54 protein-coding genes and 1 riboswitch (2 of these 55 cut by a window edge) are annotated in these 55,118 nt (G+C 73.1%); of the genes, 26 read left to right on the top strand and 28 right to left on the bottom strand.

Annotation, left to right across the window (positions count from 1 at the left end; genetic code table 11):
- Both AB0E88_RS18660 and AB0E88_RS18655 read left to right on the top strand, forming a co-directional pair.
- Positions 1-147: the 3' end of a rhomboid-like protein gene (locus tag AB0E88_RS18660; RefSeq protein ID WP_361631554.1), read on the top strand. The gene continues 507 nt to the left of window position 1, outside the view; only the last 147 of its 654 coding nucleotides appear in the window; its start codon lies beyond the left edge, outside the window; the stop codon is at positions 145-147.
- 11 nt (positions 148-158) lie between these two features.
- On the top strand, positions 159-1,556 hold the full coding sequence (locus tag AB0E88_RS18655) for an FAD-binding oxidoreductase (RefSeq protein WP_361631552.1): 1,398 nt from the start codon (positions 159-161) through the stop codon (positions 1,554-1,556).
- Positions 1,557-1,644: 88 nt separating this feature from the next.
- On the opposite strand, the gene AB0E88_RS18650 is transcribed toward AB0E88_RS18655, so the two are convergent.
- Positions 1,645-3,141 (bottom strand): MFS transporter, encoded by a 1,497-nt coding sequence (locus AB0E88_RS18650; RefSeq protein ID WP_361631550.1) that lies wholly within the window; start codon positions 3,139-3,141, stop codon positions 1,645-1,647.
- Positions 3,142-3,197: 56 nt separating this feature from the next.
- Positions 3,198-4,181, bottom strand: a complete 984-nt coding sequence (locus AB0E88_RS18645; protein ID WP_361631548.1) for a zinc-binding dehydrogenase — start codon at positions 4,179-4,181, stop codon at positions 3,198-3,200.
- A gap of 220 nt (positions 4,182-4,401) precedes the next feature.
- On the opposite strand from AB0E88_RS18645, the gene AB0E88_RS18640 reads away from it, so the two are divergent.
- Positions 4,402-5,079, top strand: a complete 678-nt coding sequence (locus AB0E88_RS18640) for a pentapeptide repeat-containing protein (RefSeq protein ID WP_361631546.1) — start codon at positions 4,402-4,404, stop codon at positions 5,077-5,079.
- A 39-nt stretch (positions 5,080-5,118) separates the two neighbouring features.
- Here the strand turns inward: AB0E88_RS18640 and AB0E88_RS18635 are convergent, their stop codons facing one another.
- Together AB0E88_RS18635 and AB0E88_RS18630 are read right to left on the bottom strand one after the other, a co-directional pair.
- Positions 5,119-5,565 (bottom strand): hypothetical protein, encoded by a 447-nt coding sequence (locus AB0E88_RS18635; RefSeq protein WP_361631544.1) that lies wholly within the window; start codon positions 5,563-5,565, stop codon positions 5,119-5,121.
- Positions 5,566-5,623: 58 nt separating this feature from the next.
- A complete protein-coding gene (locus AB0E88_RS18630; RefSeq protein WP_361631542.1) occupies positions 5,624-6,124 on the bottom strand; it encodes a hypothetical protein in 501 nt (166 codons plus the stop codon).
- 363 nt (positions 6,125-6,487) lie between these two features.
- Between AB0E88_RS18630 and AB0E88_RS18625 the strand changes: the two genes are divergently transcribed.
- Positions 6,488-7,891, top strand: a complete 1,404-nt coding sequence (locus AB0E88_RS18625; protein WP_361631541.1) for a M1 family metallopeptidase — start codon at positions 6,488-6,490, stop codon at positions 7,889-7,891.
- A gap of 76 nt (positions 7,892-7,967) precedes the next feature.
- On the opposite strand, the gene AB0E88_RS18620 is transcribed toward AB0E88_RS18625, so the two are convergent.
- Entirely contained in the window at positions 7,968-8,486 is a 519-nt protein-coding gene (locus tag AB0E88_RS18620) for a GNAT family N-acetyltransferase (protein ID WP_361631540.1), read from the bottom strand.
- A 67-nt stretch (positions 8,487-8,553) separates the two neighbouring features.
- On the bottom strand, positions 8,554-9,129 hold the full coding sequence (locus AB0E88_RS18615) for a TerD family protein (protein WP_031170907.1): 576 nt from the start codon (positions 9,127-9,129) through the stop codon (positions 8,554-8,556).
- 164 nt (positions 9,130-9,293) lie between these two features.
- Between AB0E88_RS18615 and arfB the strand changes: the two genes are divergently transcribed.
- On the top strand, positions 9,294-9,734 hold the full coding sequence (gene arfB / locus AB0E88_RS18610; protein WP_361631539.1) for an alternative ribosome rescue aminoacyl-tRNA hydrolase ArfB: 441 nt from the start codon (positions 9,294-9,296) through the stop codon (positions 9,732-9,734).
- A gap of 52 nt (positions 9,735-9,786) precedes the next feature.
- On the opposite strand, the gene AB0E88_RS18605 is transcribed toward arfB, so the two are convergent.
- Both AB0E88_RS18605 and AB0E88_RS18600 read right to left on the bottom strand, forming a co-directional pair.
- Positions 9,787-10,245, bottom strand: coding sequence for a GNAT family N-acetyltransferase (locus AB0E88_RS18605; RefSeq protein ID WP_361631537.1), 459 nt, complete (start codon positions 10,243-10,245; stop codon positions 9,787-9,789).
- Positions 10,246-10,418: 173 nt separating this feature from the next.
- Complete coding sequence (locus AB0E88_RS18600; RefSeq protein ID WP_361631652.1) at positions 10,419-10,910, bottom strand: flavin reductase family protein; 492 nt, start codon at positions 10,908-10,910, stop codon at positions 10,419-10,421.
- Positions 10,911-11,348: 438 nt separating this feature from the next.
- Here AB0E88_RS18600 and cdgB point away from each other — a divergent pair, with 438 nt between their 5' ends.
- Both cdgB and AB0E88_RS18590 read left to right on the top strand, forming a co-directional pair.
- Positions 11,349-13,025, top strand: a complete 1,677-nt coding sequence (cdgB, locus tag AB0E88_RS18595; RefSeq protein ID WP_361631535.1) for a diguanylate cyclase CdgB — start codon at positions 11,349-11,351, stop codon at positions 13,023-13,025.
- 141 nt (positions 13,026-13,166) lie between these two features.
- On the top strand, positions 13,167-14,123 hold the full coding sequence (locus tag AB0E88_RS18590) for a carbohydrate-binding protein (protein ID WP_361631533.1): 957 nt from the start codon (positions 13,167-13,169) through the stop codon (positions 14,121-14,123).
- Positions 14,124-14,216: 93 nt separating this feature from the next.
- Here the strand turns inward: AB0E88_RS18590 and AB0E88_RS18585 are convergent, their stop codons facing one another.
- From AB0E88_RS18585 to AB0E88_RS18570, 4 genes are all read right to left on the bottom strand, one after another.
- A complete protein-coding gene (locus AB0E88_RS18585) occupies positions 14,217-14,555 on the bottom strand; it encodes a peptidase inhibitor family I36 protein (protein ID WP_361631531.1) in 339 nt (112 codons plus the stop codon).
- A gap of 198 nt (positions 14,556-14,753) precedes the next feature.
- Positions 14,754-15,683, bottom strand: coding sequence for a 1-phosphofructokinase family hexose kinase (locus tag AB0E88_RS18580; RefSeq protein WP_361631529.1), 930 nt, complete (start codon positions 15,681-15,683; stop codon positions 14,754-14,756).
- A 121-nt stretch (positions 15,684-15,804) separates the two neighbouring features.
- Complete coding sequence (nagA, locus tag AB0E88_RS18575) at positions 15,805-17,043, bottom strand: N-acetylglucosamine-6-phosphate deacetylase (protein ID WP_361631527.1); 1,239 nt, start codon at positions 17,041-17,043, stop codon at positions 15,805-15,807.
- The gene (locus tag AB0E88_RS18570) at positions 17,043-17,984 is read right to left on the bottom strand and encodes an ROK family protein (RefSeq protein ID WP_361631525.1); all 942 of its coding nucleotides are present in this window, start codon (positions 17,982-17,984) and stop codon (positions 17,043-17,045) included. Before AB0E88_RS18570 ends, nagA begins: the two co-directional genes overlap by 1 nt.
- Before the next feature lie 182 nt (positions 17,985-18,166).
- On the opposite strand from AB0E88_RS18570, the gene AB0E88_RS18565 reads away from it, so the two are divergent.
- From AB0E88_RS18565 to otsB, 3 genes are all read left to right on the top strand, one after another.
- A complete protein-coding gene (locus AB0E88_RS18565; protein ID WP_361631650.1) occupies positions 18,167-19,387 on the top strand; it encodes an extracellular solute-binding protein in 1,221 nt (406 codons plus the stop codon).
- 273 nt (positions 19,388-19,660) lie between these two features.
- Positions 19,661-19,894, top strand: coding sequence for a DUF3263 domain-containing protein (locus AB0E88_RS18560; RefSeq protein WP_361631523.1), 234 nt, complete (start codon positions 19,661-19,663; stop codon positions 19,892-19,894).
- A 51-nt stretch (positions 19,895-19,945) separates the two neighbouring features.
- The gene (otsB, locus tag AB0E88_RS18555; protein WP_361631521.1) at positions 19,946-20,809 is read left to right on the top strand and encodes a trehalose-phosphatase; all 864 of its coding nucleotides are present in this window, start codon (positions 19,946-19,948) and stop codon (positions 20,807-20,809) included.
- 10 nt (positions 20,810-20,819) lie between these two features.
- Here otsB and AB0E88_RS18550 read toward each other — a convergent pair whose 3' ends face one another.
- Entirely contained in the window at positions 20,820-22,217 is a 1,398-nt protein-coding gene (locus AB0E88_RS18550; RefSeq protein ID WP_361631519.1) for a trehalose-6-phosphate synthase, read from the bottom strand.
- Positions 22,218-22,291: 74 nt separating this feature from the next.
- Complete coding sequence (locus tag AB0E88_RS18545) at positions 22,292-23,236, bottom strand: glucosyl-3-phosphoglycerate synthase (protein ID WP_361631517.1); 945 nt, start codon at positions 23,234-23,236, stop codon at positions 22,292-22,294.
- 176 nt (positions 23,237-23,412) lie between these two features.
- Positions 23,413-23,554: riboswitch (SAM riboswitch) on the top strand.
- Between the two features lie 18 nt (positions 23,555-23,572).
- Here AB0E88_RS18545 and thrC point away from each other — a divergent pair.
- The 5 genes from thrC (at position 23,573) to AB0E88_RS18520 (ending at position 29,019) form a co-directional block, all read left to right on the top strand.
- Positions 23,573-24,850, top strand: a complete 1,278-nt coding sequence (gene thrC, locus AB0E88_RS18540) for a threonine synthase (RefSeq protein ID WP_361631515.1) — start codon at positions 23,573-23,575, stop codon at positions 24,848-24,850.
- Positions 24,847-25,125, top strand: coding sequence for a MoaD/ThiS family protein (locus AB0E88_RS18535; protein ID WP_361631513.1), 279 nt, complete (start codon positions 24,847-24,849; stop codon positions 25,123-25,125). Before thrC ends, AB0E88_RS18535 begins: the two co-directional genes overlap by 4 nt.
- Positions 25,126-25,533: 408 nt before the next feature.
- Positions 25,534-25,737: a cold-shock protein gene (locus AB0E88_RS18530; RefSeq protein ID WP_004986573.1), complete on the top strand. Its 204-nt coding sequence runs from the start codon at positions 25,534-25,536 to the stop codon at positions 25,735-25,737.
- Between the two features lie 319 nt (positions 25,738-26,056).
- Positions 26,057-27,679, top strand: a complete 1,623-nt coding sequence (gene groL, locus AB0E88_RS18525; protein WP_361631511.1) for a chaperonin GroEL — start codon at positions 26,057-26,059, stop codon at positions 27,677-27,679.
- A gap of 212 nt (positions 27,680-27,891) precedes the next feature.
- Positions 27,892-29,019 (top strand): NADH:flavin oxidoreductase, encoded by a 1,128-nt coding sequence (locus AB0E88_RS18520; RefSeq protein WP_361631510.1) that lies wholly within the window; start codon positions 27,892-27,894, stop codon positions 29,017-29,019.
- A 189-nt stretch (positions 29,020-29,208) separates the two neighbouring features.
- Here AB0E88_RS18520 and AB0E88_RS18515 read toward each other — a convergent pair whose 3' ends face one another.
- From AB0E88_RS18515 to AB0E88_RS18505, 3 genes are all read right to left on the bottom strand, one after another.
- A complete protein-coding gene (locus AB0E88_RS18515; RefSeq protein WP_361631508.1) occupies positions 29,209-29,787 on the bottom strand; it encodes a hypothetical protein in 579 nt (192 codons plus the stop codon).
- Positions 29,788-29,839: 52 nt separating this feature from the next.
- On the bottom strand, positions 29,840-30,787 hold the full coding sequence (gene murQ, locus AB0E88_RS18510) for an N-acetylmuramic acid 6-phosphate etherase (RefSeq protein WP_361631506.1): 948 nt from the start codon (positions 30,785-30,787) through the stop codon (positions 29,840-29,842).
- Positions 30,788-30,937: 150 nt separating this feature from the next.
- The gene (locus tag AB0E88_RS18505) at positions 30,938-31,825 is read right to left on the bottom strand and encodes a MurR/RpiR family transcriptional regulator (RefSeq protein WP_361631504.1); all 888 of its coding nucleotides are present in this window, start codon (positions 31,823-31,825) and stop codon (positions 30,938-30,940) included.
- Positions 31,826-31,880: 55 nt separating this feature from the next.
- Here AB0E88_RS18505 and AB0E88_RS18500 point away from each other — a divergent pair, with 55 nt between their 5' ends.
- Both AB0E88_RS18500 and AB0E88_RS18495 read left to right on the top strand, forming a co-directional pair.
- Positions 31,881-32,264 carry a hypothetical protein gene (locus AB0E88_RS18500; protein ID WP_361631502.1) on the top strand — a complete coding sequence of 128 codons (384 nt, stop codon included), beginning with the start codon at positions 31,881-31,883 and terminating at the stop codon, positions 32,262-32,264.
- On the top strand, positions 32,261-32,530 hold the full coding sequence (locus AB0E88_RS18495) for a DUF4031 domain-containing protein (RefSeq protein ID WP_361631500.1): 270 nt from the start codon (positions 32,261-32,263) through the stop codon (positions 32,528-32,530). The genes AB0E88_RS18500 and AB0E88_RS18495 overlap by 4 nt, the downstream gene beginning before the upstream one ends.
- A 168-nt stretch (positions 32,531-32,698) precedes the next feature.
- On the opposite strand, the gene AB0E88_RS18490 is transcribed toward AB0E88_RS18495, so the two are convergent.
- Both AB0E88_RS18490 and AB0E88_RS18485 read right to left on the bottom strand, forming a co-directional pair.
- Positions 32,699-33,775, bottom strand: a complete 1,077-nt coding sequence (locus tag AB0E88_RS18490) for a GNAT family N-acetyltransferase (RefSeq protein ID WP_361631498.1) — start codon at positions 33,773-33,775, stop codon at positions 32,699-32,701.
- A gap of 10 nt (positions 33,776-33,785) precedes the next feature.
- Positions 33,786-34,448, bottom strand: a complete 663-nt coding sequence (locus AB0E88_RS18485) for a hypothetical protein (protein ID WP_361631496.1) — start codon at positions 34,446-34,448, stop codon at positions 33,786-33,788.
- Between the two features lie 47 nt (positions 34,449-34,495).
- On the opposite strand from AB0E88_RS18485, the gene AB0E88_RS18480 reads away from it, so the two are divergent.
- Both AB0E88_RS18480 and AB0E88_RS18475 read left to right on the top strand, forming a co-directional pair.
- Entirely contained in the window at positions 34,496-35,158 is a 663-nt protein-coding gene (locus AB0E88_RS18480; protein WP_361631494.1) for a maleylpyruvate isomerase family mycothiol-dependent enzyme, read from the top strand.
- An 87-nt stretch (positions 35,159-35,245) separates the two neighbouring features.
- Entirely contained in the window at positions 35,246-35,923 is a 678-nt protein-coding gene (locus tag AB0E88_RS18475) for a copper homeostasis protein CutC (RefSeq protein ID WP_361631492.1), read from the top strand.
- A gap of 126 nt (positions 35,924-36,049) precedes the next feature.
- Here AB0E88_RS18475 and AB0E88_RS18470 read toward each other — a convergent pair whose 3' ends face one another.
- Positions 36,050-38,101: a UvrD-helicase domain-containing protein gene (locus AB0E88_RS18470; RefSeq protein ID WP_361631490.1), complete on the bottom strand. Its 2,052-nt coding sequence runs from the start codon at positions 38,099-38,101 to the stop codon at positions 36,050-36,052.
- A gap of 387 nt (positions 38,102-38,488) precedes the next feature.
- Between AB0E88_RS18470 and AB0E88_RS18465 the strand changes: the two genes are divergently transcribed.
- Positions 38,489-38,704 carry a hypothetical protein gene (locus AB0E88_RS18465; RefSeq protein ID WP_361631488.1) on the top strand — a complete coding sequence of 72 codons (216 nt, stop codon included), beginning with the start codon at positions 38,489-38,491 and terminating at the stop codon, positions 38,702-38,704.
- Between the two features lie 48 nt (positions 38,705-38,752).
- Positions 38,753-39,124, top strand: coding sequence for a hypothetical protein (locus AB0E88_RS18460; protein WP_361631486.1), 372 nt, complete (start codon positions 38,753-38,755; stop codon positions 39,122-39,124).
- A gap of 36 nt (positions 39,125-39,160) precedes the next feature.
- Here the strand turns inward: AB0E88_RS18460 and AB0E88_RS18455 are convergent, their stop codons facing one another.
- Together AB0E88_RS18455 and AB0E88_RS18450 are read right to left on the bottom strand one after the other, a co-directional pair.
- A complete protein-coding gene (locus tag AB0E88_RS18455; protein WP_361631484.1) occupies positions 39,161-40,807 on the bottom strand; it encodes a DNA repair helicase XPB in 1,647 nt (548 codons plus the stop codon).
- A gap of 57 nt (positions 40,808-40,864) precedes the next feature.
- The gene (locus tag AB0E88_RS18450; RefSeq protein WP_361631482.1) at positions 40,865-43,378 is read right to left on the bottom strand and encodes a helicase-associated domain-containing protein; all 2,514 of its coding nucleotides are present in this window, start codon (positions 43,376-43,378) and stop codon (positions 40,865-40,867) included.
- A 385-nt stretch (positions 43,379-43,763) separates the two neighbouring features.
- On the opposite strand from AB0E88_RS18450, the gene AB0E88_RS18445 reads away from it, so the two are divergent.
- Positions 43,764-44,732 (top strand): hypothetical protein, encoded by a 969-nt coding sequence (locus AB0E88_RS18445; RefSeq protein ID WP_361631480.1) that lies wholly within the window; start codon positions 43,764-43,766, stop codon positions 44,730-44,732.
- Between the two features lie 68 nt (positions 44,733-44,800).
- Complete coding sequence (locus AB0E88_RS18440; protein ID WP_361631478.1) at positions 44,801-45,448, top strand: haloacid dehalogenase-like hydrolase; 648 nt, start codon at positions 44,801-44,803, stop codon at positions 45,446-45,448.
- On the opposite strand, the gene AB0E88_RS18435 is transcribed toward AB0E88_RS18440, so the two are convergent.
- A complete protein-coding gene (locus tag AB0E88_RS18435; protein ID WP_361631476.1) occupies positions 45,412-45,675 on the bottom strand; it encodes a hypothetical protein in 264 nt (87 codons plus the stop codon). The two genes, AB0E88_RS18440 and AB0E88_RS18435, sit on opposite strands and share 37 nt — an antisense overlap.
- Before the next feature lie 151 nt (positions 45,676-45,826).
- On the opposite strand from AB0E88_RS18435, the gene AB0E88_RS18430 reads away from it, so the two are divergent.
- Positions 45,827-46,210: a cold-shock protein gene (locus AB0E88_RS18430; protein WP_361631474.1), complete on the top strand. Its 384-nt coding sequence runs from the start codon at positions 45,827-45,829 to the stop codon at positions 46,208-46,210.
- 12 nt (positions 46,211-46,222) lie between these two features.
- On the opposite strand, the gene AB0E88_RS18425 is transcribed toward AB0E88_RS18430, so the two are convergent.
- The 4 genes from AB0E88_RS18425 to AB0E88_RS18410 form a co-directional block, all read right to left on the bottom strand.
- Positions 46,223-47,083: a 1,4-dihydroxy-6-naphthoate synthase gene (locus tag AB0E88_RS18425; RefSeq protein ID WP_361631472.1), complete on the bottom strand. Its 861-nt coding sequence runs from the start codon at positions 47,081-47,083 to the stop codon at positions 46,223-46,225.
- Positions 47,073-47,771 (bottom strand): futalosine hydrolase, encoded by a 699-nt coding sequence (locus tag AB0E88_RS18420; protein WP_361631648.1) that lies wholly within the window; start codon positions 47,769-47,771, stop codon positions 47,073-47,075. Before AB0E88_RS18420 ends, AB0E88_RS18425 begins: the two co-directional genes overlap by 11 nt.
- Positions 47,772-47,797: 26 nt before the next feature.
- Complete coding sequence (locus tag AB0E88_RS18415) at positions 47,798-48,265, bottom strand: DUF2771 domain-containing protein (protein WP_361631470.1); 468 nt, start codon at positions 48,263-48,265, stop codon at positions 47,798-47,800.
- 67 nt (positions 48,266-48,332) lie between these two features.
- Positions 48,333-49,718, bottom strand: coding sequence for an MFS transporter (locus AB0E88_RS18410; RefSeq protein ID WP_361631468.1), 1,386 nt, complete (start codon positions 49,716-49,718; stop codon positions 48,333-48,335).
- A gap of 292 nt (positions 49,719-50,010) precedes the next feature.
- Here AB0E88_RS18410 and AB0E88_RS18405 point away from each other — a divergent pair, with 292 nt between their 5' ends.
- Complete coding sequence (locus AB0E88_RS18405; RefSeq protein WP_361631466.1) at positions 50,011-50,937, top strand: DUF3027 domain-containing protein; 927 nt, start codon at positions 50,011-50,013, stop codon at positions 50,935-50,937.
- A 584-nt stretch (positions 50,938-51,521) separates the two neighbouring features.
- A complete protein-coding gene (locus tag AB0E88_RS18400; RefSeq protein ID WP_361631464.1) occupies positions 51,522-54,641 on the top strand; it encodes a molecular chaperone Hsp90 in 3,120 nt (1,039 codons plus the stop codon).
- A gap of 31 nt (positions 54,642-54,672) precedes the next feature.
- Here AB0E88_RS18400 and AB0E88_RS18395 read toward each other — a convergent pair whose 3' ends face one another.
- On the bottom strand, positions 54,673-55,118 hold the final stretch of the coding sequence (locus tag AB0E88_RS18395; RefSeq protein WP_361631462.1) for a cation-translocating P-type ATPase. 1,951 nt of this gene lie beyond the right edge of the window; the window shows 446 of its 2,397 coding nt (coding positions 1,952-2,397); the start codon falls outside the window, past its right edge; it ends in the stop codon at positions 54,673-54,675.

The following is a 55,118-nucleotide window of genomic DNA, read 5'->3' as shown; positions in this document are numbered from 1 at the left end:
TACGGCCTTCCGCTCGCGTCCGGGCCGACCTTCACCGACCTCGGCCACTTCGCGTCCGTGCTGATCGGGCTCGCCTGTCATCCGCTGACCCGGGGGCGGGAAATTCCACGGAATCCGAAGGAGACAGGGGTCACTCCGGCGGGTTAACGTCCGCTTCCATGAGCAGCACTGTCGTGAACGGCGGCATCTCCTTCTGGTACGCGGACGACGGCCTTCCCCCCGTGCGGGAGCCGCTGCCCGGTGACACCTCCGCCGACGTGGTGATCGTCGGCGGCGGATACACGGGTCTGTGGACGGCGTACTACCTGAAGAAGGCCGCTCCTTTCCTGCGGGTCGTCGTCCTCGAGCAGAAGTTCTGCGGATACGGCGCCTCCGGGCGCAACGGGGGCTGGCTCTACAACGGCATCGCCGGCCGCGACCGGTATGCGAGGCTGCACGGCCGCGAGGCGGCGGTGCGGTTGCAGCAGGCGATGAACGACACCGTCGACGAGGTGATCGCGGTCGCCGAGGCGGAGGGCATCGACGCGGACCTGCACAAGGGCGGTGTGCTGGAGGTGGCCACCACTCCGGCCCAGCTGGCCCGGCTGAAGTCCTTCCACGCGGCAGAGGCAGCCTTCGGGGAGAAGGACCGTGAGCTGTACGGCGCGCGGGAGACCGTGGAGCGGATCCGGGTGGCGGGCGCGGTGGGCTCGACCTGGACGCCGCACGGGGCCCGGCTGCACCCGGTGAAGCTGCTGAAGGGGCTCGCGGCGGCGGCCGAGGCGCTGGGGGTGGTCATTCACGAGTCGACGCCGGTGACCGAGATCAAGCCCAAGCACGCGGTGACGCCGTACGGGACCGTGCGGGCGCCCTATGTGCTGCGCTGCACGGAGGGGTTCACGGCGTCGCTGAAGGGGCAGCGGCGGACCTGGCTGCCGATGAACTCCTCGATGATCGCCACCGAGCCGCTGAGCGAGGAGCAGTGGGCGCAGATCGGCTGGGACGGCCGGGAGACGCTGGGCGACATGGCGCACGCCTACATGTACGCGCAGCGCACCGCCGACGGGCGGATCGCGCTGGGCGGGCGCGGGGTGCCGTACCGCTTCGGCTCGCGGACCGACAACGACGGGCGGACCCAGGACGCGACGATCGCGGCGCTGCGGGAGATCCTGGTGCAGTTCTTCCCGTCGCTGGCGGGGATCGGCATCGCACACGCCTGGTCGGGCGTGCTCGGCGTGCCGCGGGACTGGTGCGCCACGGTGACCCTGGACCGGTCGACGGGGCTGGGCTGGGCGGGCGGTTACGTGGGCTCGGGCGTCGCCACCACCAACCTGGCCGCGCGGACGCTGCGTGACCTGGTGCAGCAGGACTCCGGGCAGGGCGGGCGCACCGACCTGACCGAGCTGCCGTGGGTGGGGCACCGGGTGCGCAAGTGGGAGCCGGAGCCCTTCCGGTGGGTGGGCGTGCAGGGGATGTACGCCGTGTACCGGGCGGCGGATCGCCGGGAGCGTACGACGCACAGCGCCGAGTCCTCCCGGCTGGCGCGGCTGGCGGACCGGGTGGCCGGACGGCACTGACGAGAGGGGGGCACCGGCTCCGGTGCCGGTGTCCTGGCGGGGGTTCCGTCAGGGCACTGGTGCCGGCCGGTGTCCTGGCCGGGTTCCGTCAGGCGACCGACTCCGGTACCGGTGTCTGCGCGGGCGCCCCGTGGGAGGGCGGGCGGACGGTGACCATCAGGCCCGCCACCAGCCCGGCGAGGAGCATGACCGCGGCCGCGCACCAGATCGCGACCGTGTAGCCGTGGACCACGCCCTCGCGGATGACCAGTGCCCGCTGGCCGGGGTTCGTGAGGTGGGCGGTGATCCAGGTGGCGCTGCTGGTGGTGGCGACGGTGTTCAGCAGCGCCGTACCGATGGAGCCGCCGACCTGCTGGGAGGTGTTCACGGTCGCCGAGGTGACGCCGGAGTCCTGCGGGGCGACACCCGCGGTGGCCGTGGAGAACACCGGCATGAAGGTCAGGCCCATGCCGAGGCCCATCAGCAGCAGCGCGGGGAGGATCTCCGTGGTGTAGGAGGAGTCCACCGTCATCTGCGTGAGGATCACCATGCCGCCGGCGGCGAGGACCATCCCGGGCACCATCAGCATGCGCGGCGCCACGTGGGGCAGCAGGCGGGCGGAGATCTGGGTGGAGCCGACGATGATCGCGGCGGTCAGCGGCAGGAAGGCCAGGCCGGTGCGGACGGGCGAGTAGCCGAGGATGACCTGGAGGTAGTAGGTCATGAACAGGAACAGCCCGAACATGCCGATCACCGCGAGCATCATGGTCAGGAAGCAGCCGGCGCGGTTGCGTTCCTTGATGATGTGCAGCGGGAGCAGGGGGCTGCGGGCTCGCGTCTGCCACCAGACGAAGACGGCGAGCAGGACGACACCGGCCGCGAACAGGGCGAGGACCAGCGGGTCGGTCCAGCCGCGGGGCTGGGCCTCGCTGAAGCCGTAGACGATCGCCACCAGGCCGCCGCAGCCGAGGACGACGCCGGGCACGTCGAGGCGCACATCGGCGTGGCCGGGGCGGTCGTGCAGCAGGGTGAGCGCGCCGACGACGGCGACGACGGCGATGGGCACGTTGACGTAGAGGCACCAGCGCCAGTTCAGGTACTCGGTGAGCAGCCCGCCGACGATGAAGCCGATCGCGGAGCCGCTGCCGGCGAGGGCGCCGTAGATGCCGAACGCCTTGCCGCGTTCCTTGGGATCGGTGAACGTCGTGGTCAGCAGGGACAGCGCGGACGGGGCGAGGACGGCCGCGAAGACGCCTTGCAGGGCGCGGGCGCCGAAGAGCATGCCGGCGCCGGTGGCGGCGCCGCCGAGCGCGGAGGCGGCGGCGAAGCCGACCAGGCCGAAGACGAAGGTCCGTTTGCGGCCGACGAGGTCGGCGATCCGGCCGCCGAGCAGCAGCAGCCCGCCGAAGGCGAGGGTGTAGGCGGTGATCACCCACTGCCGGTTGGCGTCGGTCATGCCCAGGTCGCGCTGGGCGGAGGGCAGCGCGATGTTCACGATGGTGGCGTCGAGGACCACCATCAGCTGGGCGAGCGCGATGATCACCAGGCCCCACCAGCGGTGCGGGTCGGCCCCCGTCGCGGGTTCGCCTGTTCGGGTGACAGTCACCCGGTCAGAAGACCACGAATCGGGAGGTATCGCATCCCGGGATGTGTGGTGCCGCTTCATGGCTCCAGAACCACCTTTCCGGTCGTACGCCGGGTCTCGAGGGCACGGTGCGCGGCGGCCGCCTCGGCGAGCGGGAAGCGCTGGACAGCCGGGACGAGACGGCCCGCGGCGCCCTCGGCGAGGGCGCGCAGTTCGAGGGCGCGCAGGGGGTCGGGGCTGCCGGTCCGGGCGAGCATCGCCGGGCCGAGGACCTGTTCGGAGACGCCGTCGACGAGGTACGGGCCGCCCTCGCGGATGCCCTGCGCGGACCAGCCGAAGACCAGATGCCGGCCGCCGGGGCCCAGCAGGGCGACCGCCTCCCGGGCCGCGTCGCCGCCCACGCCGTCGAAGACGACGGTGGCGGGCCGGCCGCCGAGGGCGGCGCGGACCTTGTCCGGCCAGGCGGCGTCGGTGTAGTCGACGGCGGCGTCGGCGCCGTTCGCCTGGACGCGGGCGGTCTTGTGCGGCCCGCCCGCGAGCCCCACGACGGTGGCGCCGGCGTTCCTCGCGTACTGGACCAGGAGGGTGCCGATGCCGCCGGCGGCCGCCAGGACGACGGCCACGGAGCCGGGGCCGAGGTCGTCCGCGAACTGGGCGATCCCCATCGCCGTACGGCCCGTGCCGATCATGGCGACCGCCTGCGCCGCGTCGAGGCCGTCCGGGATCTCGTGCAGCCGGGCCGCGTCGGTGACGGCCAGCTCCGCGTAACCGCCGGGCGCGAAACCGAGATGGGCGACCACGCGCTTGCCGAGCCAGGACCGGTCCACGCCGTCGCCGAGCGCGTCCACGGTGCCCGCGACCTCGCGGCCCGGGACGGTCGGCAGGGCCGGCAGCTCGGGCAGGGGGCCCCGCACGCCTTCGCGCAGGGCTGTGTCGAGGAGGTGCACCCCCGCGGCGGCCACGGCGACACGGACCTGGCCGGGCGCGGGCACCGGGTCCGCGACCTCTTCGTGGGTCAGGTTCTCGGCGGGACCGAAGGCATGAAGACGGATCGCGTGCATGGAGGTACCCCGTTCGCTGTGTGGTCGGACGCAGCCCACTCTTCGACCTCAAGCGCGCTTGAGGTCAAGCGTGCGCCGGGGTCCCGGCGCCGGTGACACGGCCGTCGGCGCGCTGGGGAGGGAGACCTCCGACAGCACGCCGGGCGCGGCGATCCGGCCGGTCACGTTCGCGTCCTCGCAGGTCGGGGTGATTGTCAGTGGCCGGGTGCAGCATGGGGGCATGGCAAGGGGAACGCGTGGCGGGACGGGCGTGAAGGCGGCGCGGCGGCCGGAGGTACGGCTGCCGCAACTCGAGCGGTACGACAAGGAGGGGCTGGAGCCCGACGGGGACTACGACGGCCTGGAGTTCGCGGCCGTGGACCTGACCGGTGAGGACGGCGCGGGCGCCCGCTTCATGGACTGCGCGCTCAGAGGCTGCGCGCTGGACGGGACACGGCTGCACCACGCCCGGGTCCTGGACTCGGTGCTGTCGGACGTACGGGGCGTGGGCACGGACCTGGCGGAGTCCACCCTGCGGGACGTCGAGCTGACCGACCCGCGCCTGGGCGGCGTCCAGTTGCACGGCGCGGTCCTGGAGCGGGTCCTGATCCGTGGCGGCAAGATCGACTATCTCAACCTGCGCGGCGCCCGTCTGCGGGACGTCGTCTTCACCGGCTGCGTCCTGGTGGAGCCGGACTTCGCGCGCGCCCGCCTGGAGCGGGTGGAGTTCACCGACTGCGCGATCAGGGGCGCGGACTTCACCGGCGCGACCCTCACGGACGTGGACCTGCGCGGCGCGAGCCCCCTGGACATCAGCCACGGCCTGGAGACCATGGCCGGCGCGGTCGTCAACACGCCCCAACTCCTGGATTTGGCGCCCCAGCTGGCGGCGGGCCTGGGCCTCAGAGTGCAGGACTGAGAGCCCGCGACCGCACCGGCCGCCGCAGGCGTTCGCGGCTCACCCGCCGAGCAACCCGCGCAACGACTCGATCGTCCGGCGCCGCATCGTCAGGAACGCCAGCCACGACCCGTCGCTGTAGTGCACCCGGAACCGGGCCATCAACTGCAACCGGGGCCGTCGCTCGACACGCACCACCCACGCCCGGGGGACCTCCCACACGGGCGCGCCGTCCGTGGTGCGCACCAGGCCGACCCGCTGATCGGTGACCCGCATCAGCAGCGCACCCGAGGTCGCCGGCAGCTGCCCGGCGACGCTGCCGGCGCCCCCGCTCGCGGCGCCGATGTGCTGCGTCAGGTGGTCGCCGAGCTGTCCGCCCAGCCTGCCGTGGCCGTGGACGTTCAGCTTGACGCCCTTGGCGCTCTTCACGGGCACGACGACGTGATGGGCGAGAAGCTGCTCGCCGGGCGCCAGTCCGGTGAGCGCGGAGCGTTCGTGGAGGGACATGGGCATGACCATAAGGGAGTGATCACCGGGCAGCCCTCCGGGGAAGGGCGAGGGCGGTTCAGGACACCCGCGGGAACCGCGCCTGGAGGGTCCAGATCGCAGGGTTCTCCGCGAGGTCGTCGTGCATGTCGCACAGATCGGCGATCAGGTCGTGCAGGAAGTCCCGGGCCTCGCGGCGCAGTTCGGTGTGGGAGAAGGACAGCGGCGCCTCCTCGGCCGGCACCCAGTCCGCGGTGATGTCCACCCAGCCGAAGCGGCGCTCGAACAGCATCCGGTCGGTGGACTCGGTGAAGTCCAGCTCCGCGCGCTGCGGCCGGGCGGCGCGGGAGCCGGCCGGGTCGCGGTCGACGCGCTCGACGATGTCGCACAGCGCCCACGCGAAGTCCAGCACCGGAACCCATCCCCAGGCTGTGGACAACTCCCGGTCGGACTTGGTGTCGGCGAGGTACACGTCCCCGCAGAACAGGTCGTGGCGCAGGGCGTGGACGTCCGCGCGTCGGTAGTCCGTCTGCGGCGGGTCCGGGAAACGGGAGGAGAGGGCGTAGCCGATGTCGAGCACCAGCCGATGGTGTCACGCCCGCCCCCGAGAACCGGAGCCACCCGAACCGCCCGCCCTGCCGGCGTCCGGGCCGCCGGTCCCAGCCACCCGCCCTGCCTGCGCCCGAGCCGCCGGCCCCAGCCGCCGGCTTTCCGCGCCGGCGCCACCGGCTCTCCGCGCCGCCGGGCCACCGGCCCCGACCGCCGGCCCTCCGCGCGCCCGGGCCACCGGCCCCGACCGCCCCGCTCCCCGCGCCCGGCCCCCGGGGCCAACCATCCGCCCCCCACCCCCCCCCGCGCCCGAACGCCGCCCGGCCCCGCCGAACCCGTGGCCCGCCGCAGCGGTCTGTCAGGGTGACACCCCGACCACCATAGGATTCCCGACGTGTCCCGACATGCGCCCGTCGTCCCCGCGCTCCTGCTGACGCTCGCCCTGTCCGCCTGCACCGGCGGTGGCGGTGGCGGTGTCGAGGGCACCCCGGGCGGCGCCGGGCTGCGCGACCCGTACTTCCCGAAGGCCGGCAACGGCGGCTACGACGTCAGCCACTACGCCCTGACCCTCGCCTACGACCCCGGCGCCCGCCGCCTCACCGGCCGCGCCGAGATCACCGCCCGCGCCACGCAGGACCTGTCCGCCTTCGACCTCGATCTCAAGGGCCTGACCGTCGAGGACGTCACCGTCCAGGGCGCCGGCGCTCTGTTCAGCCGGGCCGGCCAGGAGCTGACCGTCCGCCCGCGCGACGAGATCCCGCGAGGGAAGACCCTGCGGGTCGTGGTCCGCTACTCCGGCACCCCCGAGACGATCGTCGACGCGGACGGCTCGAAGGAGGGCTGGCTGTACACGAAGGACGGCGCGCTGGCACTGGGCGAGCCGGTCGGCTCGATGGCCTGGTTCCCCGGCAACCACCACCCGTCCGACAAGGCGTCGTACGACATCACCGTGACCGTGCCGAAGGGTCTGACGGCCGTGTCCAACGGGGAGCCGGCGAGCCGGAGCACCCGGGACGGGCACACCACCTTCCACTGGCACACCGCCGAGCCCATGGCGAGCTACCTCGCCACCCTCGCCATCGGCCGCTACGACGTGCGCACCGGGACCGTCGGCGAGGACCGGCTGCCGGTCTACACCGCCGTCGACCCGGTGAGCGCGCAGGACAGCAGGGCCGTCCTGGCGAAGCTGCCGGAGGTGATGGACTGGCTGCGGCTCAACTTCGGCCCGTACCCGTTCTCCTCGACCGGAGTGATCGTCGAACGGGAGGAGGACTCGACGTACGCGCTGGAGACGCAGAACCGTCCCGTCTTCCCCGGCGCCCCGGACACCCCGACCTTCGTCCACGAGCTGGCCCACCAGTGGTTCGGCGACTCGGTCACGCCGAAGACCTGGCGGGACATGTGGCTCAACGAGGGCTTCGCGACGTACGCGGAGTGGCTGTACGCGGAGGACCACGGCGGGCAGAGCGCCCAGGAGCGCTTCGAGGAGCTGTACGACCACGGGGAGGAGGAGTTCGAGGACCTGTGGGACTTCCCGCCGGGCAAGCCGAGCAGCGCGGCCGTGATCTCCGCGGACCCGGTCTACCAGCGCGGGGCGATGGTCGTGCACAGGATCCGGCAGACCGTCGGCGACGACGCCTTCTACGACCTTGTGCAGGGCTGGGCGGCCGCCCGTCGGCACTCCAACGCCTCCACCGCAGACTTCATCGCCTACGTGGAGGAGCAGGCCCCGGACAAGGACTTCTCCGGCATCTGGCGGGACTGGCTGTACGGCGACGGACGGCCGGACCACCCGTGAGGAACGCTCACGAGAGCGGCCGCCCCTGAGGCGAAGTCAGGGTCGCGTCGGCGCAGCGGTACGGGCGCGCGGGGTGTCATACCGTCAGCTGTTTGCGCAGCACGGTGCAGGCGCGGCCCCGTTGGAGGTCGGGGCGGTGGTCGATCGCCTCGTAGCCGAGGGAGGTCCAGAAGGCCAGCGCCTTGGGGTTGTCGGCGAGGACGGCGAGCCGGACGGCGCTGCGTCCCGCGTCGCGGAAACGGTCCTCCACCGCCGTGGCGAGGCGGCGGCCGTGGCCCTGCCGCTGCACGTCCGCGTCGACCATCAGCAGCCCGATCCACGGGTCGGGGTCGGCCGGGTCGGGGTGGTGCGCGAGGGTGATGACCACGCCGACGAGCCGGCCCCGGCTGCGGGCCAGCAGCACCTCCGTGCCCGGGCGCGCCGACTCGTCGGCCAGCGCGGCCGCCACCTGCTCGGGCCGGATGTCGTCCGGGTCCGGGAAGTCGCCGCTGAGGGCCTGGAACTCGCGCTGGGACGCGTACAGGGCGGTGAGTTCGGTGAGCAGCGGGGCGGGGATGTCGTGGTCGGCGGTGCGGGGGAGGGGTTCGAGGATCATGACGGGACCGTAATGCGCCGAAGCCCCCGGCGCTCGGCCAGGGGCTTCGTCACGCGGGGCCGCGGGATCAGACGTTGACGCCGAAGTCCTGGGCGATGCCGACCAGGCCCGAGGCGTAACCCTGGCCGACGGCGCGGAACTTCCACTCCGCGCCGTTGCGGTACAGCTCGCCGAAGACCATGGCCGTCTCGGTGGCCGCGTCCTCCGACAGGTCGTAGCGCGCGATCTCGGCGCCGCCGGCCTGGTTGACGATGCGGATGTAGGCGTTGCGGACCTGGCCGAAGTTCTGGCCGCGGTTCTCGGCGTCGTAGATGGAGACCGGGAAGACGATCTTGTCGATGTCGGCCGGGAGGGCGGCGAGGTTGACGTTGATGGCCTCGTCGTCGCCGGCGCCCTCGCCGGTGCGGTTGTCACCGGTGTGGACGATGGAGTTGTCCGGGGTCTGCTTGTTGTTGAAGAAGACGAAGTGGGCGTCGGAGTAGACCTTGCCCTGGCCGTTGACCGCGATCGCGGACGCGTCGAGGTCGAAGTCGGTGCCGGTGGTGGTGCGGACGTCCCAGCCCAGGCCCACGGTGACGGCGGTCAGGCCCGGAGCCTCCTTGGTGAGCGAGACGTTGCCACCCTTGGACAGGCTTACTGCCATGGTCGGGAGTCCTTCCTCGATGCGCTGTGTGTACGAGGCTTCGCACTGGGGACGAAGCTACCGTCATCCCTACGAACGTCGCGGCCCGGTGGATGGTTCCAGCCCGCTTTACCTTTTTTACCCGACGGGAAATGGGATGACGTGGACCGGGTCCTGCCGGGAACATGGACCCCATGTCCGGTCCCCATCTCATCCGCGGTTCCGTCGCGCTCCCCGAGGCCGAGCTGATGTGGCGCTTCTCGCGGTCGTCGGGGCCCGGCGGACAGCACGTCAACACGTCCGACTCCGCCGCCGAGGTCCGCTTCGACCTCGCCCGCACCGAGGCGCTGCCCGAGGTGTGGAAGCGGCGTGCGCTGGAGCGGCTCGGGCCGCGGCTGGTCGACGGGGTGCTCAGCGTGCGCGCCACCGAGCACCGTTCGCAGTGGCGCAACCGGGAGGCCGCCGCGGTGCGCCTCGCGGCGCTGCTCGCGGAGGCGACGGCTCCGCCGCCGAAGCCGCGCAAGCCGACGCGGGTGCCGCGCGGCATCAACGAACGCCGGCTGCGCCAGAAGAAGCAGCGCGCGGAGACCAAGCGGGGGCGCACGGGCCGGGACTGGACGGGGTAGAGGGATCCGCGGGCCGGCGGCGAGCGGCCTGCGCCCGCCGTCCGGTCCGGCGTCAGCCGAGCTCCAGCACCCCCACCGTCTGATCCCCGCTCACCTCGCCGGTCGTGCGGAAGCCCAGGCCCAGGTAGAAGGCCTCCGGGCCGTCGGGGCCGGGGTGCCAGCTGACGTACATCTCCTCGGTGCCCCGCCGGCGCAGTTCCTCCGCCACCGCGCGGACCGCGAAGCGGCCGTAGCCGCGGCCCTGGGCGTCGGCCGCGATGTTGAGGCGCCACAGGCCCGAGCGGTGCTCGCTGCCGTCGCCGTGCCAGTCGATGCCGAGGAAGGCCATCAGGAAGCCGACCGGCCGCTCACCGTCGACGATCAGGCGGGGCCACGCCACGCCCTCGGGGTGGACGTACGCCTCGGCGAGGGACTGCACGACCGGTGAGACCGCGTGTTCCTGGTCGGGGCGGACCCGGATGCCCACGGCGGCGTCGAAGGTATGCGGGGTGATCTCCTCGAGATGGGTCATCGCCGCACCCTAAGGACGCCGCACGGCCCCGGGCGAGGGCTTTTCGGGCGTCGGCCCGGCCGTCCGTACGGCTTCCGGTGTCGCCCCGGGCCGTCCGTACGGCTTCGGCCGTCGCTCCGGCTGCCGGTAGGGCCTTCGAGCGTCACCCCGGCTGCCCGTACGGCCTTCGCGTGTCACCCCAGCTGCCGGTACCGCCCCTTGAAGTACATCAGGGGGCCGCCGTCCGCGCTCGGTACGCGGGCCGTCAGGACGCGGCCGATCACCAGGGTGTGGTCGCCGGCCGCGACGCGCTGCTCGGTGCGGCACTCCAGGGTGGCCAGCGCGCCGCCCACCAGGGGCGAGCCGGTGACCTCGCCGCGCACGTACGGGATGTCCTCGAAGAGCAGGCGGTCGCTGATGCGGCCCTTCATCGCGAAGCGGCCGGCGATGTGGCGCTGGCTCTCGGCGAGGACCGAGACGCCCCACAGCGGCTGCTCGGCGAGCAGGTCGTCCATGCGCGAGCCCTCCCGCAGGCTGACGAGCACCAGGGGCGGGTCGAGGGAGACCGACATGAACGCGGTGGCGGTCATGCCCACGTCCTCGCCGGTGGGCGCGGTCGGGTCGTCCGGATCGAGCGGCGGCTCCTGCGCGGTCACCAGGACCACGCCCGCGGCGAGCCGGGACATGGCGGCGCGGAACTCGTCGTGGGTCACCCCCTCAGCATGCCCGGCGGGGGCGGGTGTGAAGGGTGGGGGCACGGCAGGGGAAGTCTTCAGCACGCCGGAAACGCTAGTCTCCGCTCCAAGGGCCCCGCATCGGACCTCGGACCGGGCGCGGACCTAGGTCTTCCGCCTGACTCCGGCCCGGAACAGCCGCCGATGCCGCATACTCGCAAAGTGTCCGTTCGGTTAACGCACAGGAAAAACGCAGAAACTCCACTTTATTGTTCACGTTTTGCTGTGACTTGAGTCACAAGGGCTGGGAAATGTTGACCCTGTGTACCGAGTGAGCAGCGCGCTGTGATTCAGTGGCGAAAGACGCAGTACGAGACGCCACCAGGCTCAGACGACGATACGCCGACGACAACCCTTGATTCGCTGCGAAGTCTCGGGGGGAGGGCGAGCATGGAGACCGAGTCGGAACCCTACGTCCGTCTTGCGTCCCTGCGGCAGCTGCACCAGGTCATGGCGGACATGAACACCGCCCGCAGCCTGGCGGACACCCTGCAGACGGTCGCCGACGGCGTGGTGACCGCCCTCGGTTACGAGCTGGCGTGCGTCAACCTCGTCCGCCCCGACGGCGATCTCGTCGTCGCAGCGTTCGCCGGCAACCCCGCCGCCGAGGCCCTGATCACCGGCCGCGTCGGCTCCCGCCCGTCCTGGGACCGCCGCCTGGCCATGGGTGAGCAGTGGGGCGACCTGGTGTTCATACCGCACACCGAGGGCTGGGTCCTCGACGACGACGACGTCCCGCAGTGGTACACCGACGGACCCGCGCCCCGCTTCGAGGACGAGTGGCACCCCTCCGACCGCCTCTTCGCCCCCATGTACGCGCCCGGCGCGCAGGGCGGCCCGCGCGGCGAACTGCTCGGCGTGCTGTCGGTGGACCGGCCGCGCAACGGCCGCCGGCCCGGCGCCTGGGGCCGCGAGGCCCTGCAGATGTACGCCTTCCAGGCCGCGATCGCGATATCCAACGCCCGGCTGCGCTCCAACATGCAGCGTGCCCTGGTCCGCCTGGAGCGTGAGCAGCAGGCCCTGCGCGCCAGCGAGGAATCCTTCCGCCAGGCCTTCGAGTACGCCCCTTCCGGCATGGCCATCGCCGAGATGGGCGGCGACCAGCACGGCCGCATCCTGCGGACCAACGACGCGCTGTGCCGGCTGCTCGGCCGGCCCGCCTCCGCGATGCGCCGCTACTCCTTCTCCGACCTGGTCCACCCCGAGGACATCGGCACGCTGCTGCGCACCTCCGCCGAGGGCGGCCGCGCCGAGCTGCGCCTGGGCCGCCGGGACGGCACCTACGTCTGGGTGTCGCTGCGCAACTCCGTGGTCGCCGACACCGCCGACGGCCCCCGCTTCCTGCTCACGCACGTCGAGGACATAGAGGAGCGCAAGCGCCGCGAGCTCCAGCTCGCCCACCGCGCCTCCCACGACTCCCTCACCGGTCTGCCCAACTCCGCCGAGCTGCGCTCACGGCTCGCCGCCCGCCTGTGCCGGCGGCCGCAGACCGCCCACCCCGCGCTCGACGCGTACGACTCCTTCGACACCGCCGAGGCCGCCCACGGGCACCCCGCCGCCTTCGACGCGAACGGCCACGGTTTCGACTTCCGGCCCGCCCCTGACGGCTACGACGCCTACGACCACCATGTGCACACCGTCGCCCCCGAGGGTGAGCGGGACGACGGCGCCAAGGGGCTCGCGGTGCTCTTCTGCGACCTCGACGGCTTCAAGTCGATCAACGACCGGTTCGGGCACAACGCGGGCGACGCCGTCCTCATCGAGGTGGCCCGGCGGCTCAGCAACGGCGTGCGCGACGGCGACACCGTCGCCCGGCTCGGCGGCGACGAGTTCGTGATCCTCGCCGACGGCCTCGGCCGCGCCGACGCGCAGGACCTCGCCGTACGCCTGCGCAACGAGATCATCCAGCCGATCCGCGCCGAGGGCCGGGCCGTGCGGGTGGGCGCCAGCTTCGGCATCGGCTGGGCGCACTGCGGCATGACGGCCGACGAAGTCCTCAAGTCGGCGGACGAACGGATGTACGTCGAGAAACGATCTCGTCCCAAACAGCACAGGCGCGCGGGGTAATCCGCAGGTCAGCGTGGTTGCGGGGACAACGGTGCGGTTCGGGTCACCCGTTTGGGTCTTGTGGAGCGGGTAGGCTCGCCCTCTGCCACACCCCACACCAAGAACCCCATCCGCCCCCCACCTGTTGAGGAGAACGAAGGGATGACGCCCGGCAACAACGGCCCGAGCACCCCCGAGGACGACGACCCGTTCGGCTACCTCTACGCCGACGGACAGGCCCGGGGTGCCCAGCCGCCCGCGGGAGGCTACGGCTACCCGAACTCCGTCAGCCGGGTGCGCACCGTCGGGGAACGGCAGTACGGGCAGCAGGCGCCGGCCGCCGCGCCGTACGGCCAGGTTCCGCAGCAGCAGGGTGCCCAGGGTGCCTACGGCAGGACCACCGCGCACTACGCGGCCCCCGAGACGTTCCCCGGTGGCGCGCCCACCGCCCAGCAGCCCCCGGCCGGCGGGTCCGGCTCCGGCGGGCGCGGCCGCGGCCCCAACACCAAGGGCCTGCTGATCGGCGCGATCGCCGTCGTCGCGGCGGTGGTGGTCGGCATCGGCGTGGTGATGATGAACGGCAACTCGGACGACAAGAAGAAGGACCAGTCCGGCACCGCCCCCACCCAGTCCCAGCAGAGCAGCACGCCGAGCCCGTCGTCGAGCGAGAGCGGCGACGCGGAGGTGAAGCTCCCGACGATCGACGCGAAGGCGCTCCGCCTGGGCGGTACGGCGACCCTCGCCTCGGACGTGCAGGGTGCCCAGTCCGACGGCGGCATCTACGTCGCCAACCTCAACCATGTCGGCTCCTCGGTGACCTGGACGGTCAACGGCATCCCGGAGGACGGGGCTTACACGCTGTTCACCCGCTACAGCACGGCCGGTGAGGCCCAGTCGATGACCCTGACGGTCAACGGCAAGCCGTTCGGCAACAAGCTGAACCTGGACAACTTCGCCCACGCCGCGGACGGCGACTTCACCAAGGGCTGGACGAAGACCTTCGCCTGGCCGACGCTCACCAAGGGCACCAACACCATCACCCTGTCCTGCGAGGCCGGCGACAAGTGCAACGTCCTCCTGGACCAGTTCTGGCTGAAGAAGGGCCAGGTCAAGAACTAGGGGCGAGCGTGAACGTCACCTGGCAGCACCAGAGGTGGCGTTCACGGCCCGATTACAGGGATGACGATGGTCTGAGGTGCCGGGTGAGGGTCCCTACCAGGAAATGCTCTTGGCCGCGAAGGGCAGGGAGCTGGAGTACTGCCCGGTCTTGATGACCACCTTGCTTCCGTAACAACTGGTGTCGCTGTAGACGGTGATGGTCTTGCCTGACTGGTTCGAAACCGTGCGGATACTCCTGCTTCGGACCTGAGGCGGGAAGCAGCCGTGTTCCGGGGTTGTGCGGTCTTCGCGGTTCCCCGAGAAGTTCGCCTTCACCCAGGTGCACAGCTTCCCCTGGGCACACACCGTCGCAGCGGAAGCGGGCTGCATGGAGGCGAACGGAAGGGTGGCGGTCAGGGCCGCGCCGGCCAGCAGCAGTGAGCGCTTTCGCACAGGTACACCTTTCGTGTCGAACGTCTGTTCGTTGATCTTCCTGTTTCCCGAACTGGGAGGCCAGTCCCGAATAGGCCACAATCACGCCTCCTGTGACAGGTGCCAGAGCGGCCCAAGCGGCGAGCCAGAGCCGGGCGCACGGCCGACCGGCATGGCTGAAACGTTTCCGCGACCGTCATGGCATGGGCGTCGCCGAACTCACGCCGCGCTGACTTCCGCCGTCACTCTCACCTGGTCGTGGAGGTCCTCATACGCTCGCACGTCGTACTCGCCCGCTGTCGGGGCGAGGACTGTTGCGGCGGAGAGGGCCACCGCTCGGGTGAGGCGGTCCGGCCAGGGGAGGTCTTCCACCAGGCCCGAGAGAAGGCCGGCGACCGCCGAGTCGCCGGCGCCGGTCGGGTTGCCGTGGACGCGGTCCGGCGGGGTGGCCCGCCAGCGGCCCTCCGGGGTCGCGGCCAGCAGGCCGGCGGGGCCCAGGGAGGCCACCACCGCGCGTGCTCCGCGCCGCCGTGCGTCCTGCGTCGCGCGCACCGGCTCGTGGGAGCCCGTCAGTTCCGCCAGCTCGTCGGCGTTGGGCTTGACGATGTCCGGGCGGGCGGCGACCCCCCGGCGCAGCGGTTCGCCGCTGGTGTCCAGCAGTACGGGTACGCCCGCCGCGCGCGCCGTACGGATCAGGCCCGCGTACGCGCCGACCGGCACGCCCGGCGGCAGGCTGCCGCACAGGGCCACGGCGGAGGCGGAGGCGATCAGCTCCGCGTAGCGGTCCTGGAAGGCGTCCCACTCGGTGGGCGCGATGACCGGCCCCGGTTCGTTCAGCTGGGTGGTGTCGCCGCTGCGCTCGTCGACGACGGCGATCGTGCGGCGCGTGGCGCCCGTGACCGGCACCAGCGCGTCGCGGACCCCGGCCGTGTCCGTCAGCAGGTCGCGGACGACGCGCCCGGTGGCGCCGCCCGCGAAGCCGGTGACCGTCACCTCGTGGCCGAGGGCCGCGAGGACCCGCGCCACGTTGACCCCCTTGCCGCCCGGCCGTTCGCCGACGTCCGTGACGCGGTGGGAGGTGTGCGGCCGCAGCGAGCGGACGCGGTAGGTGATGTCGAGAGCGGTGTTCAGCGTGACCGTGAGGATCACCTGGGCCGACCTCCCCCGCATACGTGTGCTGACCGTGGACTTCCGGAGGGTCGATCATGCCAAAGAGACGGCGGTCGGCCCAGCCCCGGGACCGGCCACCGTCCCCGTACGAGCGGACGGATCAGGCCAGTTGGGGGCCAACCACCCACGTGCCGCGGCGCATCACGCCCTTCAGGTCGAAGTGCTCGTCGAGCAGGACCAGGTCCGCGTCCTTGCCCGGCTCGAGCGAGCCGACGCGGTCGTCCAGTCCGAGCAGTCGCGCCGGGTTGGCCGACAGCGCCCTCACCACGTCCTCGACGGGCAGCCGGTCCACCGTCACCGCCCGCTTGAACGCGCGGTCCAGGGTGAGCGTGGAGCCCGCGATCGAGCCGCCCTCCACGAGCCGCGCCACCCCGTCGGCGACCTCCACCTCCAGCGGGCCGAGCATGTAGCGGCCGTCGCCGAAGCCGGCCGCGTCCATCGCGTCCGTGATGAACGCGACCCGGTCCGCGCCCGCGTGATGGAACGCCAGCTGCAGGGCCGCCGGGTGCAGATGGACTCCGTCGTCGATCAGCTCGACCGTGATCCGCTCGTCCTCCAGCAGCGCCGTGATGGGTCCCGGGGTGCGGTGGCCGATCGGCGGCATCGCGTTGAACAGGTGTGTGGCGACCGTCGCGCCCGCGTCGATGGCCTCGACGGTCTGCTCGTAGGTGGCGTCCGTGTGCCCGATCGCCGCGATCACGCCGTGCTCGGCGAGCAGCCGTACGGAGTCGACGCCGCCCGGCAGCTCGGTGGCGAGGGTGACCATCTTCGCGTGCCCGCGCGCCGCGTCGATCAGCTTGCGCACCTCGGCGGGCTCCGGGTCGCGCAGCAGTTCCTCGGAGTGCGCGCCCTTGCGGCAGGGCGAGATGAACGGCCCCTCGAAGTGGATCCCGGCGAGGTCGCCCTGCTCGGCGAGCTCGCTCAGCAGCCCGGCGCGGTGCGTGAGGAAGTCCATGTCGCCGGTGACGGTGGAGGCGACGAGGGTGGTGGTGCCGTGCAGGCGGTGGGTGTGGATGCCCGTGAGGACGTCCTCGACGGTGCCCGAGGTGAAGGAGGCTCCGCCGCCGCCGTGGTTGTGCAGGTCGACGAAGCCGGGGACCACGTAGTGGTCGGTCACGTCGATGATCCGGGCGTCGGCCGGCGCTTCGGCGGCGATGCGGGTGCCGTCGATCACCACCTTGCCGCCGGGGACGGCCCCTGTGGGGAGGACGACCGTTGCGCCGGACAGCACCAGGGGGGTGCCGGACGTTGCGGGGTGCGGGGTCGTCGTGGTTCCTCGCGCCCGCGCGGCGGCAGCCGCATGTTCGATAGGGCCCCGCGCCCCCTTCGGCGTTGCCATCAGGGCGTTTCCTCCTTGCCGTTCGTGGTGTCGAGGAGGTCCCAGGCCAGGAGGCCTGCGCCCAGGCATCCGGCCGTGTCGCCCAGGGCGGCCGGGACGATCTCCGGCAGTTTCTGGAAGGTGACCCGCTGCGCGACGGCGTCCCGCAGTGGTGTGAACAAGGTTTCCCCCGCCTCGGCCAGGCCGCCACCGATGATCAGGGTGCGCGGGTCCAGCAGGGTGAGCGCGGTGACCAGGCCGTCGGCGAGGGCGTCGACCGCCTCCTGCCAGACACGGACGGCGTTCGGGTCGCCGGACGCGACGGCCTTGGCGCAGTCCGCCGCGTCGGCTTCCGGGTCGCCGCAGGCCGCGGCCCACGCCTGGCTGACCGCCGACGCGGACGCGAACCGTTCCAGACAGCCGCGCTGCCCGCACGGGCAGGGGGTACCCCCGGGCCGTACGACGATGTGGCCGATCTCGCCGGCGAAGCCGTGCGCGCCCGCCTCGACCCGGCCGCCGATGCCGATCGCGCCGGCGATCCCGGTGCCCAGCGGCACGAACAGATAGCGGTCGGCGCCCCGGCCCGCGCCCAGGCGGCCCTCGGCGAGGCCGCCGGCCCGCACGTCGTGGCCCAGGGCGACGGGCGCGCCGAGCCGCTCGGCGAGCAGGTCGCGCAGGGGCAGGTCGCGCCAGCCGAGGTTGGCGGCGTAGGCGGCGATGCCGTGCTGTTCGTCGACGATGCCGGGGACTACGACACCGGCCGCGGCGGCGGCCTCGCCGAGGTGTGCCTTGCCGTGGGCGCGCAGGTCGGCGGCGAAGCCGAGGATGTTCCCGACGACCGCGTCGGGCCCTCGTTCGCGGCCCGTGGGCCGGCGTGCCTGGTGAAGCAGTTCGCCGTCCGCCCCGACCAGGGCGGCCTTCATCCCGGTGCCGCCCACGTCGAGGGCGATGACATGTCTCACGGGGGACAGTGTGGCCCCACCACCCGCGAGAGGTCTAGTCCACTCGCATGGTGTAGACCTTAATCCGTTAATCGGAAAGTGGTTCAGACGTCTCCTGCGGGTCGGACGTCTGCGAGGGTGGGGGAGCCGGAGCGGTGCAGCGGCGAAGGACGACGACGATCGCGGGGATCTCCGCACTGGGCATGGCGGCGGTGCTCACCGGCTGCGGCGTCACCGGCGACTCCGGTGACGTGACCCTGAAGCTGGTCGCCGCCGACTACGGCGACAACGACTCCAACAGCTCCCGGCACTACTGGGACGACCTCGTCAACGACTACGAGAAGCAGCACCCCGGCGTGAAGATCGACGTCAGCGTGTACTCGTGGAACGACGTCGACCGCAAGGTCAAGGAGATGACCGACGCCGGCCAGGCGCCCGACCTCGCCCAGATCGGCGCCTACGCCGACTACGCGGCCAAGGACGAGCTGTACCGGGCCGACGACGTGCTCTCCATCTCCACCCAGGCCGACTTCGTCTCCCAGCTGGTGTCGGCGGGACAGGTGCACGGGGTGCAGTACGGCATGCCGTTCGCGGCCTCCACCCGGCTGCTCTTCTACAACAAGACCCTCTTCGACAAGGCGCACATCGACCCGCCCAAGACGTGGGCCGAGCTGGCCGCCGACGCCGCCGCGCTCAAGGACAAGGGCGTGAAGTACCCCTACGCGCTGCCGCTCGGGCCGGAGGAGGCGCAGGCCGAGACCATGCAGTGGCTGCTCAGCGGCGGAGGCGGCTACGTCGACACCGTCGGCACCTACGGCATCGACTCCTCGCAGAACGTGCAGACCTTCACCTGGCTGAAGAACGAACTGGTCGGCAAGGACCTCACCGGGCCCGTCGCGCCCGGCAGGCTCAACCGCGCCGACGCCTTCACCGCCTTCGCCGACGGCCAGGTCGGCATGCTCAACGGGCACCCCTCACTGATGCAGATGGCCGCGAAGAAGGGCGTGAAGTTCGGCATGGTCACCATGCCGGGCGTGAACGGGCCCAGCCGGTCGGTGATGGGCGTGGCCGACTGGATGATGGCCTTCAAGAAGAACGGCCACCGCGAGCAGATCCGCGACTTCCTCGACTTCGTCTACAGCGAGAAGAACGTCCTCGACTTCTCCCGCACCTACGACCTGCTGCCCGTCACCACCACCGCCTCCGCGGCGATGAACGGCTCCGGGCAGGACAAGGACATCCAGCCCTTCCTGGAGCAGCTGCCGCTCAGCGAGCTGTACCCGGTCGGCAAGACGTCCTGGGCGTCGGTCAGCGCCGACATCAAGAAGCGCATCGGGCAGACCGTCGACCCCACCGGCAGCGCCGTGTCCGTCCTCGGGCAGCTCCAGTCGGCGGCGGTCGCGGCGGACAGCGCGCAGCCGTAGGGGCGAGACGCCCCCTGGGCGCAGGAGGCCCCTAGCCCGGACCCGAGGCAGCCGCAGGCGTCCGCGCCCGGACCCGAGGCAGCCGCAGGCGTCCGCGCCCGGACCCGAGGCAGCCGCAGGCGTCCGCGCCCGGACCCGAGGCAGCCGCAGGCGTCCGCGGCCGGCCGCGAGGCAGCCCCGGGCTCCCGAGGCAGCCCCGGGCGTCCGCGGCCTTCGTCCGGGCCGGCCACGGGCCCGGCGGCGTTGTCAGTGGGCGGCGGTACCGTTTCGGGCATGGATCAGGAACAGCTCGGGGCGCGCGAACAGGCGATCCTCGCGCTGGAGCGCCGGGGCTTTCCCGGCCCCGGCGCGAAGGAGCGCGCCGTCCGCGAGGAGCTGGGCCTCGCCCCGGTCCGCTACTACCAGCTGCTCAACGCCCTGCTGGACGACACCCGCGCCCTCGCCCACGACCCGGTGACGGTGAACAGGCTCAGACGGATACGGGACGCCCGCCGCGCCGAGCGGTGACGACACGCCTCTCCAGGTTCGGAGGAGGCCCCGCGGGGATAGGTTCGCGATATGGGCAGCCATGACACGCAACCCCCGGACCTTCCCGAACCGGTGACCGCGCAGGGCCGCGAGGGCCTCGACGCCGTCCTCGCCCGCCCCGCCGGGGCGGTGATCGGCCTCGACTTCGACGGCACCCTCGCCCCCATCGTCGCCGACCCCGAGCAGGCCCGCGCCCACCCGGACGCGGTACCCGCCCTCGCCCGCCTCGCCCCCGAGGTCGCCTCGATCGCGGTGGTCACCGGACGGCCCGCGGGCGTCGCCGTACGGCACGGCGGTTTCGCCGGCGTGCCCGGCCTGGAGCACCTCGTCGTCCTCGGCCACTACGGCGCCGAACGCTGGGAGGCCGCCACCGGTGAGCTGACCGCCCCGCCGCCGCACCCCGGCGTCGCGGCGGTGCGCGCCGAGCTGCCCGGGCTGCTGGACTCGGTCGGCGCCTGGCGGGGCACGTGGATCGAGGAGAAGGGCCGCGCTCTCGCCGTGCACACCCGCCGCGCCGAGGATCCGCAGGCCGCGTTCGAGGCGCTGCGCGCGCCGCTGGCGGACCTGGCGGCGCGGCACGGGCTGATCGTCGAGCCCGGCCGCCTGGTGCTGGAGCTGCGCCCGCCGGGGGTCGACAAGGGGGTGGCGCTGACGGAGTACGTCCGTTCGGTGGGCGCCGGATCCGTCGTCTACGCGGGCGACGACCTGGGCGACCTGCCCGCGTTCGCGGCCGTCGACGCGCTGCGCGCCGAGGGCGTCCCGGGTCTGCTCGTGTGCAGCGGCAGCGCGGAGGTCACGGAGCTGTCGAAGCGGGCGGACGTGGTGGTCGACGGCCCGGAGGGAGTCGTACGCCTGCTGTCGGCGCTGGCGGACCGGGTGACCCGGCCCGCCTAGCCGCGCGGGGTCACCCCTGCAACGCCTCCAGCTGTTCCAGGAACCACTTGGCGGGCGGCAGCGCGGTCGCCGCTGCCGCCAGCCGCTTGGCCCGCTCGCCGCGCTCGCCCGCCGGCATGCTCAGCGCCTCGTGCAGGGCGGCCGCCGTCCCGGTCACGTCGTACGGGTTGACCGCGATGGCGTCCTCGCCCAGCTCCTCGAACGCCCCGGCCTCCCGCGACAGCACCAGCGCGCACCCCTCGTCGGAGACGAGCGGCACCTCCTTGGCGACCAGGTTCATCCCGTCCCGGATGGGGTTGACCAGCGCCACGTCCGCGAGCCGGTACGCGGCCAGCGAGCGCGCGAAGTCGTCCTCGACATGCAGCACGACCGGCGTCCAGCCGTCCGTGCCGAAGTCGGCGTTGATCTCCTCGGCCACCCGCTGCACCTCGGCCGTGTAGTCCCGGTAGACGGCGAGGTCCTGCCGGGACGGGTAGGCGAACGCCACGTGCACGACCCGCTCGCGCCACTCGGGGTGGTCCTCCAGCAGCTGCCGGTACGCCAGCAGTCCGCGCACGATGTTCTTCGACAGCTCGGTGCGGTCCACCCGGACGATCGTCCTGCGCCCGGCGCCGATCTGCTCCCGCAGCGCCGCCATCCGCTCACCGACGTCCGTCCGGTGCGCCCGCTCGCGCAGGAAGTCGGCGTCCGCGCCGAGCCCGTGCACCCCGATCCGGGTGGTGCCGAGCCCGCCCGCGAACTGCTCGCAGCACGCCGTGAAGGCGTCCGCCCAGCGCTGGGTGAGGAAGCCGAGCCGGTCCGCGCCCAGCATCCCGTCGAGCACCTGCCGCGCGATGTCGTCCGGCAGCATCCGGAAGTACTCCGGCGGCGCCCACGGCGTGTGCGAGAAGTGCCCGATGCGCAGGTCGGGGCGCAGCGCGCGGAGCATCCCCGGGACCAGGGTCAGGTGGTAGTCCTGCACGATCACCACGGCGCCCTCGGCGGCCTCCTCGGCCAGCGCCTCGGCGAACGCCCGGTTGTACGTCTCGTACGACGCCCACTGCCTGCGGAACTCCGCGTCGAAGACCGGCTCCAGTGGCGTCTGGTACAGCATGTGGTGCACGAACCACAGCACCGAGTTGGCGATGCCGTTGTAGGCGTCGGCGTGCACCTCGGCCGGGATGTCCAGCATCCGCACGCCCTGCTCGCCCTGCCCGCGCCGCACCGCCTCGCGGTCACCGTCGGACAGCGCGGAGCACACCCACAGCGCGCCCGCCTCCGGCCCGATGGCCGACAGCCCGGACACCAGTCCGCCCCCGCCCCGCTTCGCGGTGAGCGAGCCGTCGTCGCCCACCGAGTACGACACCGGGCCGCGGTTGGACGCGACCAGCACCCGAGCCCTCTGATCAGCAGCGTGCGTGGAAGCCATACGCCTCAACCTAGCCCGCCCCGGAAAAACTCAAACGTATGGCCGGATCCGGTGGCCGGTCGTACACCGTGCGTTCACGCCACCTTGCGCGCTGCGTACTCCGCGATCTCCGTCATCGGGGGCCGCTCCTCCGTGTCCACGGAGTACGTGCGCGGCTCGAAGCCGTCCTCGCCCCGCTCGAACTGGGTCAGGGACGGCCGGATCAGGTGGCCGCGGGCCAGCCGGAGCTGGGCGGTGCGGTAGATCGCCGCCGCCATCCGGCCGAGGGCCTGGCCGTCCTGGTGGCGGTGGACGCGCACACCGACGTCGACCTGGGCGAGGGCGTCCAGGCCGACCAGGTGCAGCGCGTCGACGAGCATGCCCAGCTCCACGCCGTAGCCGACGGGGAAGGGCAGCTGTTCCAGCAGGGAGCGGCGGGCCGCGTACTCGCCGCCGAGCGGCTGGACGAACCCGGCCAGCTGAGGCCAGTGCATGTTCAGCAGCGGGCGCGCCATCAGTTCGGTGACCCGGCCGCCCTGGCCCGCGGCGCCGGCCAGCGGGCGGTCGTACATCGCCTTGACCAGCTGCACCTCGGGGTCGGTGAGGAGCGGGCCGGCGATGCCGGTGACGAAGTCGGAGGAGAAGTCCCTCAGGTCCGCGTCGACGAAACAGACGATGTCGCCGCTCGTGACCAGCAGCGAGCGCCACAGCACCTCGCCCTTGCCGGGGACGGCGGGTATGCGCGGCAGGATCTCGTCGCGGTGGACGACGCGGGCGCCCGCCGCCGCGGCCACCTCGGCGGTACGGTCGGTGGAGCCCGAGTCGACCACGACCACCTCGTCGACCAGCGGGACCTGCTGCATGAGGTCGTGCCGGACGACCGCGACGATGTCGCCGACCGTCTCCTCCTCGTTGAGCGCGGGCAGCACGACGGACACCGTCTGCCCCGTGGCGCGCTTGGCGGCCAGGACCTGGTGCAGCGGTCGATCGGTCACGGACCAGGAGCGGGTGCTCAGCCAGCGCTCGACTTCTTCAAGCACGGTCTGCGGCTCCTCACTGTCGTGGTCACACCGGCTCGCGCCGGGTGAAGGGTGATCCAGGTGATCCATCTCGCGGTTCGGACGACTATCTCAACTGTCCAGGCCTTCGGTTACAGTCTTGAACAACGCTGATGACCATCGCATGTCGGGGGTCGACCGCGTTCACAACCGAATACCGCTCATCCAGAGGGGCAGAGGGACACGGCCCGGTGAAGCCCCGGCAACCACCCTGACTCCGGACTCGTTCACGCGAGGCTCCCGGCCGGGGAAGGTGCCAATTCCGTCTCACGGCGAGATGCGTCGTGAGGAAGATGAGGAGAAAGGGCCTCGCCTCACATGGCTGCGCAGACAGTTACCAGCACCTCCACCGTCGATCTCGGTCCCGCCGCGGCCCTGAGCTGCCGCGAATGCGGTCACCGCGTCCCGCTGGGCCCGGTCTTCGCCTGCGAGGAATGTTTCGGCCCGCTCGAGATCGCCTACGACTTCTCGGCGTACGACACCGAGGAACTCCGCAAGCGCATCGAGGCGGGACCCGCGAACATCTGGCGCTACGCACCGCTGCTGCCCGTCCCCGCGGACGTGGCCGACAAGCCGAACATCAACCCGGGCTGGACCAAGCTCGTCAAGGCCGACCACCTCGCCGCCGAGCTCGGCGTCACCGGCGGTCTGTACGTCAAGGACGACTCCGGCAACCCGACCCACTCCTTCAAGGACCGCGTCGTCGCGCAGGCCCTGGAGGCGGCGCGTGCCTTCGGCTTCACCACCCTGTCCTGCTCCTCCACCGGCAACCTGGCCGGCGCCGTCGGCGCCGCCGCCGCCCGGGCCGGCTTCCGCTCGTGCGTGTTCATCCCGCACGACCTGGAGCAGGGCAAGGTCGTCATGGCCGCGATCTACGGCGGCGACCTCGTCGGCATCGAGGGCAACTACGACGACGTGAACCGCTTCTGCTCCGAGCTGATCGGCGACCCGGCCGGCGAGGGCTGGGGCTTCGTCAACGTCAACCTGCGGCCGTACTACGCCGAGGGCTCCAAGACGCTGGCGTACGAGATCTGCGAGCAGCTCGGCTGGCAGCTGCCCGACCAGCTCGTCATCCCGATCGCCTCCGGCTCGCAGCTCACCAAGGTCGACAAGGGCCTGCAGGAGCTGATCAAGCTCGGGCTGGTCGAGGACAAGCCGTACAAGATCTTCGGCGCGCAGGCCGAGGGCTGCTCGCCGGTGTCCACGGCCTTCAAGGCCGGGCACGACGTGGTGCGCCCGCAGAAGCCGAACACCATCGCCAAGTCGCTGGCGATCGGCAACCCGGCCGACGGCCCGTACGTCCTGGACATCGCGCGCCGCACCGGCGGCGCGGTGGAGGACGTCACCGACGAGCAGGTCGTCGACGCGATCAAGCTGCTGGCCCGCACGGAGGGCATCTTCGCGGAGACCGCCGGCGGGGTGACCGTGGGTGTGACGCGCAAGCTGATCGAGAACGGTGTCCTCGACCCGACGAAGACGACGGTCGTCCTGAACACCGGCGACGGCCTGAAGACCCTGGACGCGGTGGCCGGCACCGGCCTGACCGCCACCATCCGCCCGACCCTGGACTCCTTCCGAGAGGCTGGCCTCGCATGAGCGTGACCGTTCGCATCCCCACCATCCTGCGCACCTACACCGGTGGCCAGGCCGAGGTGAAGGCCGAGGGGGCCACCCTCGCCGACGTCATCGCCGACCTGGAGAAGAACCACGCCGGCATCGCCGCGCGGGTGCTGGACGACCAGGGCAAGCTGCGCCGCTTCGTCAACGTGTACGTCAACGACGACGACGTGCGGTTCGAGCAGGGTCTGGAGACGGCCACCCCGGACGGCGCGGGCGTGTCGATCATTCCGGCGGTCGCCGGCGGCTGCTGACACGCAGAGTTCCCCGCATTGCCCCCTCCGTGAGAGAAACGGAGGGGGCAATTCCATGTGATTAGGCGCGGTAGAGTTGGGGAACGCGGCCCGGAATCGACGGGGGCGCGCTCTCATGAACCTGCTGCACGGGCGACAAGAAGTAGCCAAAGTACGCGGGTCTTTTGTCTTTTTTGCACCCTTTGTGTGGCCCGACTTGCTCGTAATTCAGGTGAATTCTCGCGAGATTTCGGACCGGGCCCGTCCAGAATTCTCGTCCGATTGACCTGTTGCAGACGGCAGTTGGACAGATACATTCAGCCGCGGTCGACGCGTTCCGGCGCACGCCCCCTCCCATCGGGGGGCGAGGTCTGACCCGGATCCGCGAAGTGTGGATCTGTGCAAGGGCCAGTAATAGGGGAGTTAGGCATGGCTCAGGGCACCGTCAAGTGGTTCAACGCGGAGAAGGGCTACGGCTTCATCGCGGTCGACGGTGGTGCGGACGTCTTCGTCCACTACAGCGCCATCCAGATGGACGGCTACCGCACCCTGGAAGAGGGCCAGCGGGTCGAGTTCGAGATCTCGCAGGGCCAGAAGGGTCCGCAGGCCGACATGGTTCGCGTCACCGCCTGAACGTTCATTCACGCACGAGGGGCCCGCACCACGCACAGGGTGCGGGCCCTTCCGCGTGCCCGGACGCCTGCCCGGACGGCTGCGGGGGCGTGTTCGCGGGTGGCTGATCGACCGGCCCGGACCCCGAGAGGCGCTTGCACTCGACCATGCCGAGTGCTAATCATTGCGTTAGCACTCTGAAGGTGAGAGTGACAACGTAAGGACCGGGTCGGTGAGGCCGGGGCCGGGCGGGGCAAGGAACCCGCGGGTCTTGGTCGTCCGTCGCGGGCGCGGGCGCGGTCCGAAGTAATCACCCCCAGTCCTGGAGGGACCACTTCACATGGCCAAGATCATCGCGTTCGACGAGGAGGCGCGGCGCGGCCTCGAGCGCGGCATGAACCAGCTCGCGGACGCCGTCAAGGTGACGCTCGGCCCCAAGGGCCGCAACGTCGTCCTCGAGAAGAAGTGGGGCGCGCCCACGATCACCAACGATGGTGTGTCCATCGCCAAGGAGATCGAGCTCGAGGACCCGTACGAGAAGATCGGCGCCGAGCTGGTCAAGGAAGTCGCCAAGAAGACGGACGACGTCGCCGGTGACGGTACGACCACCGCGACCGTGCTCGCCCAGGCCCTGGTCAAGGAAGGCCTGCGCAACGTCGCCGCCGGCGCCAACCCGATGGCTCTGAAGCGCGGTATCGAGAAGGCCGTCGAGGCCGTCTCCGCCGCCCTGCTGGAGCAGGCGAAGGACGTCGAGACCAAGGAGCAGATCGCCTCCACGGCCTCCATCTCCGCCGCCGACACCCAGATCGGCGAGCTGATCGCCGAGGCGATGGACAAGGTCGGCAAGGAAGGCGTCATCACCGTCGAGGAGAGCAACACCTTCGGCCTCGAGCTCGAGCTCACCGAGGGCATGCGCTTCGACAAGGGCTACATCTCCGCCTACTTCGCGACCGACATGGAGCGCATGGAGGCGGTGCTCGAGGACCCGTACATCCTCATCGCCAACTCCAAGATCTCCTCGGTCAAGGACCTGCTCCCGCTCCTGGAGAAGGTCATGCAGTCGGGCAAGCCGCTGCTGATCATCGCCGAGGACGTCGAGGGCGAGGCCCTGTCGACCCTGGTCGTCAACAAGATCCGCGGCACCTTCAAGTCCGTCGCCGTCAAGGCCCCGGGCTTCGGCGACCGCCGCAAGGCCATGCTCGGCGACATCGCCATCCTCACGGGCGGCGAGGTCATCTCCGAGGAGGTCGGCCTCAAGCTGGAGAACGCGACCCTGGACCTCCTGGGCCGCGCCCGCAAGGTCGTCATCACCAAGGACGAGACCACCATCGTCGACGGTGCCGGCTCCTCGGACCAGGTCGCGGGCCGCGTGAACCAGATCCGCGCCGAGATCGAGAACAGCGACTCCGACTACGACCGCGAGAAGCTGCAGGAGCGCCTGGCGAAGCTCGCCGGCGGTGTCGCGGTCATCAAGGCCGGTGCCGCCACCGAGGTGGAGCTCAAGGAGCGCAAGCACCGCATCGAGGACGCCGTCCGCAACGCCAAGGCGGCCGTCGAGGAGGGCATCGTCGCCGGTGGTGGCGTGGCCCTGCTGCAGACCACCCACGTCTTCGACAAGCTCGAGCTCGACGGTGACGAGGCGACCGGTGCCCAGGCCGTGAAGCTCGCGCTCGAGGCCCCGCTGAAGCAGATCGCGGTCAACGCCGGCCTCGAGGGCGGCGTCGTGGTGGAGAAGGTGCGCAACCTGACCCCGGGCCACGGCCTGAACGCCGCGACCGGCGAGTACGTCGACCTGGTCGCCGAGGGCATCATCGACCCGGCCAAGGTGACGCGCTCCGCGCTGCAGAACGCCGCGTCGATCGCCGCGCTGTTCCTCACCACCGAGGCCGTCATCGCCGACAAGCCGGAGAAGGCCGCGGCCCCGGCCGGCGGCGGCATGCCGGGCGGTGACATGGACTTCTGATCCTCTCGGATCACCTGTCCTTACGGGTCTTCGCGAAGGCCTTTTCCGAGGGCGGCACTCCCAGCATCGGCTGAGGGTGCCGCCCTCGGGCGTGTCCGGGGTCACACCCGCCGGGCCCGGTCGCCGGAATGAGGGGCGGGCCGTGCATGGTTGCTTCAGTGAGTGCAACAATGCGCGCGCACATACCAACCGGTCACCAGAGGAGCCTCCCCATGAGCCTCGCCGAGCCCGCCGCCGTCCGCGCGGCCGCCCTGCTCTCCCGTCCGACGTCGATCAACGGTCTGACCGTCCCGAACCGCATCGCGATGGCGCCGATGACCCGGATGTTCTCGCCGGGCGGCGTCCCCGGTGAGGACGTGGTGGCGTACTACGCCCGCCGTGCCGCCGCCGGTGTCGGTCTGATCGTCACCGAGGGCACGTACGTCGGTCATGAGTCGGCCGGGCAGAGCGACCGCGTGCCGCGGTTCCACGGTGAGGAGCAGCTGGCCGGGTGGGCGAAGGTCGCCGAGGCCGTGCACGCCGGCGGTGGCACGATCGTGCCGCAGCTGTGGCACATCGGCATGGTCCGCGAGCAGGGCGACCCGCCCTTCCCGGACGCCCCGGCCATGGGCCCCTCCGGCCTCGTCACCGCCGGTGCCGAGCCCACCGGCAAGGCCATGACGCAAGCGGACCTGGACGACGTCATCGCCGCGTTCGCCCAGGCCGCGGCCGACGCCGAGCGCATCGGGTTCGACGGCGTCGAGATCCACGGCGCCCACGGCTACCTCGTCGACCAGTTCCTCTGGGAGGGCACCAACCGCCGCACCGACGCCTACGGCGGCGACACGTCGTCCCGCGTCAGGTTCGCGGCGGAGATCGTCGCGGCCGTCCGCGAGAAGGTGTCGCCGGAGTTCCCGGTCCTCTTCCGCTACTCGCAGTGGAAGCAGCAGGACTACACCGCCCGTCTCGCCGAGACCCCCGAGGAGCTGGAGGCGATCCTCGCGCCGCTGGCCGCCGCCGGTGTGGACGCCTTCCACGCGTCCACCCGCCGCTACTGGCTGCCGGAGTTCGACGGCTCCGACCTCAACCTGGCCGGCTGGACCAAGAAGCTGACCGGCAAGCCCGTCATCACCGTCGGCTCGGTGGGCCTCGACGGCGACTTCATCCACGCCTTCCAGGGCGAGGGCTCGCCGGTCAAGAACATCGACAACCTGCTGGACCGTCTGGAGGCCGACGAGTTCGACCTGGTCGCCGTCGGCCGGGCCCTGCTCCAGGACCCCGAGTGGGCGGCGAAGGTGCTGGCGGGCCGCTTCGACGAGCTGAAGCCGTACGACGCGGCCGCGCTGAAGACGCTTCGCTGAGGCGGGGCGGGGCGAGGCGGCCGGTTCGTCTGCGGGTGCGGGGTGGCTGGTCGCGCAGTTCCCCGCGCCCCTTGGGGGGTTGCCGTGCCGGTGTTTTGATGGCGGGGCTGCCTGGGGGATTCGTCTGCGGGTGCGGGGTGGCTGGTCGCGCAGTTCCCCGCGCCCCTTGGGGGGTTGCCGTGCCGGTGGCTACATGTTGCCCATGGGTTCGATGTCCACCTTCACCGGCGTGCCCCACACCCGCAGCACCTCGTAGTCGGTGAACTCGTGCACCAGTCGGTACGCCATCGCCGGGCGGGGGCCGCGCCGCTGGGCGTTCAGATACAGCTCGGCCTCCCGGCGGTCGTGGCGCGGGGTGCCGCACAGCTGCCACTCCCGGCCGTTCCACGCCTCCGGCAGCCACCGCTGCTGCGGCTGCGGCCGGTCCTCGCGCACGCCGTAGCGGGACGGCATCCGCTCCGCGCCGTCCACGGGCCGCGGCCGGCCGTACCCGCCGCCGACCTCGGCCCGCCGGGCCGCCCGCCGCCGCGTCTCGCACAGCAGGCACAGGTCCGGCGCGCTCTCGTCCACGGGGCCCTGCGGGTGCTCGGCGCAGCGGGTCGTCGGCGGCGCCGACGTCACGCTCTCCTCCAGCAGGTCCAGCGCCCGCCGCAGATCCGTCTTCACCTCGTGCAGCTTGGCGTCCGGGGTGTCGGCGGTGAGCGCCTCACCGTGCTCGCCGAGGAGCCGGAGGGCGCGCCCGAGGGCGGTGAGCTGCGCGTGGTTCATGTATCCGAGGGTAGGCCGCGACCGCCGCTTCGCGTGCCCGGGGAAGGCGGAGTCACTGTTCTGCGGACGCGTGGGCCGCCGCCAGGGCCGCGCGCAGATGGCCGTCGGACCGCTCCAGCAGGCGGGCCGCCGTCGGGCCGTCCACGTCGGCGAGCAGGGCCAGAATCGCGTTCTTGACCTCGCCGTCGGTGGCCGCGAGCGCCGCCTCGATCTCCTCCTCGCCCGCCCCGGTGGCGAGCGCGACGATCCGCCGGGAACGGGCGCGCAGCTTGGCGTTGGAGGCGCGCACGTCGACCATCAGGTTCCCGTAGGTCTTGCCGAGGCGGATCATCGTGATCGTCGACAGCATGTTCAGGACGAGCTTCTGCGCGGTGCCCGACTTCAGCCGGGTCGAGCCGGTGATCAGCTCCGGCCCCGCGACGATCTCGATCCCGTGATCGGCGGCCGCCGCGAGGGCACTGCCCGCGTTGCAGGCCAGCCCGATCGTCAGCGCTCCCCGCGAGCGGGCGTACTCGACCGCGCCGACGGCGTACGGGGTACGGCCGGAGGCGGAGACGCCGACCACGCTGTCGTCCGGCGTGAGTGCCAGCGCGTCCAGGTCGGCACGGGCCAGTTCCCTGGAGTCCTCGGCGCCCTCGACGGAGGTGACCATGGCCTCGGGACCGCCGGCGATGAGGCCGACGACCTGGCCGGGACGCGTGTTGAAGGTGGGCGGGCACTCGGAGGCGTCGAGCACACCGAGCCGTCCGGCGGTGCCGGCCCCGGCGTACACCAGGCGGCCGCCGCGGGACATCCGCTCGGCGACCGCGTCGATGGCGGCGGCGATCTGCGGCAGACAGGCGGCGACGGCACCGGGCACCCGGGCGTCCTCGGCGTTCATCAGCCGGGCGATCTCCAGGGTCGGCAACTGGTCGATCCCGGCGAGCTCGGGCCGGAAGGCTTCCGTGGTCAAGGAGTCGAGCTGGGTGCGCAGGTCGTGGGAGTGGGGGGCGGAGGTCATGGGAGGTACGGCTCTTTTCGGCTCGGGATGCGGGGTCCAACTCAGAGGCGGGGCCGCGTTCCAGCAGCGGCCGCGCCGCGTGGGCGCGAGCGACCACAACGAGCCCGCGGCTGCCCACGACCGTCAGTCCTACGGTCCGGTACGGCCCGGCTACCGCCGGTGCCGGTGCGCCAGCGCCTCGTACGACGCCGCCAGCGCCGGCCCCGCCGTGTCGTACGTGCGCTGCGCCACGCCCACGAACAGGCAGTCCACCACGAGCAGTTGGCTGGTCCGGGAGGACATCGCCGCAGGGCGCAGCTCGCTCTCCCGGGACGTGGAGGTGGTCAGCACATGGTCGGCGTACTGCGTGACATGGCTGTTGGGCCGTCCGGTGATCGCCACGGTGGTGGCGCCGTGCTCGAAGGCGACGCGCAGCGGTTCTATGACGTCGCCGGTGGAGCCGGAGTGGGTGATGGCGATCGCCACGTCCCCGGCGCGCAGCTGTACCGCGTTGGTGACGGCGAGGTGCGGGTCGCTGTGGGCGTGCGCGATCAGTCCTATGCGCAGGAGCTTCTGGGTGAGGTCCTGGGCGACCAGGCCGGAGGCGCCGATGCCGTACACGTCGGTGCGGCGGGCGGTGGCGAGCGCGGTGACGGCCGCGCCGAGCTGCCCGGTGTCGAGGCCGGCGGCGGTGTCGGCGAGGGTCTGCTGCTCGTCGTAGGCCAGTTTCGCCACGACGTCGGCGATCGGGTCGTCGACCGCGATGTCGGTGGTGATCGCGGGTGCGCGGCCGGACTGCTGCTGTGCGGCGAGGCCGGCGAGGGCCAGGCGCAGGTCGCGGTAGCCGGGGTAGCCGAGCAGGCGGGCGGTGCGCACGACCGTGGCCTCGCTGGTGCCGGTGCGTTCGGCGAGGCCGGTGACCGTGAGGGCGGCGCAGCCGGCCGGGTCGCTCGCGACGGCCTCGGCGACGCGCTGCATGGAACGGGTCATCGACGGGGCGAGCGTGCGCACCTTGGCGGCCAGCGCACCACCGAAAATTTCCTTCACATCCTGGCTCACCCCTGAAAGATATTTCCGGCTCGGTGCTCGGGGCAAGAGTGCGCACAATGGGGGCATGGATCCCATCAGCCCCCTGGAGCAGGCGCTGCACGCGGCCCGCGCGCGTGTGATGGCCGACCTGATCGCGCGTGAGGTCGCCGAGGCGGACGTGGTGTCGCTGGTCGAGGACTCGATCGCCCAGCGCCGCTGGTGGGTCGAGCAGTGGCCGGACGGGGTGGCCTACCTCCCCGGTCTGGTCGCGCAGGACGTGCAGGACGCGCTGCTGGAGCGGTACGGCCGGTGGCCGCTGTGCCCGGTGTGCGGCTCCGGCGACCCGCACGCCCTGGACGTCGAGCCCGAACTGGGGCCCGATCCGCACTGGGTGTGCCACAAGGCGGGGGTGAAGGTCGCCGCGGTGGGCCGTCTCGGCGGGGCCACGGGCGGGACGCTCTCCTCGTGACCGTGTACATCGACCCACCGATGTGGCCCGGGCACGGGCGTGTGTGGTCGCACCTGGTGAGCGATGTCTCGTACGACGAACTGCATGCCTTCGCCGACGCGTTGGGCGTGCCGCGGCGGGCCTTCGAGCGCGACCACTACGACATCCCCTCGCACCGGTACGGGGAGGCGGTCGCCGCCGGCGCGGTCGAGGTCAGCAGCCGCGAGGTGGTCCGGCTGCTCACGGAATCGGGCCTGCGCCGCCGCAAGGGCCGCACCCGGGCGTAGCCCCGCCACCAGGCCCCCCGGCGTGGCCCCGCCACCGGGCCCCCGGCGTGGCCCGCCATCAGGACACCGGCACGGCAACCCCCAAGGGGCGCGGGGAACTGCGCGACCAGCCACCCCGCACCCGCAGCCGGACGATGTCCGCAGGGACGCCGCCGCCCGCGCCCCGGGTCAGGACACCTCGCGGCGCAGCACGTACGCGAGCTGGGCGCCGTCGTCGCTGACCTGGGTGAAGCCGGCCCGGGTGATCACCGCGCGGGAAGGCTTGTTGTCCCGGTCGACGGTCGCGAAGACCACCCGCACGTCGCCCCGTTCGAGCGCCCAGTGCGCCAGCGCCCGCAGGGCCTCCGTCGCATAGCCCCGGCCGCGGGCGGAGGGGACGAGGTCGTAACCGACCTCCACGCGGCCGTCCTCGTCCGGTGTGCCGTGGAAGCCCATGCCGCCGACCGCGAGGCCGTCCTCCCGCCGGACGAGGACGAACATGCCGAACTCCGGCCGGTGCACGCCCGCCGCGTACGCCTGCGCCACCATCCCGGCCGCGTCCCGGGTGCCCTCGTAGGGCCCGTCCTCGTTCCAGGTGAAGCCGCCGTCGCCGCCCAGGTTCAGGTCCCGCGCGGACGCGGGGCGCACGCCGGTCAGGGTCAGCCGCTCGGTTGTGATGACCAGGTTGTTGCGCCAGCGCCACTCGGTGACCGGCGGGCGGTCGGGCAGCTCGCCGCGGCCGGTGGCCCACAGCAGGGTCGGCCAGGGCGCGGGGCCCGGCTTGACGTGCGGGAAGAGGCGGGTGAGCACGTCCTCGCACAGCTCGGCGGGCGGTTCGTAGGCGAAGCCGAGGCCCTCGGCGATGTCATGGGTGTGGAGCAGCACCTCGGCGATGCCCATCGCGGCGAAGCCCTCGCGGTCGGCGCTGCGGAACGGGTACGGGTGGAAGGCGCGCACCTGGGGCGGGGTCGCACGGACCGTGGTGGCGAGCAGGACGCCCATCGTCTCGATGACCTGGAGCAGCCCGGAGTTGTCCGGATCACCCTCGAGGACGAGCTCGACGGGCACGTAGTCCTCCTGGGCGCGGCCCGCCAACTGCCCGGCGTAGGCGAAGAGGTCCTCGGCGATGTGGAACGCCGTGCTGCGGCAGTCCCACTCCAGCCGGCCCGCCTTCGCCGCCGCCCAGTCCCGGTCCGCCACCGGCCGCAGCGCCGCGAGACAGCCCGCCACGGCCGCGTCCACCTGATCCCCGCCCCATGTCTCCATGAGCGGCACCCTAGGCGTCCGGCTCCCGCGCGGTCGACAGCATTTCCAGCTCGGAACGGAGGTTGTACCGGGCGGTCGCCTCCCAGTGCTCCGTCCCGTACGGCGTGCTGAACAGCCGTGGCAGCGCGAGCAGATGCCGCAGGACGTCCGAACGCCCGGCCCGGAAAGCGTCGTTCGGCACGAAGTGGTACTCCTCGCGCACGGCCGCGGTGTAGGCGGCGTACGCCGACGGCGGGGCCGCCAGGATCGCCAGGTCGGCGTCGCAGAGGACCTGACCGTTGCGGTCGTCGTCCGCCGGGTCGTGCCCGACGGTGAGCCGCACCAGCCGCGCCACCTCGGCGGTCCCCTGCTGCGAGAGCCCCGCCTCGGTCAGGGCGCGCTCGGCGAGCCGGGCGGAGCGCTCCTCGTTCGTGGACCGTTCGGGCAGGTAGACGGCGTCGTGGAACCAGGCGGCGAGCCGGACGAGGTCGGGGTCGTCGGCGTACTTCTCCAGCGTGTCGACGTGGTCGAGGACCGCGGTGAGGTGCGTGAGCGTGTGGTAGTGCCGCTGGGGTTCCTGCCAGTGGGCCAGCAGGCGGTCGGCGTAGGGCGCCGGGTCCGGGTCGGCGGACCCGCCTCGGGCCGCGGCCAGGGTGCGGGTGAAGCGGGCGCGCAGGGCATCGGGATCGGCCATGCCGACATTCTCCCGTCCGAGGGGGTACGCGCCCTAGCGTGGACGACATGACGACTGACGTACGTGACCCGGAACTGCCCGGACGGCTGCTGACCGCCGAGCGCGAGGTGCTGATCCCGCTGCTGCGTTCCCGCCCCGACGCCGACTTCGCGCTGCCTGCGGCGGCCTGTCCGGGCTGGTCGGTGCGGGATGTGCTGGCGCACTGCTCGGCCGCGCTGACGCGGGTGGTGGAAGGCCGCTTCGAGCCGGACGTGTTCTCGCCCGAGGCCAACGACCGGGACATCGCCGAGCGCGCCGAGTGGACGAACACGCAGGTGCTGGACGAATTGGAGCGCGGTATGACCCTGGCCGGACCCCTGATCGCCGCGGCGGGAGGGAAGCTGGACGGCCTCGCGCTGGGGGAGTGGGTGCACGCCGGTGACGTGCGGGACGCCTTCGGGGAGCCCGGCGCGTACGGCGGGCCCGGGCTGCCGTATGCCCTCGCCCTGCTGGTGCGGCGCACGCAGGAACGGGAGCACCTGCCGCTCCACGCGGACCTGGACGACGTCGACGAGCCGGTGCGGCTCGGCGCGATCGTGCCGGAGCGGCCGCCGGCCCGCTACATCGGGGACGCCGCGACGCTGGTCCGGCTGTACGCGGGCCGGCCGGTGAAGGCGGGCGGATACGAGCTGGCGGGGGCGCGGGAGGAGGAGCTGAACGTCTTCGGGTGAGTGACCGCGTTTCCCGTGATCCCGCTCGGCGTATCCTAAATTGGACTAGACCTGTAGTAGCCCGTCCGAGCCGACGAATGGGGTCCCATGAGCAAGCGCGCAGTCCTGGAGGTGATCGCCCTCGACGCGGCGGACGCCGTCGCCGCCCAGGCCGGAGGCGCGGACCGCCTCGAGCTGGTCACCGACATGGCCGCCGACGGGCTCACCCCGTCCGTGGACACCTTCACCGCGATCCGGTCCGCGGTCGACATCGACCTGCGGGTCATGCTGCGGCTCGCGGACGGTTTCGCGGCGGGGGACCTCCGGCGGCTGGTGGACACGGCCGGGGAACTGCGCGCGGCCGGCGCCGACCAGTTCGTGCTCGGGTTCCTCGACGCGGACGGCGGAGTGGACCTGGCGGCCGTCGAGCGGGTGGTGTCCGTGCTCGACGGCTGTCCCTGGACCTTTCACCGGGCCATCGACCACTGCGCCGACCGGGACGCGCTGCGCAAGGCGCTGGATGGGCTGCCCGGGCTGGACGCGTTCCTCACGGCGGGGGCCGCGTCCGGCGTGGACGCCGGGATGCCGACGCTGCTCGCGGAGGCGGGGCGGTACGAGCAGCGGATCCTGGTGGGCGGGGGGCTGCGGCTGGAGCATGTGCCGGCGCTGCTGACCGCGGGGATCGACGCGTTCCACATCGGCGGGGCGGCGCGCTCCGCGGGGTGGGCCGGACCGGTTTCCGAAGGGGCCGTGCGGGAGTGGCGCGGGGTGCTGGACGCGGGGTAGCGGCGTGGGGGTTCGGCCGGGGCGCGGGGCGGGTGCGTGGTGGCTGGTCGCGCAGTTCCCCGCGCCCCTGGGGAACCGCAGGTCCGCCGGCTGTGACTCAGGCCCCGCGCCCCGGGCCGGCTGCATTCAGCCCAGCTGATCCGGCAGGGGTGCCGTGTGCGTCACGATCAGGCCTGAGACCGCCCTTGTCAGGGCCACGTACAGGCGCCGCAGGCCCGTGCGCTCGTCGGGCTCGCCGCCGACCACCGCCCGGGGCTCGTCCAGCACCACGTAGTCGTACTCGAGGCCCTTGGCCAGGGAGGCCGGGACCAGCGTCAGGCGGGTGTCCGGGGTGGTCTCCTCGCCCGGGGCGAGATACGTCAGGCCCGCCGCCGTCAGCGCCTCGGCCAGCGCCGGGACGCGCGCGTCGGCGGCGATGAGGCCGATGGACCCCTCGTGGCGCAGCAGTTCCCCGCAGGCGGCGACGGTGTCCGCGGCCCCCTCGACCGGGCGGACCTCGAAGAAGCCCGGGTTCTCCCGGACCGAGGCGACCGGGGTCAGGCCGGGCGCGATGTGGGGCAGCAGCCGGGAGGCGTAGGCGATGACGTCCGTCGGCACACGGAAACCGGCGGTCAGCTCCTCCACGACGGCGTCGGACTTGCCCAGGTGCGCCAGCGCCTCGGTCCAGCTGCGGGTCGCCCACGGCGTCGTGCCCTGGGCCAGGTCGCCGAGGACGGTCGCCGAGCCGGTGGTGCAGCGCCGGCCCACCGCCCGGTACTGCATGGGGGACAGGTCCTGCGCCTCGTCCAGGACCACGTGCCCGAGGGAGTGCGTGCGCAGGATCAGGTCGGACGCCTCGTCGATCAGTACGGCGTCGGCGGGCGACCACTTCGCCGACTTCGCGCTGCGGGCCGGCCGCGCCCACAGGATCGCCTTCTGCTCCTCGTCGCTCAGCACTCCCCGCGCGTGCTCGGCGAGGAACTCCGCGTCGGACAGCAGCCGCAGCACGAGCTTCGCCGGGTCGACGGCCGGCCAGATCGTCTTCACCGCCGCCTTCACCGCCGTGTTGCGGGCCACCGCGTCCTGCACCCGGTCGTCGGGGGCCTCCCCGGCGCGCTCCATCTGCACCAGCACCGCGTGCGCGATCCGCTGCGGCAGCGCCTCGCGGGCGGCGCCGTAGCGGATGCCGCGCTCCAGCAACTCCCGTACCAGTTCCTCGATCTCGTACGCCGCCATCCGCCAGCGGCGCGAGCCGCGCACCACGACCACCGGCTCGGTGGGCATCGTGACGTGGGAGTACAGGGCGCGCCGGAGCACCTCGGCCATCCGGGCGTCGCCCTTGACCACGGCGGCGTCCGCGTCGTCCACGCCGCGGACGTCCACGACGGCGACGAGGTCGTCCACCGTGGCCTGCTGCACGGTCAGCTCGCCCAGCGCGGGCAGCACCTGCTCGATGTAGTGCAGGAAGCTCTTGTTCGGCCCGATCACGAGGGTGCCGGTACGGGCGAGGCGCTCCCGGTGGGCGTACAGCAGATAGGCGACGCGGTGCAGGCCGACGGCCGTCTTGCCGGTGCCGGGGCCGCCCTGCACGCACACCGTGCCGCTCAGCCCGCTGCGGACGATCTCGTCCTGCTCGGGCTGGATGGTGGCGACGATGTCCCGCATCGGGCCGACGCGCGGCCGCTCGATCTCCTGCTGGAGCAGCCGGCTGGTCCGCGCCGTCTCCGCCGGGTCCGACAGGTGCTCGTCCTCGTACGCGGTCAGCTCACCGCCGGTGTAGCCGAAGCGGCGGCGCAGCGCGATGTCCATCGGGTCCTTCTTGGAGGCCCGGTAGAACGGCTGCGAGACGGGGGCGCGCCAGTCGATGACCATGGGGTCGCCGGCCGCGTCGTGCACATGCCGCCGCCCGATGTAGAAGCGCTCCCCCTCCGCGCCCTCGGCCTGCTCGGCACCGGGCGCGTGCTGGTAGTCGAGGCGGCCGAAGAACAGCGGGGTGTCGCTGAGGTCGGCGAGCGCCTTGATGCGGTCGTCGATCTGGCGGGCGAGGACCTGGGCGTTGACCCAGTTCGCGGCGACGTCGGTGATGTCGAGGGCCTCGACGTCCGCACGCATCGCACGCAGGGCGGCACGGGAGGCGGCGAGATGCGCTCGTTCCCGGGCCAGTGGGTCGTCGGCGGACAGGGACACGGGCGTGGACAAGGGGATGCCTCCGGAAGGACCTGCGCGGGGGTGACTCCTGGACTTCTCCGGCCGGTTGCCGACCGGCCGGCGGCGCTCCCGGGCGAGGGGAGGCGGGCAAGAGCGGAGATTCTAGGCGACGGGGCGGGACCCGGGCCAACGAATATCCGAAGCCGGGCCGCCGCACAGCCGGAGCCGGGCCGAGCGCGCGTCCGGCACCGGGCCGAGCACGCGTCCGGCACTGGGCCGCCCGCACGTCCGTCACCGGGCCGCCGCACATCCGGCACCGGGCCGCCGCGCAGCCCGCGCGGTGATCGATCCCTTAGGGGACGCGTCCGCCCCGGCCTAGGGGAAACGGACGCCCGCAGACCGACGACAGCCTTATGTCCGTAATCGCACCATGGAGACATGACCACTGCGACCTTCAGCCCAGCCCCCGGGCGCCCCTCCGGCGCCACCCCGATAGCCGCCGGCCACCGCCACCTGCTCGGCGACGCCCTGCGCGCGGTCAAGGTCTACGCCCGCGCCGCCTTCGACGTGATCATCCTCGGTGAGTACGGCGAGGAGGCGGGCGTACGCCGCCGCTACGGACCGCGGCTGAGTACGCCGACGCCGCCGGGGTGAGTACCCGCGCCGGTGCGCGGGGCCCCGCCCGGCGGCTTGACTTCGGCCATGGCCACACAGCACTTCGCACCCCTGCCGGCCCCCGAGGCCGACCGTGACGGGCTGGCCTGGATCGCGCCCGGCGTCGCCACGGCCGCTCTGGGGGTCCTCGGACCGGCCGCGCTGGTCTTCGGCGGGCTGTCGGCCATGGCCACCGACGCCTGCGGCCCGGACGACTGCTCGCAGTCCCTGGAGACCTCGCTGGCGCTGATCGACGGCACTCTCTCGTACGGCGGTTTCGCCACCCTCGCGGCCTGGCTCACCGCCTGGCTGCTGCCGTGGCGGCGCCGCTGGTCCCGGCTGCGGGCCTCGCTGGCGGCCGCGTCCGTGCTGCCGCCGCTGTTCGTCCTGCTGCTGGTGTTCTCGCTCCCCGCGGGATGACCGGGCCGTCCGCTCGGCCCACCCGGCCGGGAGGCCTCAGGCGTCCTCCGCCAGCAGCTCGTCCGCGTCCATGATCCGGTACGCGTAGCCCTGCTCCGCCAGGAAGCGCTGGCGGTGGGCGGCGAAGTCCTGATCGAGGGTGTCGCGGGCGACGACCGAGTAGAAGTGCGCCTGGTGGCCGTCCGCCTTCGGCCGCAGCACGCGACCCAGCCGCTGTGCCTCCTCCTGCCGCGACCCGAACGTCCCGGACACCTGGACGGCGACCGTCGCCTCCGGCAGGTCGATGGAGAAGTTCGCGACCTTGGAGACCACCAGCACGTTGATCTCCCCGGCCCGGAAGGCGTCGAAGAGCTTCTCGCGCTGCGCGTTGGACGTCTCGCCCTTGATCACCGGCGCGCCCAGGTGCTCGCCCAGCTCGTCGAGCTGGTCGATGTACTGCCCGATGACGAGGATCTGCTGCCCGGCGAACCGCCGCACGATCGCCTCGGTCACCTTCCGCTTGGTGTCCGTCGTCGCGCAGAACCGGTACTTCTCCTCCGCCTCGGCGGTCGCGTACGCGAGGCGCTCGGAGTCGGTCAGGTTCACCCGGACCTCGACGCAGTCGGCGGGCGCGATGTAGCCCTGCGCCTCGATCTCCTTCCACGGCGCGTCGAACCGCTTCGGTCCGATCAGGGAGAACACGTCCGACTCCCGGCCGTCCTCGCGGACCAGCGTCGCGGTCAGACCGAGGCGCCGCCGTGCCTGGAGGTCGGCGGTGAACTTGAACACCGGCGCCGGCAGCAGATGCACCTCGTCGTAGACGATCAGGCCCCAGTCCCGGGAGTCGAACAGCTCCAGGTGCGGGTAGACGCCCTTCCTCCGGGTCGTCAGCACCTGGTACGTGGCGATGGTGACGGGCCGGATCTCCTTGCGCGTCCCGCTGTACTCGCCGACCTCGTCCTCGGTCAGGCTCGTGCGCTTGACCAGCTCGTGCTTCCACTGCCGGGCCGAGACGGTGTTGGTGACGAGGATCAGCGTCGTGGACTTGGCCTGGGACATCGCCCCGGCCCCCACCAGCGTCTTCCCCGCGCCGCACGGCAGCACGACGACACCGCTGCCGCCGTGCCAGAAGTTCTCCACGGCCTGCTTCTGGTAGGGGCGCAGCGCCCACCCGTCCTCGTGCAGCTCGATCGGGTGCGCCTCACCGTCGACGTACCCGGCGAGGTCCTCCGCCGGCCAGCCGAGCTTCAGCAGGGTCTGCTTGATCTGCCCGCGCTCGGAGGGGTGCACGATCACGGTGTCCGGGTCGATCCGCGCCCCGACCAGCGGCGCGATCCGCTTGGAGCGCAGCACCTCCTCCAGCACCGGCCGGTCGGTGCTGGTGAGCACCAGCCCGTGCGCCGGGTGCTTGTGCAGGGTCAGCCGCCCGTAGCGGTCCATGGTCTCGGCGATGTCGACGAGCAGCGCGTGCGGCACCGGATAGCGGCTGTACTGCACGAGCGCGTCCACGACCTGCTCGGCGTCGTGCCCGGCGGCACGCGCGTTCCACAGACCGAGCGGCGTCAGCCGGTAGGTGTGGATGTGCTCCGGCGCCCGCTCCAGCTCGGCGAACGGCGCGATGGCCCGACGGCACTCGTCGGCCTGCTCGTGGTCGACCTCCAGGAGCAGCGTCTTGTCGGACTGGACGATCAGAGGTCCGTTCACGCGCGGCACACACCCTTTCCACAACGGCCCAAACGTCCAGTGTGCCGCACCCCGGGCTCAGTCGTCCGCGAGCTCCGCCACGCCCGTGATCCGGTGGAGGGGAAACGTGCGGACTTCGTCCGCGGTGTGGTCGTACGCCGTCACGAAGCCGCCCTCGACCCTGACCGGGGCGATGACCCGCTGGCTGGCGGCGCCCTCGGCGTTGACGAAGCCGATCCACACGGCCTCGCCGCTCAGGCAGGCGGCCTGCATGGTGGCGAGGGTCTCGGCGGACGAGGTCCGCGGCATCTCACCCGGTGCCGGAGTGCCCGCGCTCGGCTTGCGGGGTGCCGTGGAGGCGAGGTCGCCCGCGCGGATGGCCCGGATCGCGGCCGTCAGCAGCGTGGCGTCCGGCACCGGCGGCCCGTCCGGCACCGGCTCCGGAGCGGTACGCGGCGGGGTGCGGTGCACGTCGGCCCGCGCGATCAGCACATCGCCCTCCGCGGACTCGGCGGCCGGCGCGAACCCCATCGCCCGCAGCCCCTCCAGCAGCGCCGCCGGATCGGCCTGCGTGGCCAGCACCGTCGGCGCGAGGCGCCGCAGCCGCAGCCCGGCGGCCCGCCGGTCGGCGAGGATCTCGTTCAGCAGGGCGTCGTCGTCGCAGCGCACATACGCCGAGGCGGCCCCCACCCGCAGATGCCCGTGCTTGCGGGCCACGTCGTCGATCAGATACGCCAGCGGCTGCGGCACCGGCGTACGCGAGTGCGCGGTGAGGAAGGCGTGCAGGTCGGCCGCGGTCTGTCCGGCGTCCAGCGCCCGCCGCACGGAGGCGGGCGTGAACCGGTACACGGTCGCACCACCCTTCGACTCCACGTCCGCGAGCACATCGAGCATGTCCGCGAGCGGCCGCTGCAACGGCCCCGGCGCCACGGCCGTCAGGTCGGCCTGCAACAGCACGTGGTCCAGCGGCTCGGGCAGCAGCGGCGCGAGCAGACGGGTGGCGGCGGCGGTGGCGGCGGCCTGCTCACCCGGGGTGAGGGGGGCGACGAACCGCGGTCGGTGGTGGTGGACGGGCAGCTTGTCGCCCGGCCCCTCGGGCTCCTCCCGCGCTCCCTCCGCCACGGGCGCCCCCAGCAGCGCCCGCCCGTGAGCCGACAGCGCGCCGCGCCCGGTCACCCCGATCAGCTCGGCCTCGCTCAGCGTCCACTGGGCGAGCCGCGTCCGCAGGTCCTCCTCGCGCCGCTGCGGACGCTCCCAGCGCAGCCGCTCCAGCACCGACCCGGCGACCGGGGCCGCGCCCTCCGGCAGCGCGGCGAGCAGCGTCAGGACGCGGTGCCGTACCTCGGGGGCCGCGGACCGGTCGAGCCCCGGGCCGAGCGCGGCCAGGGTCCGCTCCTTGGCGTCCCGGCCGCCGACCAGCCCGGACGTCCGGGTGGCCGCGAGCCACGCCTCGGCGAGCCGCCCCCACCGCTCGGCGGGCGGCAGCTCCCGCCACTCGTCGTACGCCGGAGTGGCCGCGTACCGCTCGTCGGCCTCGCCGTCGGAGGCGACCAGGCCGGCGGCGTACGCCAGCTCCACCCAGAAAGCGGCCACGGGCTCGGAGACGTCCAGGGCGACCGCGGTCCGCTTGAGGTCCCGCACGCTGAGCCCGCCGGCCCGCAGCACGGCGGGCCCGCCCTCGTCCCACTCCTTCAGCAGCTCCTCGACGGTCGCCAGCGCGGTCAGCGCCTGCCCGGCGGCCGTACTGTCCACAACCTGTGGACGGTGTACGGCACCGGCGGCCACCACCGGCGGCACCGGCTCCGGCTCCCGGTGCGCCCGCCCGCCCCGCAGATGCAGGGCCACCTCCCGGGGCAGTACGACGGTCCCGGGCGCCGTCGGCAGCAGCAGCCCTCTGTCCAGCAGCCACCGCAGATGCGCCGCGGGATCGGCCGTGACCTGCCCGTAGGGCGGCCCCCACACCAGCCGTTCCAGCACCTCGCGCGCCTCCGCGGGGGCCTTGGCCAGCAGGCGCCTCATCCGCGTGCGGTGTGTGAACAGGGCGGTCAGCGCGGCCACGGCGGACACCGAGTCATGCGTCGAGGGCAGCCCGGCGGCGGTGACGATCTCCTGGATCCGCCCCGGCGACATCCCGGCCGTCGCCTCCTGCACGGTCGGCCCGAGGCCGGTCGGCGACGGATGCTGCGGGGAGGGGGCGAGCAGCTCACGGGCGGTGCGCACCAGCCGCAGCCGGTCGTCACCGCCCCACACCAGCGCCTGCTCGCGCAGCACACCGAGGGCGTGCGGCAGCGCGGCGACGACGGCCGCGCCCCGCTCGTCACCGGCCATCAGCCCGAGCAGCTCCTCGTACGTCGCCGGGTCACCCGCGACGGCCAGCGCCTGGGCGGTCTGCAGCGCGAACCGGTCCAGCCGCTCCAGCGCCCGCACCACGCTCGCCCGCGTACCGGCACGGGTGGCGAGCTGCGTGAGGTCCGTCGGGACGGGGGTGATCAGATCGGGACGGCTGCGCAGGAGGGCGGCGAGGGAGGCGTCCTCACGCCCACGGAGCGCTTCCGCGAGGGAGCGGGGTGCCGGAGTGTCCTCGATGCTCATCCGAACCACGTTAGCGGTTCCCCCGCCGACCCCCGTCGTGAAACCGACGGCACGACAGCCAACCCGGGAACGCGGAGAACGGCGGGGGCCCACTGTGAAACCGACGGCACGACAGCCAACCCGGGGGCGCGGGGAACTGCGCGACCAGCCCCCACCCACCCGCAGACGAACGACGACCCCCCGGCGGGACGCGCGACCCGACGGCACGACAGCCAACTCAGGGGCGCGGGGAACTGCGCGACCAGCCCCCACCCCACCCGCAGACGAACGACGACCCCCCGGCGGGACGCGCGACGACCCTCGGGGGACGCGCGACCACCCCCGCAGGACGCGCTACCGTCGTCCAACGGGGCATCAGAAACACACGCACCCCCGGAGGGACTTCGTGGGGATCGAGAGCGACAAGGTCGTCTACGAGTACTTGAGCCGCGTCGGCGACGTGGCGCAGCAGCGTCAGCTGCCGTCCGCCACCCGCATGCGCCTCGTCGCCGGCCTGCGCGACGAGATCGACAAACGCCGCGCCAGGACCGTGGTCGACAGCCCGGCCGCCGTGCGCCGCATCATCGAGCGGCTCGGCACCCCCGACGACCTCGTCGCGGCCGCCGGCGGCGCCACCGGCCCCACGCCCCCCTCCACGGCCGTACCCGAGCAGCGCGACGGCGGCACCGCCGCCGCAGCGGCCGAGCCCCCCACGCGCCGCGCCCGGTTCGTCCCCCGCCCCCGCCCCACCGCCCCGCCGGCGGCCCCCGCCTCCGCCCCCTCCCCGCCCCACCTCGCGAGCGCCGCCGAGCTGGGCGGGCCCGCCGTACCCCCCGACTGGTGGCGCACGGACTTCAGCGACGAGGTCCCCGGCTTCACCGGCGGCGTCGAGATCCCCGACCTCCTCAAGCCACCCCCACGACCACAGCGGGACGAGCCGGACGAGCGGGAGGAGCCGGCCGCCCCCGCGCCGGAGGCGGCAGCGGAGGACGACGCGGACGCGCCGGTGCGCCGCCGCCTGTTCGCCCGGCCCGCCGGCCGTTGGCGCAACCCCCTGCTCCTCCTCGCCGCGGCCGCCCTCGTCGCGGGCGCCGTGCTCGGCAACGGGTTCGCGCTGCTGGCGGGCTGGCTGATCGCCTACGCCTCCCGCCGCCTGACCCGGGCGGAGGCGAAGTGGGCGGTGCTGGGCCTGCCCGGCGCGGCCCTGGCCGCGGGGCTGGTGTGGCTGTGGGGCCGCACCCAGGGCCGCTGGGGCACCCCCATCGCCGACGGCCATATGAACGAGGCGATCGCCGGGACCTGGCCGTGGGTCGTGCGCGGCGCGGCGGTGGCGTCGGCCCTGTTCCTGGTCTGGCGCTCCCAGAAGGAACGCTGACCCGGCCCCGCCGTACGGACCGTCCCGGCGGCGCGGGGACGCGGCGGCCACCCGGCACAATGTCCCTCATGACTGCCCAGGCCCCCGCCGCCCCCACCGTCGGCTTCGACCTCGACATGACCCTGATCGACTCCCGTCCCGGCATCCGCGCCTGCTACCAGGCGCTGTCGGAGCGGACCGGCACCTATGTCGACGCCGATCTCGCGGTGACCCGCCTGGGCCCGCCGCTCGCCGACGAACTGGCGAACTGGTTCCCGGCGGACGAGGTGGCCGAGGTCGCCGACCTGTACCGCGCGATGTATCCGACGTACGCCGTGGCCGCCACCCCCGCCCTGCCCGGCGCCCGGGAGGCGATAGCGGCGGTGCGCCGGGCCGGGGGACGCGCGATCGTCGTCACGGCGAAGTACGAGCCGAACGCGAAACTGCACGTCGATCACCTCGGGCTGGAGCCCGACGAGGTGATCGGCGATCTGTGGGCGGAGCGCAAGGCGGAGGCGCTGCGCGCGCACGGCGCGAGCGTGTACGTCGGCGACCACCTCGGTGATGTGCGAGGCGCCCGGACGGCCGGGGCACTGTCGGTGGCGGTGGCGACCGGTCCGTGCGCGCCGGAGGAACTCCGCGCGGCCGGCGCGGACGTGATCCTCGCCGATCTCACGGAATTCCCGCGGTGGCTCGCCGCCTACCTCGACGGCGTGCCGGAGGCGGCCCGCGCCTGACGCCGCCCCGCCGCGACCGAGCGCAGCACGCCGGCCCCCGCGAGAACGAACCCGACGGCCATGAGCATGCTCAAGCCGAACATGTACGTCGGAAAAGGCGACGTTCCGAAGAACAACGGGGCAACGGTGACCAGTGTGGCCACGGCACCGATGAAGAAGACGATCGCACCGGCACGGATCAGCCGATCACCGGGCGCGGCGGAATTCGGTTGGGTTTTGTCACGCACCCGACCAGGGTAGTTCCCAGCGCGAAGGAACAACCGGGCGACGTCTTGTCAGCCGCCCGAAGACCATTAGCCTTGGAACCGGCGGGTCAAGGTCGACCCGCCTGGGTTGTTATTGAGCAGCTTTCCGACGAGTACGAGGACGAGGACAGACGTGCCTACCGGCAAGGTCAAGTGGTTCAACAGTGAGAAGGGCTTCGGCTTTCTCTCCCGCGACGACGGCGGTGACGTCTTCGTTCATTCCTCGGTCCTCCCCGCCGGAGTCGAGACCCTCAAGCCCGGTCAGCGCGTGGAGTTCGGCGTGGTCGCCGGACAGCGCGGCGACCAGGCGCTCTCCCTGACCGTACTCGACCCGACCCCGTCGGTCGCGGCCGCGACCCGCAAGAAGCCCGACGAACTGGCCTCCATCGTCCAGGACCTGACGACCCTTCTGGAGAACGTCACCCAGACCCTGGAACGCGGCCGCTACCCCGAGAAGACCGCCGGAAAGAAGGTGGCCGGGCTGCTGCGCGCGGTGGCCGACCAGCTCGACGTCTGATCCCGGCACCCGTCAGGGGAAATCCAGCGCGTCGGGGCCGAGGGGCGGCACCAGCCCCTCGGCCGCCGCACGGGTGAGCAGCCCGCGCACGGCGGCGTAGCCGTCCTCGCCGAGGTCGGCGGTGAACTCGTTGACGTACAGCCCGATGTGCTGGTCGGCGACGGCCGGATCCATCTCCTGGGCGTGCTCCATGACGTAGGGCCGGGACGCCTCCGGCTCGTCCCACGCCGCGCGCACGGAGGTGCGGATCGACTCGGCGATCACCTTCAGCGCGTCCGCGCCGAGCGAGCGCCTGGCGATGATCGCGCCGAGCGGGATGGGCAGCCCGGTGGTGTTCTCCCAGTGCTCGCCCATGTCGGCGAGCTTGTGCAGCCCGTAGTTCTGGTACGTGAACCGCGCCTCGTGGATGACGAGGCCCGCGTCCACCTTGCCGTCCCGCACGGCCGGCATGATCTCGTGGAACGGCATGACGACGATCTCGCCGACGCCTCCGGGCACCACGTCCGCCGCCCACAGCCGGAACAGCAGATACGCCGTCGACTTCTCGCTGGGCACGGCGACCGTACGGCCGGCGAGGTCCAGGCCGGCCTCCCGGCTGAGCACCAGCGGCCCGCAGCCCCGGCCCAGCGCGCCCCCGCAGGGCAGCAGCGCGTACTCGCCGAGCACGTACGGCAGGACGGCGTACGACACCTTCAGCACGTCCAGCTCGCCGCGCTCGGCCATGCCGTTGGTGACGTCGATGTCCGCGAACGTCACCTCGAGGGCGGGGGCGCCGGGGACGCGGCCGTGGGCGAGGGCGTCGAAGACGAAGGTGTCGTTCGGGCAGGGGGAGTAGGCGATCTGCACGGTGCCGGGCAGGGGCTCACCGGTCATGTGGGTTCCAACTTTCCAGGACGGGCGCCAGCTTCCCGAACCCCTCGGTCAGCGCGGTGAGCGCGTCGCCGATGCGCCAGGCGGCGCGGTCGCGCGGGCCGACGGGGTTGGAGACGGCGCGGATCTCCAGGACGGGCACGCCGTGCGCGGCGGCGGCCTCGGCGACGCCGAAGCCCTCCATCGCCTCGGCGAGGGCGCGGGGGTGCCGCTCGCGCAGCTCGGCGGCACGGGCGGCGCTGCCGGTGACCGTGGACACGGTCAGCACGGGTCCGGCGGGGGCGCCGAGGGCCTGTGCGGCCTGCCGGACCAGGCCGGCCGGCGGGCGGTGGGTGACGGTGCCGAAGCCCAGGTCGGTGACGGGCAGGAACCCGCCGGGGGTGTCGGCGCCCAGGTCGGCGGCGGTGATCTCGTCGGCGACGACGAGGGAGCCGACGGGGGCCGACGGCAGGAAACCGCCGCCGATGCCGGCGGAGACGACCAGGTCGTACGGGGTGCCGGCGAGGGCGGCCGCGGTCAGCGCGGCGGCCGTGGACGCGGCGGCGAGCGCGGGACCGACGCCGGCGGCGACGAGGTCCAGGGCACCGGCCCGCAGCAGCGTCACGCCGGGCAGGCGCCGCTCCTCACCCGGGCCGGGGAACGCCCGCGCCACCGCGTCCCGCTCCACGGGGACGGCGGTGGCCACGAGCAGTCGTGCCGGAGTGGGCGAGGACGTGATCAGGCGCCCTTCTTGAGCTTGAAGGACCAGATGCCCTCGACGTCCTTCTCGCCCGCCTTGATGGAGACGAAGGTGGTGTCGCCGCTGGCACCGTACTGGGCGTTGAAGAACACGCTGCCCGGGATGGTGCGGTAGGTCTTCTTGCTGGCGTCGGTCAGCGGCTGACCGTTCATGAGGATCGTCCAGCTCTTGTCCGCGATGTCCGGATCGACACCGAAGCGCACGGTCTCGTCGGGGTCGACGGTGATCGACTTGTCCGCCTTCAGGCACTTGGCGAGCTCGGAGGTCTTGATCGCCTTGCCGTCGTTGTAGCAGGTCGCCTCGGAGTTGACCGAGCTCCTGCCGACGGTGATCGTCGACATCGGCGTCGGCTTGTCGCAGGCCGACAGGACGAGCAGTCCGGCGGAAACGGCGCCGGCGGCGGCGACGGCGCGGCGGCGTCGCACGACGGATTGCAGGATGGTCATGGCCGAAGGCTATCGCCTGGCGGCGCCGGCGCCGTTTCTGGGGTGGGGACGGTGCGGCTCGCCCCCGTCACGCCACCCGTGTGCGCGTCGCGCCGCCGTGGCGCGCCGACCTCAGCAGCCCCCGCAGCGTCGTCAGCCAGCCCGCCGCGACGATCGCCGCGCCCACGCACAGGCCGGCCGTGCCGTTCAGGGGCATCACGATGCCGATCGCGCCGCCGAAGACCCACGCCATCTGCAGCAGCGTCTCGGAGCGGGCGAAGGCCGAGGTGCGGACCAGTTCCGGCACGTCCCGCTGGATCAGCGCGTCCAGCGCCAGCTTCGCCAGTGCCTGCGCGAACCCGGCGACGGCCGCCAGACACGCCACGAGGACGGCGCCGAAGAAGATCGCCGCCGTGACCGCGGCGGCGAGCACCACGGCCAGTACGGTGACGATGATGATCTCCGGCGGCTTGGACCGCAGCCAGGCGCCGACGGTCGTACCGAGCGCGTTGCCGACGCCGGCCGCGACCGCGACCATGCCGAGGGACACCGCCGCGCTCTGCCCGGTCATCGGGTGCTCGCGCAGCAGGAACGCCAGGAAGAAGATCAGGAAGCCGGTCAGGCAGCGGACGGCGGCGTTCGCGCCGAGCGCGTGCGTGACGGCCGGGCCGACGGTGCGCAGCCCTGGGCGTTTCGCGGCCTTGCGGTGCGGGCCGTGCAGATGCTGCTCGTCCGCCGCCAGCAGCGCGGTGTCCTCCCCCTTGGCGGAGTCCACCTTCGGCGGCAGGGAGAACGACAGGAACGTTCCCGCGACGAAGATCACGAACGCCCCGTACAGCGGCCAGCGGGCCCCGAGGGCGTGCAGCGCGCCCCCGATCGGCGCGGCGACGCCGGTGGCGAGCAGGCCGCCGAGCGTGACCCGGGAGTTCGCCTTGACCAGCGACAGCTTCGGCGGCAGCAGCCGGGGCACCACCGCGCTTCTGACCACGCCGTACGCCTTCGACGCGACCAGCACGCCGAGCGCCGCCGGATACAGCTGCAGGCTCCCGGTGACGACCGCCCCGCTCAGCACCAGCGCCAGCAGCGCCCGAGCCAGCATCGCGCCCGCCATCGCCGCGCGCCGGCCGTGCGGCAGCTTGTCCAGCAGCGGGCCGATCACCGGGGCCAGCACCGTGAACGGCGCCATGGTGATCGCCAGGTACAGCGCGACCCGGCCCCGCGCCTCGTCCGTCGGCACCGAGAAGAACACCGTGGACGCCAGGGCCACGGTGATCATCACGTCGCCGGCGCCGTTGACGGCGTGCAGCTCGATCAGCTTGCCGAGGCCCGACTCGCCGGCCCCCTGCGCGTGCGTGGCCTTGCGGATGCCGCGGGCGGCCCCGGTCACCGGAAAATGCAGGGCGCGCCCGACCGCGCGGACGGACCCTCCGAACCGGCCCGAACCGCTCACTTGGGACGTCCTCGCGGCTGCCACGTCGTCATAGTGCCCCGAGTACGGGGTGGATAGTGCCGTTACCGCACGTATGGGCCTTAAGTTTCGGGGCGGGCCGCGGGGCGCGCCACGCGGAAACAAATCGCCGCGAAGCGGCGAAAGAAATCGACCGGTGTAGGCCGAGCGCCGACGAACAGGCAGAATGGTCCGGAGGAGGTGCGCCCGAGCGTGAGCGCGCGCAGACGTCGAAGCGGTCCGGTTGTCCGCTCCGTCCGCGCCGTCGCCTCAAGGCGCCCGCACCCGGAAGACGGCGTACTGGAGAGAAGCGATACCTGTGAGCGCAGCGACAACGCGAAGCCGCACCCCTGACCGCCTGTGCGCCGAGGCCGTCGACCTCGCCCGCGGTGCCGCCGAGGAGGCCGCCGCACCCGGCGTCGTCGGGGAACACGCGGGAGTCGTCTCCGAGGGCGACCGCGTTGTCACGCACTTCTTCGAATGCCGGGAGCTGGGGTACCGCGGCTGGCGGTGGGCCGTGACGGTGGCCCGCGCCTCGCGCGCCAAGCTCGTCACGCTCGACGAGGTCGTGCTGCTGCCCGGCCCGGACGCCGTGCTGGCCCCGGAGTGGGTGCCGTGGAGCGAGCGGCTGCGTCCCGGCGACATGGGCCCGGGCGACCTGCTGCCCACGGACGCCGAGGATCTGCGCCTGGAGCCCGGCTACACCGGCGAGGACACGCCGCCGCCGAACTCCGCCGTCTCCGAGGAGATGGCCGATCTGGTGGAGGCCGAGGACGTCGAGGTCACCGAGGGCCCGGCGCGGGCCCTGCCCACGGCGCCCAAGCGGGGCTCGATCGCCGCGGTCGCCGAGGAACTGGGCATGCGCCGCGCCCGGGTGCTGTCCCGTTACGGCCTGCACACCGCCGCCGACCGCTGGGAGGAGGCGTTCGGCGCCAAGACCCCGATGGCGCAGGCCGCCCCCGCCGCCTGTGTCAGCTGCGGCTTCCTGATGCCGCTCGGCGGCTCGCTGGGCCAGGCCTTCGGGGTGTGCGCCAACGAGTTCGCCCCGGCCGACGGCCGCGTCGTCTCCCTGACCTACGGCTGCGGCGGCCACTCCGAGGCCGCGGTCATGCCGAAGACCCCGCGCCCCGCTCCACCGGTGATCGACGAGACGAGGGTCGACCCCTTCCCCCTGCGCCCGGCCCCCGACTCCGGCTCGGTCCCCCCGGCAGCAGACGAGGAAGCAGCAGAACTGGGCCACTCCTAGCCCACCCCCACCGACGGCGGGAAGGACCCCACGCCCACCCCGACACGCCCCACCCCCACCGACGGCGGGAAGGACCCCGCGCCCACCCCGACACGCCCCACCCCCACCGACGGCGGGAATGGCCCCGCACCCACCCCGACGCGCCCGCACCCGCCGACGGCGGGAAGGGGCCGGGGTGGGGGGTGTCCGCCCGCAGCGGCCGGCACCGGCGGAGGGCGCCGTATGAAGTGACGGGTGGCCGGACCGAGGACGGACACCCCCCACCCCGGCCCCGCCGTAACCACCGGCCGCAGGCGAGACCGCAACCGTCCACCGGACGGCAACGGGCCGCCGCAGGCACAAAAGGGGCGCGGGGAACGGCGCGCCCAGCCACAACGCAACCCGCAGACGACAACGCACCCAGCGCCGCAGGCACCCGCGCCGCAGGCACCCGCGCCGCAGGCACAAAAGGGGCGCGGGAAACGGCGCGCCCACCCCCCACGCACCCGCAGACGAAAACACCCCCGCGCCGCAGGCACCCAAGGCCGGCGCCGCAGGCACCCCGCACCCGGTACTTTCAGGTGTCGCCGATGAGGAGAGTGAACGTGAGCAAGTTCGTGCGGCCGGCCGCGGAAGGCGCTGACCCCTTCGCCACGGCGAGGCTCCGCCGGGGCGTGCTCGACGCCTGGGCCACCAGCCCCGCCCGGTTCCGGGAGGACGCCAACGCCGAGGAGGACCTGGTCCTCGGCGGCTACCGCGACCGCCTCGTCGTGGAGCTCGCCCAGAACGCGGCCGACGCCGCGGCCCGCGCCGGCGTGCCCGGCCGGCTGCGTCTGACGCTGCGCGACGGTGTCCTCGCCGCCGCCAACACCGGCGCCCCGCTGGACGCCGCCGGCGTGGAGTCGCTGGCCACCCTGCGCGCCTCCGCCAAGCGCGACACGCCGTCCGTCGGCCGCTTCGGCGTCGGTTTCGCCTCCGTCCTGTCCGTCACCGACGAGCCCGCCGTCGTCGGCCGGCACGGCGGCGTGCGCTGGTCCCTCGCCGAGGCCCGGCACCTGGCCGAGGAGACCGCCCGGCACAGCCCCGGTCTGGGCGACGAGATCCGCCGCCGCGACGGCCACGTACCGCTGCTGCGCCTGCCGTTCGCCGCCGAGGGCACGGCCCCCGGCGGCTACGACACCGTCGTCATCCTGCCGCTGCGTGACACGGCCGCCGCCGACCTCGCCGAACGGCTCCTCGACGCCGTCGACGACGCCCTGCTGCTCGCCCTGCCCGGCCTGGAGGAGGTCGTCGTCGACAGCGGCGGCACCACCCGCACCCTGCGCCGCCGCACCGAGGGCGACCTCACCGTCGTGGAGGACTCACGCGAGGGCACCACCCGCTGGCGTACCGCCTCCGCGCACGGGGCGAGCGCGCCCGAACTGCTCGGCGACCGGCCCGTCGAGGAACGGCTGCGGCCCCACTGGTCGCTCACCTGGGCCGTCCCCGTCGACGGCGACGGGCGGCCCGAACGCCCCCGCACCAGCCCCGTCGTGCACGCGCCCACCCCCAGCGACGAGCCGCTCGGCGTTCCCGCGCTGCTCATCGCGTCCTTCCCGCTGGACACCACCCGCCGGCACGCCGCGCCCGGCGCGCTCACCGACTTCCTGATCCAGCAGGCCGCCGACGCCTACGCCGCCCTGCTCGCCGACTGGCGGCCGGTGACGGACGGGATCATCGACCTCGTGCCCGGCCCGCTCGGCAAGGGCGAACTGGACGGCGCCCTGCGCCAGGCGATCCTCCAGCGGCTGCCGCGCACCGCGTTCCTGCCGCCCGCCGTCCGGCCGAGCGGCGAGGAGGACGGCGACGACCTGCCCGAGGCGCTGCGCCCGCGCGACGCGGAGGTCGTCGAGGGCGCGGGCGCCGACACCGTCCGTGTGCTCGCCGAGGTGCTGCCGACCCTGCTGCCCGCCGGTCTGGAGCGCCGCGTCGAGCTGCGCACCCTGGGTGTCGCCCGGCTGCCGCTGACCGACGCCGTCGACCGGCTGGCCGGCCTGGAGAAGGACCCCGGCTGGTGGCACGAGCTGTACGAGTCCCTGGCGGGCGTGGACCCCGACCGGCTCACCGGCCTGCCGGTGCCGCTCGCCGACGGCCGGACGACGATCGGCCCCCGGCAGGTGCTGCTGCCCACCCCCGACGCCCCGCGCATCGACCCGGAGGTCCTCGCCCGGCTCGGGCTGAAGGTGGCCCACGAGGACGCCGCGCATCCGCTGCTGGAGAAGCTCGGCGCGCTGCCCGCCACCCCGCGGGCCGTGCTGACCACTCCGCAGGTGCGGGCGGCGGTCGCGGTCTCCCTCGACGACGACGGCGGGTCCTGGGACGAGGACGGGCTGGACGCCGAGGAACTGGCCGACACCGTCCTCGCCCTGGTGCGGGACGCGGGTCTGGAACCCGGCGAGGAGCCGTGGCTCGGCGCGCTCGCCCTGCCCGACGAGGACGGCGAACTCGCTCCCGCGGGTGAACTGGTCTTCCCCGGCAGCGCCTTCCACCAGGTGATGCGGGAGGGTGAACTCGCGACGGTGGACGCCGGCCTGGCCGCCCGGTGGGGCGAGGAACCCCTCGCCGCCTGCGGGGTGCTGGCCGCCTTCGCCCTGGTCCGCGCCACCGATGTGGTCCTCGACCCGGACGAACTGGAGCCGCGCGAGGGCGAGTACGCCGAGCCCGACGACCCCGGCCTGCTGGACGCCGTCGACGTGTGGTGCGAGGACGTCCTCGACCGCTTCCCCGACACGCCCGTGCCGCCGGTCGCCACGGAGATCGTCGCCGTGCGCGACCTGGACCTGGTCGACGACGACGCCTGGCCGCAGGCGCTCGCGATGCTGGCCCGTCCGCCGCTGCGGGACGCCCTCGTGCAGCCGGTGCGGATCCTGCTGCCCGACGGCACGCATGAGGTCGTACGGCCGTACACCGCGTGGTGGCTGCGCGGGCACCCGGTGCTCGACGGCCGCCGCCCCGCCGGTCTGCTCGCGGCGGGCGGCGACCCGCTGCTGCGCGGCCTGTACGACGAGGCCGACGCCACCGGCTTCGACGACGAGCAGGTGTTGCGCGCGCTGGGCGTACGGACGTCGGTGGCGGCCCTGCTGGACGAGCCGGGCGGCGCGTCGGAACTCCTCGACCGCCTCGCGGACCCCGGCCGGCAGGTCACCGCGGCCCAACTGCACGGCCTGTACGGGGCGCTGGCCGAGCTGGACCCCGAGCGGGTGACGCTGCCGGACGAGCTGCGCGCGGTCGTCGACGGCGAGGTGCGGGTCGTGGACGCGGCCGACGCGGTGGTCGTCGACTCGCCGGACCTGCTGCCCTTCACCGAGGGCGTGCCGCTGCTGCCGGTGCGGCCCTCCCGGGCGGCCGACCTGGCGGAGCTGTTGCAGGTGCGGCGGCTGAGCGAGTCCGTCACCGGCGAGGTCACGTCCGAGGGCGCCGAGCACGACGTACCGGAGCCGGTGCGGGTGCTGCTCGGCCCGCGCACTCCCGAGGCGTACGTCGAGCACGACGAACTCGTCGTGGACGGTGTGGAGATCGACTGGCGGCTGACCGACGACGGCGTCCTGCACGCGGCCACCCTGGAGGGCGTGGCCGCGGGCCTGGCCTGGGCGGCGGGCCAGTGGCCCCGCCGCTTCGAGGTGGCGGCCCTGCTGGAGGACCCGTCACGGACGGCCGAGCTGGCAAGGGACCGCTGGTTCGACTGAGGTCCGCTCCGACCGGCGTCCGGACACCCCCCTAGGCGGGGAACCGCCGCCCCACCCAGCGCCAGGACAGCTCCAGCAGCGCCGACCCCGCCACCGCGATGCCGACCGCCGTCCACGGCATCTGCATGCCCACCAGCTTCAGCGCGAAGAAGCGCTGGAGCCACGGCACCACCAGCACCAGCAGGAAGGCCGCGCCCATCGCGGCGACCAGCGCGACGCGCCACCACGTGTACGGGCGGGCGATGATCGCCAGGACCCACATCGAGACCAGGAACAGGGTCAGTGTCGCCGCGCTGGTCTCCGCGTTCAGCGAGCCCGGGCCCGTGTAGTGGTGCCGGGCCAGCAGATAGGTCACGAAGGTCGCCGCCCCCGCCACCAGCCCGCCCGGGATCGCGTACCGCATCACGCGGCGCACGAAGTGCGGGCGGGCCCGTTCCGTGTTGGGCGCGAGGGCGAGGAAGAAGGCGGGCACGCCGA

Origin of the sequence: Streptomyces sp. NPDC028635 (assembly GCF_040637635.1) — a bacterium.
GTDB lineage: Bacteria > Actinomycetota > Actinomycetes > Streptomycetales > Streptomycetaceae > Streptomyces.
The sequence above is the reverse complement of the archived record's forward strand: the minus strand, read 5'-3'. Positions and strand labels throughout refer to the sequence as shown.

Bases quoted from the DNA above. Each gene is read 5' to 3' on its own strand.
- AB0E88_RS18655 (WP_361631552.1), top strand. From the start codon at position 159: ATGAGCAGCACTGTCGTGAACGGCGGCATCTCCTTCTGGTACGCGGAC.
- AB0E88_RS18645 (WP_361631548.1), bottom strand. From the start codon at position 4,181: ATGCACGCGATCCGTCTTCATGCCTTCGGTCCCGCCGAGAACCTGACC.
- AB0E88_RS18640 (WP_361631546.1), top strand. From the start codon at position 4,402: ATGGCAAGGGGAACGCGTGGCGGGACGGGCGTGAAGGCGGCGCGGCGG.
- AB0E88_RS18635 (WP_361631544.1), bottom strand. From the start codon at position 5,565: ATGTCCCTCCACGAACGCTCCGCGCTCACCGGACTGGCGCCCGGCGAG.
- AB0E88_RS18620 (WP_361631540.1), bottom strand. From the start codon at position 8,486: ATGATCCTCGAACCCCTCCCCCGCACCGCCGACCACGACATCCCCGCC.
- AB0E88_RS18615 (WP_031170907.1), bottom strand. From the start codon at position 9,129: ATGGCAGTAAGCCTGTCCAAGGGTGGCAACGTCTCGCTCACCAAGGAG.
- arfB (WP_361631539.1), top strand. From the start codon at position 9,294: ATGGACCCCATGTCCGGTCCCCATCTCATCCGCGGTTCCGTCGCGCTC.
- AB0E88_RS18605 (WP_361631537.1), bottom strand. From the start codon at position 10,245: ATGACCCATCTCGAGGAGATCACCCCGCATACCTTCGACGCCGCCGTG.
- AB0E88_RS18600 (WP_361631652.1), bottom strand. From the start codon at position 10,910: ATGTCCCGGCTCGCCGCGGGCGTGGTCCTGGTGACCGCGCAGGAGCCG.
- cdgB (WP_361631535.1), top strand. From the start codon at position 11,349: ATGGAGACCGAGTCGGAACCCTACGTCCGTCTTGCGTCCCTGCGGCAG.
- AB0E88_RS18590 (WP_361631533.1), top strand. From the start codon at position 13,167: ATGACGCCCGGCAACAACGGCCCGAGCACCCCCGAGGACGACGACCCG.
- nagA (WP_361631527.1), bottom strand. From the start codon at position 17,043: ATGGCAACGCCGAAGGGGGCGCGGGGCCCTATCGAACATGCGGCTGCC.
- AB0E88_RS18565 (WP_361631650.1), top strand. From the start codon at position 18,167: ATGGCGGCGGTGCTCACCGGCTGCGGCGTCACCGGCGACTCCGGTGAC.
- AB0E88_RS18560 (WP_361631523.1), top strand. From the start codon at position 19,661: ATGGATCAGGAACAGCTCGGGGCGCGCGAACAGGCGATCCTCGCGCTG.
- otsB (WP_361631521.1), top strand. From the start codon at position 19,946: ATGGGCAGCCATGACACGCAACCCCCGGACCTTCCCGAACCGGTGACC.
- AB0E88_RS18550 (WP_361631519.1), bottom strand. From the start codon at position 22,217: ATGGCTTCCACGCACGCTGCTGATCAGAGGGCTCGGGTGCTGGTCGCG.
- thrC (WP_361631515.1), top strand. From the start codon at position 23,573: ATGGCTGCGCAGACAGTTACCAGCACCTCCACCGTCGATCTCGGTCCC.
- AB0E88_RS18535 (WP_361631513.1), top strand. From the start codon at position 24,847: ATGAGCGTGACCGTTCGCATCCCCACCATCCTGCGCACCTACACCGGT.
- AB0E88_RS18530 (WP_004986573.1), top strand. From the start codon at position 25,534: ATGGCTCAGGGCACCGTCAAGTGGTTCAACGCGGAGAAGGGCTACGGC.
- groL (WP_361631511.1), top strand. From the start codon at position 26,057: ATGGCCAAGATCATCGCGTTCGACGAGGAGGCGCGGCGCGGCCTCGAG.
- AB0E88_RS18520 (WP_361631510.1), top strand. From the start codon at position 27,892: ATGAGCCTCGCCGAGCCCGCCGCCGTCCGCGCGGCCGCCCTGCTCTCC.
- AB0E88_RS18515 (WP_361631508.1), bottom strand. From the start codon at position 29,787: ATGAACCACGCGCAGCTCACCGCCCTCGGGCGCGCCCTCCGGCTCCTC.
- murQ (WP_361631506.1), bottom strand. From the start codon at position 30,787: ATGACCTCCGCCCCCCACTCCCACGACCTGCGCACCCAGCTCGACTCC.
- AB0E88_RS18500 (WP_361631502.1), top strand. From the start codon at position 31,881: ATGGATCCCATCAGCCCCCTGGAGCAGGCGCTGCACGCGGCCCGCGCG.
- AB0E88_RS18490 (WP_361631498.1), bottom strand. From the start codon at position 33,775: ATGGAGACATGGGGCGGGGATCAGGTGGACGCGGCCGTGGCGGGCTGT.
- AB0E88_RS18485 (WP_361631496.1), bottom strand. From the start codon at position 34,448: ATGGCCGATCCCGATGCCCTGCGCGCCCGCTTCACCCGCACCCTGGCC.
- AB0E88_RS18480 (WP_361631494.1), top strand. From the start codon at position 34,496: ATGACGACTGACGTACGTGACCCGGAACTGCCCGGACGGCTGCTGACC.
- AB0E88_RS18475 (WP_361631492.1), top strand. From the start codon at position 35,246: ATGAGCAAGCGCGCAGTCCTGGAGGTGATCGCCCTCGACGCGGCGGAC.
- AB0E88_RS18465 (WP_361631488.1), top strand. From the start codon at position 38,489: ATGACCACTGCGACCTTCAGCCCAGCCCCCGGGCGCCCCTCCGGCGCC.
- AB0E88_RS18460 (WP_361631486.1), top strand. From the start codon at position 38,753: ATGGCCACACAGCACTTCGCACCCCTGCCGGCCCCCGAGGCCGACCGT.
- AB0E88_RS18450 (WP_361631482.1), bottom strand. From the start codon at position 43,378: ATGAGCATCGAGGACACTCCGGCACCCCGCTCCCTCGCGGAAGCGCTC.
- AB0E88_RS18440 (WP_361631478.1), top strand. From the start codon at position 44,801: ATGACTGCCCAGGCCCCCGCCGCCCCCACCGTCGGCTTCGACCTCGAC.
- AB0E88_RS18425 (WP_361631472.1), bottom strand. From the start codon at position 47,083: ATGACCGGTGAGCCCCTGCCCGGCACCGTGCAGATCGCCTACTCCCCC.
- AB0E88_RS18415 (WP_361631470.1), bottom strand. From the start codon at position 48,265: ATGACCATCCTGCAATCCGTCGTGCGACGCCGCCGCGCCGTCGCCGCC.